This window comes from Microbacterium foliorum (assembly GCF_003367705.1).
Taxonomy (GTDB): Bacteria; Actinomycetota; Actinomycetes; order Actinomycetales; family Microbacteriaceae; genus Microbacterium; species Microbacterium foliorum.
In genome coordinates this window covers 910,702-967,169 of the sequence record NZ_CP031425.1, presented here as the reverse complement: position 1 = coordinate 967,169, position 56,468 = coordinate 910,702, and the positions used below count along the sequence as shown (strand labels likewise).

At 69.2% G+C, this 56,468-nt stretch carries 54 protein-coding genes and 2 tRNA genes (2 of these 56 only partly in view); 11 read left to right on the top strand and 45 right to left on the bottom strand.

Features of this window, described 5'->3' with window-relative positions; all coding sequences use genetic code 11:
- The 5 genes from DXT68_RS04430 to guaB all read right to left on the bottom strand — a co-directional run.
- Positions 1-969, bottom strand: the 5' portion of a protein-coding gene (locus tag DXT68_RS04430; protein WP_045253384.1) for a glycosyltransferase family 2 protein. The gene continues 519 nt to the left of window position 1, outside the view; only the first 969 of its 1,488 coding nucleotides appear in the window; its start codon is at positions 967-969; its stop codon lies beyond the left edge, outside the window.
- Positions 969-1,682 carry a PHP domain-containing protein gene (locus DXT68_RS04425; protein WP_045253385.1) on the bottom strand — a complete coding sequence of 238 codons (714 nt, stop codon included), beginning with the start codon at positions 1,680-1,682 and terminating at the stop codon, positions 969-971. The genes DXT68_RS04430 and DXT68_RS04425 overlap by 1 nt, the downstream gene beginning before the upstream one ends.
- The gene (locus tag DXT68_RS04420) at positions 1,679-2,668 is read right to left on the bottom strand and encodes an ATP-grasp domain-containing protein (RefSeq protein ID WP_045253386.1); all 990 of its coding nucleotides are present in this window, start codon (positions 2,666-2,668) and stop codon (positions 1,679-1,681) included. Before DXT68_RS04420 ends, DXT68_RS04425 begins: the two co-directional genes overlap by 4 nt.
- Positions 2,668-3,711 (bottom strand): response regulator, encoded by a 1,044-nt coding sequence (locus tag DXT68_RS04415; protein WP_045253387.1) that lies wholly within the window; start codon positions 3,709-3,711, stop codon positions 2,668-2,670. The genes DXT68_RS04420 and DXT68_RS04415 overlap by 1 nt, the downstream gene beginning before the upstream one ends.
- 189 nt (positions 3,712-3,900) lie before the next feature.
- Complete coding sequence (guaB, locus tag DXT68_RS04410) at positions 3,901-5,403, bottom strand: IMP dehydrogenase (RefSeq protein ID WP_045253388.1); 1,503 nt, start codon at positions 5,401-5,403, stop codon at positions 3,901-3,903.
- A gap of 309 nt (positions 5,404-5,712) precedes the next feature.
- On the opposite strand from guaB, the gene DXT68_RS04405 reads away from it, so the two are divergent.
- The 4 genes from DXT68_RS04405 to DXT68_RS04390 are packed head-to-tail and all read left to right on the top strand — an operon-like array spanning position 5,713 to position 9,755.
- Positions 5,713-7,020, top strand: a complete 1,308-nt coding sequence (locus DXT68_RS04405; RefSeq protein ID WP_174233229.1) for a branched-chain amino acid ABC transporter permease — start codon at positions 5,713-5,715, stop codon at positions 7,018-7,020.
- Positions 7,021-7,022: 2 nt separating this feature from the next.
- On the top strand, positions 7,023-8,000 hold the full coding sequence (locus tag DXT68_RS04400) for a branched-chain amino acid ABC transporter permease (RefSeq protein WP_045253389.1): 978 nt from the start codon (positions 7,023-7,025) through the stop codon (positions 7,998-8,000).
- 46 nt (positions 8,001-8,046) lie between these two features.
- Positions 8,047-9,003, top strand: a complete 957-nt coding sequence (locus tag DXT68_RS04395) for an ABC transporter ATP-binding protein (RefSeq protein WP_045253450.1) — start codon at positions 8,047-8,049, stop codon at positions 9,001-9,003.
- Entirely contained in the window at positions 9,000-9,755 is a 756-nt protein-coding gene (locus tag DXT68_RS04390; RefSeq protein WP_045253390.1) for an ABC transporter ATP-binding protein, read from the top strand. Before DXT68_RS04395 ends, DXT68_RS04390 begins: the two co-directional genes overlap by 4 nt.
- A 170-nt stretch (positions 9,756-9,925) precedes the next feature.
- On the opposite strand, the gene DXT68_RS04385 is transcribed toward DXT68_RS04390, so the two are convergent.
- From DXT68_RS04385 to groES, 3 genes are all read right to left on the bottom strand, one after another.
- Positions 9,926-11,188, bottom strand: coding sequence for an ABC transporter substrate-binding protein (locus DXT68_RS04385; RefSeq protein ID WP_045253391.1), 1,263 nt, complete (start codon positions 11,186-11,188; stop codon positions 9,926-9,928).
- Between the two features lie 145 nt (positions 11,189-11,333).
- Entirely contained in the window at positions 11,334-12,269 is a 936-nt protein-coding gene (gene rarD, locus DXT68_RS04380; protein ID WP_045253392.1) for an EamA family transporter RarD, read from the bottom strand.
- A gap of 160 nt (positions 12,270-12,429) precedes the next feature.
- Positions 12,430-12,726, bottom strand: a complete 297-nt coding sequence (gene groES, locus DXT68_RS04375) for a co-chaperone GroES (protein WP_017203655.1) — start codon at positions 12,724-12,726, stop codon at positions 12,430-12,432.
- Between the two features lie 147 nt (positions 12,727-12,873).
- Between groES and DXT68_RS04370 the strand changes: the two genes are divergently transcribed.
- Positions 12,874-14,082 carry a class I SAM-dependent methyltransferase gene (locus DXT68_RS04370; protein ID WP_045253393.1) on the top strand — a complete coding sequence of 403 codons (1,209 nt, stop codon included), beginning with the start codon at positions 12,874-12,876 and terminating at the stop codon, positions 14,080-14,082.
- 11 nt (positions 14,083-14,093) lie between these two features.
- Here the strand turns inward: DXT68_RS04370 and DXT68_RS04365 are convergent, their stop codons facing one another.
- The 9 genes from DXT68_RS04365 to DXT68_RS04325 are packed head-to-tail and all read right to left on the bottom strand — an operon-like array spanning position 14,094 to position 20,997.
- Complete coding sequence (locus DXT68_RS04365) at positions 14,094-15,230, bottom strand: hypothetical protein (protein WP_045253394.1); 1,137 nt, start codon at positions 15,228-15,230, stop codon at positions 14,094-14,096.
- Positions 15,214-16,281, bottom strand: coding sequence for a hypothetical protein (locus DXT68_RS04360; protein WP_045253395.1), 1,068 nt, complete (start codon positions 16,279-16,281; stop codon positions 15,214-15,216). The genes DXT68_RS04365 and DXT68_RS04360 overlap by 17 nt, the downstream gene beginning before the upstream one ends.
- 3 nt (positions 16,282-16,284) lie before the next feature.
- Complete coding sequence (locus tag DXT68_RS04355; RefSeq protein ID WP_045253396.1) at positions 16,285-16,803, bottom strand: hypothetical protein; 519 nt, start codon at positions 16,801-16,803, stop codon at positions 16,285-16,287.
- Entirely contained in the window at positions 16,803-17,873 is a 1,071-nt protein-coding gene (gene tsaD, locus DXT68_RS04350) for a tRNA (adenosine(37)-N6)-threonylcarbamoyltransferase complex transferase subunit TsaD (RefSeq protein WP_045253397.1), read from the bottom strand. The genes DXT68_RS04355 and tsaD overlap by 1 nt, the downstream gene beginning before the upstream one ends.
- The gene (rimI, locus tag DXT68_RS04345; RefSeq protein WP_045253398.1) at positions 17,870-18,376 is read right to left on the bottom strand and encodes a ribosomal protein S18-alanine N-acetyltransferase; all 507 of its coding nucleotides are present in this window, start codon (positions 18,374-18,376) and stop codon (positions 17,870-17,872) included. The genes tsaD and rimI overlap by 4 nt, the downstream gene beginning before the upstream one ends.
- Positions 18,373-19,020 carry a tRNA (adenosine(37)-N6)-threonylcarbamoyltransferase complex dimerization subunit type 1 TsaB gene (tsaB, locus tag DXT68_RS04340; protein ID WP_045253451.1) on the bottom strand — a complete coding sequence of 216 codons (648 nt, stop codon included), beginning with the start codon at positions 19,018-19,020 and terminating at the stop codon, positions 18,373-18,375. Before tsaB ends, rimI begins: the two co-directional genes overlap by 4 nt.
- A gap of 20 nt (positions 19,021-19,040) precedes the next feature.
- Positions 19,041-19,538 (bottom strand): tRNA (adenosine(37)-N6)-threonylcarbamoyltransferase complex ATPase subunit type 1 TsaE, encoded by a 498-nt coding sequence (tsaE, locus tag DXT68_RS04335; protein WP_045253399.1) that lies wholly within the window; start codon positions 19,536-19,538, stop codon positions 19,041-19,043.
- Positions 19,535-20,641, bottom strand: coding sequence for an alanine racemase (gene alr, locus DXT68_RS04330; protein ID WP_045253400.1), 1,107 nt, complete (start codon positions 20,639-20,641; stop codon positions 19,535-19,537). The genes tsaE and alr overlap by 4 nt, the downstream gene beginning before the upstream one ends.
- Positions 20,638-20,997, bottom strand: a complete 360-nt coding sequence (locus DXT68_RS04325; protein WP_045253401.1) for a holo-ACP synthase — start codon at positions 20,995-20,997, stop codon at positions 20,638-20,640. Before DXT68_RS04325 ends, alr begins: the two co-directional genes overlap by 4 nt.
- 253 nt (positions 20,998-21,250) lie before the next feature.
- Here DXT68_RS04325 and DXT68_RS04320 point away from each other — a divergent pair, with 253 nt between their 5' ends.
- The gene (locus tag DXT68_RS04320) at positions 21,251-22,081 is read left to right on the top strand and encodes a DUF559 domain-containing protein (protein ID WP_052677648.1); all 831 of its coding nucleotides are present in this window, start codon (positions 21,251-21,253) and stop codon (positions 22,079-22,081) included.
- Positions 22,082-22,225: 144 nt separating this feature from the next.
- On the opposite strand, the gene glmS is transcribed toward DXT68_RS04320, so the two are convergent.
- Positions 22,226-24,073, bottom strand: coding sequence for a glutamine--fructose-6-phosphate transaminase (isomerizing) (gene glmS / locus DXT68_RS04315; RefSeq protein ID WP_045253402.1), 1,848 nt, complete (start codon positions 24,071-24,073; stop codon positions 22,226-22,228).
- Between the two features lie 78 nt (positions 24,074-24,151).
- Positions 24,152-25,096, bottom strand: coding sequence for a type I pantothenate kinase (gene coaA, locus DXT68_RS04310; protein WP_045253403.1), 945 nt, complete (start codon positions 25,094-25,096; stop codon positions 24,152-24,154).
- 36 nt (positions 25,097-25,132) lie between these two features.
- On the opposite strand from coaA, the gene DXT68_RS04305 reads away from it, so the two are divergent.
- Positions 25,133-26,074 (top strand): Ppx/GppA phosphatase family protein, encoded by a 942-nt coding sequence (locus DXT68_RS04305; protein ID WP_045253404.1) that lies wholly within the window; start codon positions 25,133-25,135, stop codon positions 26,072-26,074.
- Between the two features lie 11 nt (positions 26,075-26,085).
- Here the strand turns inward: DXT68_RS04305 and DXT68_RS04300 are convergent, their stop codons facing one another.
- Entirely contained in the window at positions 26,086-28,362 is a 2,277-nt protein-coding gene (locus DXT68_RS04300) for a helix-turn-helix transcriptional regulator (RefSeq protein WP_115760458.1), read from the bottom strand.
- A 48-nt stretch (positions 28,363-28,410) separates the two neighbouring features.
- Here DXT68_RS04300 and DXT68_RS04295 point away from each other — a divergent pair, with 48 nt between their 5' ends.
- On the top strand, positions 28,411-29,736 hold the full coding sequence (locus DXT68_RS04295; protein WP_045253406.1) for an MFS transporter: 1,326 nt from the start codon (positions 28,411-28,413) through the stop codon (positions 29,734-29,736).
- 32 nt (positions 29,737-29,768) lie between these two features.
- Here DXT68_RS04295 and DXT68_RS04290 read toward each other — a convergent pair whose 3' ends face one another.
- The 10 genes from DXT68_RS04290 to DXT68_RS04245 all read right to left on the bottom strand — a co-directional run bounded on the left by DXT68_RS04290 (position 29,769) and on the right by DXT68_RS04245 (position 42,809).
- Positions 29,769-34,019, bottom strand: coding sequence for a DUF7927 domain-containing protein (locus DXT68_RS04290; protein WP_244268149.1), 4,251 nt, complete (start codon positions 34,017-34,019; stop codon positions 29,769-29,771).
- A gap of 437 nt (positions 34,020-34,456) precedes the next feature.
- On the bottom strand, positions 34,457-35,815 hold the full coding sequence (gene glmM / locus DXT68_RS04285) for a phosphoglucosamine mutase (RefSeq protein WP_045253408.1): 1,359 nt from the start codon (positions 35,813-35,815) through the stop codon (positions 34,457-34,459).
- A 14-nt stretch (positions 35,816-35,829) separates the two neighbouring features.
- Positions 35,830-36,315, bottom strand: a complete 486-nt coding sequence (gene rpsI, locus DXT68_RS04280; RefSeq protein ID WP_045253409.1) for a 30S ribosomal protein S9 — start codon at positions 36,313-36,315, stop codon at positions 35,830-35,832.
- Positions 36,316-36,342: 27 nt separating this feature from the next.
- The gene (rplM, locus tag DXT68_RS04275) at positions 36,343-36,789 is read right to left on the bottom strand and encodes a 50S ribosomal protein L13 (protein ID WP_045253410.1); all 447 of its coding nucleotides are present in this window, start codon (positions 36,787-36,789) and stop codon (positions 36,343-36,345) included.
- A 180-nt stretch (positions 36,790-36,969) separates the two neighbouring features.
- Positions 36,970-37,638 carry an endonuclease/exonuclease/phosphatase family protein gene (locus DXT68_RS04270; protein WP_045253411.1) on the bottom strand — a complete coding sequence of 223 codons (669 nt, stop codon included), beginning with the start codon at positions 37,636-37,638 and terminating at the stop codon, positions 36,970-36,972.
- A 75-nt stretch (positions 37,639-37,713) separates the two neighbouring features.
- Positions 37,714-38,691, bottom strand: coding sequence for a hypothetical protein (locus DXT68_RS04265; RefSeq protein ID WP_052677649.1), 978 nt, complete (start codon positions 38,689-38,691; stop codon positions 37,714-37,716).
- Positions 38,627-39,916 carry a hypothetical protein gene (locus tag DXT68_RS04260; RefSeq protein WP_045253412.1) on the bottom strand — a complete coding sequence of 430 codons (1,290 nt, stop codon included), beginning with the start codon at positions 39,914-39,916 and terminating at the stop codon, positions 38,627-38,629. The genes DXT68_RS04265 and DXT68_RS04260 overlap by 65 nt, the downstream gene beginning before the upstream one ends.
- The gene (gene truA / locus DXT68_RS04255) at positions 39,913-40,761 is read right to left on the bottom strand and encodes a tRNA pseudouridine(38-40) synthase TruA (protein WP_045253413.1); all 849 of its coding nucleotides are present in this window, start codon (positions 40,759-40,761) and stop codon (positions 39,913-39,915) included. Before truA ends, DXT68_RS04260 begins: the two co-directional genes overlap by 4 nt.
- A 41-nt stretch (positions 40,762-40,802) precedes the next feature.
- Entirely contained in the window at positions 40,803-42,344 is a 1,542-nt protein-coding gene (locus tag DXT68_RS04250; RefSeq protein ID WP_045253414.1) for an APC family permease, read from the bottom strand.
- A gap of 99 nt (positions 42,345-42,443) precedes the next feature.
- Positions 42,444-42,809, bottom strand: coding sequence for a winged helix-turn-helix transcriptional regulator (locus DXT68_RS04245; RefSeq protein ID WP_045253415.1), 366 nt, complete (start codon positions 42,807-42,809; stop codon positions 42,444-42,446).
- A 94-nt stretch (positions 42,810-42,903) separates the two neighbouring features.
- Between DXT68_RS04245 and DXT68_RS04240 the strand changes: the two genes are divergently transcribed.
- Positions 42,904-43,749, top strand: coding sequence for an SDR family oxidoreductase (locus tag DXT68_RS04240; RefSeq protein ID WP_045253416.1), 846 nt, complete (start codon positions 42,904-42,906; stop codon positions 43,747-43,749).
- Positions 43,750-43,805: 56 nt separating this feature from the next.
- Here DXT68_RS04240 and DXT68_RS04235 read toward each other — a convergent pair whose 3' ends face one another.
- The 14 genes from DXT68_RS04235 to DXT68_RS04165 form a co-directional block, all read right to left on the bottom strand.
- Complete coding sequence (locus tag DXT68_RS04235; protein WP_045253417.1) at positions 43,806-44,180, bottom strand: hypothetical protein; 375 nt, start codon at positions 44,178-44,180, stop codon at positions 43,806-43,808.
- Positions 44,177-44,875, bottom strand: coding sequence for an Asp23/Gls24 family envelope stress response protein (locus tag DXT68_RS04230; protein ID WP_082068864.1), 699 nt, complete (start codon positions 44,873-44,875; stop codon positions 44,177-44,179). The genes DXT68_RS04235 and DXT68_RS04230 overlap by 4 nt, the downstream gene beginning before the upstream one ends.
- The gene (locus tag DXT68_RS04225; protein WP_045253418.1) at positions 44,872-45,438 is read right to left on the bottom strand and encodes an RNA polymerase sigma factor; all 567 of its coding nucleotides are present in this window, start codon (positions 45,436-45,438) and stop codon (positions 44,872-44,874) included. The genes DXT68_RS04230 and DXT68_RS04225 overlap by 4 nt, the downstream gene beginning before the upstream one ends.
- Before the next feature lie 123 nt (positions 45,439-45,561).
- On the bottom strand, positions 45,562-46,008 hold the full coding sequence (locus DXT68_RS04220; protein WP_045253419.1) for an Asp23/Gls24 family envelope stress response protein: 447 nt from the start codon (positions 46,006-46,008) through the stop codon (positions 45,562-45,564).
- A gap of 183 nt (positions 46,009-46,191) precedes the next feature.
- Entirely contained in the window at positions 46,192-46,368 is a 177-nt protein-coding gene (locus DXT68_RS04215) for a hypothetical protein (RefSeq protein ID WP_156149254.1), read from the bottom strand.
- Between the two features lie 336 nt (positions 46,369-46,704).
- Positions 46,705-47,337: a hypothetical protein gene (locus DXT68_RS16920; RefSeq protein ID WP_156149255.1), complete on the bottom strand. Its 633-nt coding sequence runs from the start codon at positions 47,335-47,337 to the stop codon at positions 46,705-46,707.
- 1,073 nt (positions 47,338-48,410) lie between these two features.
- Positions 48,411-48,484 (bottom strand) — tRNA-Met (locus DXT68_RS04200).
- A gap of 34 nt (positions 48,485-48,518) precedes the next feature.
- A tRNA-Thr gene (locus DXT68_RS04195) sits at positions 48,519-48,590 on the bottom strand.
- A gap of 69 nt (positions 48,591-48,659) precedes the next feature.
- On the bottom strand, positions 48,660-49,907 hold the full coding sequence (locus tag DXT68_RS04190; RefSeq protein ID WP_045253422.1) for a M23 family metallopeptidase: 1,248 nt from the start codon (positions 49,905-49,907) through the stop codon (positions 48,660-48,662).
- Positions 49,908-50,028: 121 nt separating this feature from the next.
- On the bottom strand, positions 50,029-50,823 hold the full coding sequence (locus tag DXT68_RS04185; RefSeq protein ID WP_115760456.1) for an inositol monophosphatase family protein: 795 nt from the start codon (positions 50,821-50,823) through the stop codon (positions 50,029-50,031).
- The gene (locus DXT68_RS16915; RefSeq protein WP_052677652.1) at positions 50,820-51,806 is read right to left on the bottom strand and encodes a hypothetical protein; all 987 of its coding nucleotides are present in this window, start codon (positions 51,804-51,806) and stop codon (positions 50,820-50,822) included. The genes DXT68_RS04185 and DXT68_RS16915 overlap by 4 nt, the downstream gene beginning before the upstream one ends.
- A 111-nt stretch (positions 51,807-51,917) precedes the next feature.
- Positions 51,918-52,715, bottom strand: a complete 798-nt coding sequence (locus DXT68_RS04175) for an enoyl-CoA hydratase/isomerase family protein (RefSeq protein ID WP_045253424.1) — start codon at positions 52,713-52,715, stop codon at positions 51,918-51,920.
- A gap of 46 nt (positions 52,716-52,761) precedes the next feature.
- Positions 52,762-53,253 (bottom strand): FBP domain-containing protein, encoded by a 492-nt coding sequence (locus DXT68_RS04170; RefSeq protein WP_045253425.1) that lies wholly within the window; start codon positions 53,251-53,253, stop codon positions 52,762-52,764.
- Between the two features lie 43 nt (positions 53,254-53,296).
- Positions 53,297-53,998, bottom strand: coding sequence for a FadR/GntR family transcriptional regulator (locus DXT68_RS04165; protein ID WP_045253426.1), 702 nt, complete (start codon positions 53,996-53,998; stop codon positions 53,297-53,299).
- Between the two features lie 136 nt (positions 53,999-54,134).
- Between DXT68_RS04165 and DXT68_RS04160 the strand changes: the two genes are divergently transcribed.
- Positions 54,135-55,544: a GntP family permease gene (locus tag DXT68_RS04160; RefSeq protein WP_082068857.1), complete on the top strand. Its 1,410-nt coding sequence runs from the start codon at positions 54,135-54,137 to the stop codon at positions 55,542-55,544.
- 10 nt (positions 55,545-55,554) lie between these two features.
- A complete protein-coding gene (locus tag DXT68_RS04155) occupies positions 55,555-56,070 on the top strand; it encodes a gluconokinase (RefSeq protein ID WP_045253458.1) in 516 nt (171 codons plus the stop codon).
- Positions 56,071-56,143: 73 nt separating this feature from the next.
- Here DXT68_RS04155 and DXT68_RS04150 read toward each other — a convergent pair whose 3' ends face one another.
- A protein-coding gene (locus DXT68_RS04150) for a heme-degrading domain-containing protein (protein ID WP_045253459.1) crosses the window boundary here: on the bottom strand, positions 56,144-56,468 show its 3' portion. It continues 149 nt past the right edge of the window; only the last 325 of its 474 coding nucleotides appear in the window; its start codon lies beyond the right edge, outside the window — the gene reads right to left on this strand; it ends in the stop codon at positions 56,144-56,146.

The window sequence follows — 56,468 nt, the reverse complement described above, 5'->3', positions numbered from 1 at the left end:
CGGAAGGAGCAGGATCGTGAACCACGCGAGCCCGAACGCGAAGCTGCCCAGGTTGTGCACCGTGCTCGGGCGGAACCACAGATGCCGGTAGATCGATGTCAGCTGCACGTTGCCACGGGCCCAGCGCAGGCGCTGCTTCCAGAGGCCGTCGATGGCGCGCGGCTCCTCTGCCAGCACCACCGCGTGCGGCTCGAAGACCATCCGCCGCCCGGCCAGCTGCCCCTCGAAGGTGGTCATCGTGTCCTCGGCGAGAGTGCCGACCGGGATCCGTCCGCCGATCGCCTCGAGGTTCGCGCGCGAGTGCAGCTGCGCTCCGCCGGCGAGGCAGGCGATCGCGCCGCCCACGTTCTGGGCGCGGCGCGCCGAGAGCTGGCTGATCACGTACTCGATCGCGATGAAGCGCGTGAGGTAGTTGCGGTCGCGGCTGCCCTCCGCGATGTACGCGGTCACCGCCCCGACCTTCTCATCAGCGAGGTGCCTGCTCATCTTCCGCAGCGAGTCGCGCGCGAAGATGACGTCGGCATCCATGATGAGCACGGCCTCGGTCCAGTCGTCCGAGAGCACGACATCGAGGCCGTGGTTCAGGGTATGCGCCTTGCCCTGACCGCCCTGGTCTCGCCGCAGATGCACCACGCGCCCCGGGTACGCCGCAGCCTTGGCCGCGACCACTGCGGGAGTGTCATCGGTCGAGGCGTCGTCGATGACGAAGATGCGCAGTCGATCTGCCGGGTACTCCAGCTGGGTCAGTCGATCGATCGCCTGGCCGAGTACCAGACCCTCGTTCCACGCGGGGATCAGGACCGCGACCGTCGGGTGGTACGGCACGGCCTTGCCGTAGTGGTTGCGGAATGCGTGCAGGGGCAGGACGAGGAACTGCAGCGCGGTGTTGATCACCGGGAGCGTGCCCACCAGCACACACAGGAGCAGGACGACCACGACCGCGGTCTCGACACCGTTCAGGACGGGCATCAGGGTGCGTCCCCGCCGTCGAGGAGTGCGGTGAGACGCGGATAGCGACCGACGTCGGCGGCGACATGGCTGTCGGTCGATGCCACGATGACGGCTCCGGCGTCGCGCAGCGCATCGAGCACGGTCACCCCCGGGCACACCCACTTCTCGTTGACCTCGACCATCGTGTCGGTCCGGGCGGCCTCCGCCGCCCACGCGCCGATGCGCTCGACCCCCAGATCGTCTTCGGACAGACCGATCTTGGGCAGGAGCGAGAAGCAGTGCGCGAGCTGATTGCCCGGGTGGCGCTGCATCGCCGCGATGAGCGCCGCGACGAACTGGTCGAGCACGTCGTCGGTCGACCAGCCCTCGGCGATGCGCTCCCGCACCGCCGACGGGCCGAGGGGCCCGTCGAGCCCGGGGAACTGATGGTCGGCGATCAGGATGCGGTCGATTCCGCGAGGCAGCGCGGGGATGTCGAGCTCGCCCGACGCGTCGAGGATCTTCGCCTCGACGCCCGTGAGCACCGTCAGCCCCTCGGGCACCTGCAGCGCGTGCACGGCTTCGAGGTACTCGGGAACCCAGGTCGTCGACCGGCGCACGTGATCGACGAGGCGGACGGTCTCGAGTCCCACCGCAGCGGCCGCCGCGACGTTCTCGGCGAGCGTCGAGACGGCGTCGTCCGAGAACGTCGAGTGGACGTGGTGGTCGCCGCGCAGCAGGGGGTGGGTCACAGCTCCTCCTGGTGCCCCGCGTGATCGGAGATGAGGATGTCGTCGACCTCGACGATGATGTCCTCCAGGTACCGCACCGAGGCGACCTCGCGGAACGCGACCGTCGCGGGGAGGTCGCGGCCGAGGAACAGGTCGGCGACCAGCGAGGGGATGTCCACGCCCGCCGCGATGGTGAGCGGGAGCGCTCCGGGGAATCGCGGATTGACCTCGAGCAGCACGGCACGCCCGGCGCGATCGCGGCGGAGCTGCACGTTGGCCACACCGACCAGACCGATCGCCCTGGCGATCTCGGCGGCGGCATCCTCGAGCTCGGCGTCGTGCACCGTGCGTCCGGCGATCGCGACACCGGAGTCGACCCTGGCACGGGTGCGCGGCACCGCGGCGACGACCGCTCCCGAGGCGTCGGCGATCACATCGACCGAGTACTCCTCGCCGGGGAGGAAGTCCTGCACGATGAGTCCCTCATCGGTCGGGAGCTCGTCGAGGGCGGCACGGTCGGGAACCAGCCGGATCCCTCGGCTGCCCGCGCCCTGGCGCGGCTTGGCGAACACCGGGAACTCCCAGTCCACAGCCTGCGCATCGGGTCCGGCGAGCACCGTGCGCGGGGTGAGCCCGGTCGGCGCGCACCGCTCGGCGAGGAGCATCTTGTCGAGTGCCACCGAGAGGGTGTCCTGCGAGGGGGCGGCGAGCACGGCGGGAGCGAGTTCGTCTCGGCGTCCGGCGAGGGCGATCAGCTCGACGTCCACCGTCGAGATCACGAGATCGAGGCGGTCGTCGGCGACCATCCGCGTGATCGCGGGGACGAAGTCCTCGTCGCGACCCGGGGGGACGAGCCGCCGGTGCGACGCGGGCACCAGGTAGATCCCGCTCGCCCAGCCGTCCATGTCGGCGGCGAAGACCTCGAGGTCGGAGCGCCGAAGCAGCGAGCGGATCACCGCGACACCGGCGGGTCCGCCTGCTCCGGTGACGAGTACGCGTGCGGTCATCAGTTCTCCAGACGTGTGAGTTCGTGGGCGCCGATGAACTCGGCGGTCTCTCGGATGACCTCCAGCGGCTCGATCGCCACTCCCCCGCCGAAGCGCGACCAGTATCGCGCCGTCGCGGTGACGAACTCCGGCTCGAGGTAGTCGCGGGTCGCCGTCTGCGATCCGAAGCACTCGAGCAGACGCAGCTTGTGCCCGATGTACTGATCGATGCGCACGAAGCGGGTCGGGCGGAAGTCGATGGTGGCAGAGGGGCTCTGGTAGCACGCGACGGTCCCGACGCGGCGGGTGGCCGCGATGGTCGCCTCGCTGACGGCGCGGTGGTCCTGGTGCCGATCATTCGAGGAGTGCGTGTAGACGATGGTCGGCTGGACCTCCGCGACGACCTCCTCGATCAGCCGCACGGTGGCGCCGCCGCCGGAGATCTCCGTGTCGACGAGGTCTTTGACGAACAGTCTCGCCCCGAGCATCTCGGCGGAGGCGAGCGACTCGTGCTGGCGGCTCTCGGCGTCTCCGCCGCGTGCCCCGCGGGAGAGCGTGAGGATCGTGATCTCGTCGCCCGCCTGGGCGTGGGCGGCGAGCAGGCCGCCCACGCCGATCTCGACGTCGTCGGGGTGCGCACCGATCGCGAGCACGACCTCGCGCGGGCGGCTCGCCTCCTTGCGCGCGCGTCCCTCCGCGACGAGCCGCGTGACGGCCTCGACCAGACGGGCGTTGTCGAGCGGTTTGGTGAGGAACTCGTCGGCCTGGGCGCGGAGCGCCGAGACCGCGTACTCGACGGAGACGTGGGCGGTCATCACGATCACGGGAAGGCGCGGATCGGCCTGGCGCAGCTCGGCGAGCAGCTCGAGTCCGTCGAGGCCGGGCATCTCGATGTCGGTCACGACCACATCGGGAGTGAACGTCGAGAGTCGCTCGACGGCGGTGCGTCCGTCGTGGGCGAGCACGACCTCGCATCCGGCTCGTCTCTCGAGAACGGTCTTCACAAGAAGGGCGACGTCGGGGTCGTCATCGACGACCAGGACGCGTGGGGCATCCTGAGGCATGTGTGCGGCTCTCAATGGGGAGGTCCCCTGCCGGACTGGGGATCCGGCGTGCCACCCCCTGCGCTCTTCGCGCCGGGAGCTCGAGGGGAAGTCGAGCGGTTGTAACTAGATACTCGCATATACGGGCGTCTTCGCGGGCAACGACGAAGGGGCCGGATGCGATCGCATCCGGCCCCTTCTTCGTGTCGCTCAGCGCTTGTAGTTCGGCGCCTCGACCACGATCTGCACGTCGTGCGGGTGCGACTCCTTGAGTCCCGCCGCCGTGATGCGCACGAACTTGCCGCGCTGCTTGAGCTCCTCGATCGTGCGGGCGCCCACGTAGAACATCGACTGACGCAGGCCGCCGACGAGCTGGTAGGCGACGGCCGCCACCGGCCCCCGGTACGGCACCTGACCCTCGATGCCCTCGGGGATGAGCTTGTCGTCGCTGGGCACATCGGCCTGGAAGTAGCGGTCCTTCGAGTAGGACGTCTGCTTGCCGCGGGTCTGCATCGCCCCCAGCGATCCCATGCCGCGGTACTGCTTGAACTGCTTGCCCGACTGGAAGACGATCTCACCCGGCGACTCGTCGGTCCCGGCGAGCAGGGAGCCGAGCATGACCGCGTCGGCCCCGGCGACGAGCGCCTTGGCGATGTCGCCCGAGTACTGCAGTCCGCCGTCCGCGATCACCGGCACGCCGGCGGGACGAGCGGCGAGCGAGGCCTCGTAGACGGCCGTGACCTGGGGAACCCCCACACCGGCGACGACGCGGGTGGTGCAGATCGATCCCGGTCCGACACCCACCTTGACGGCGTCCACGCCCGCGTCGACGAGCGCCTGCGCGCCCTCACGGGTGGCGACGTTGCCGCCGATCACGTCGATGTGGGCGAAGCTCTCGTCGGCCTTGATGCGCTTGACGAGCTCGATCACGCCCTGCGACTGACCGTTCGCGGTGTCGACCACGAGCACGTCGACACCGGCATCGCGGAGTGCCTCCGCGCGCTCCCACGCGTCGCCGAAGAATCCGATGGCCGCACCCACGCGCAGCCGGCCCTGGTCGTCCTTGGTGGCGAGCGGGTACTTCTCGCTCTTGTCGAAGTCCTTGATGGTGATGAGACCGGCCAGACGGCCCTCGTCGTCGATGAGCGGCAGCTTCTCGACCCGGTGGTGCGCGAACAGGGCGATGACCTCGCCGGCGGCGACGCCGACGGGAGCCGTGACGAGGCCCTCGGAGGTCATGACATCCTTCACGAACGTCGTCTGACGCTCGAAGCCCGAGACGAAGCGCATGTCGCGGTTGGTGATGATGCCGACCAGGCGCCCGTCGGGGTCGACGACGGGAAGACCGGAGATGCGGTACTTGGCGCACAGCGCGTCGACCTCTTCGACCGTGGCATCGGGCGAGGTCGTGATCGGATCGGTGATCATGCCGGACTCGCTGCGCTTGACGCGGTCGACATGCGCAGCCTGATCGGCGATCGAGAGGTTGCGGTGCAGGATGCCGATGCCGCCCTCCCGGGCCATCGCGATCGCCATGCGCGACTCGGTGACGGTGTCCATGGCGCTCGAGAGCAGGGGGGTCGCGACCGAGATGCGGCGGGTGATGCGCGACGAGGTGTCCGCCTCGCTGGGGATCACGTCGGTGTGGCCGGGAAGAAGCAGCACGTCGTCATAGGTGAGTCCGACGAAGCCGAAGGGGTCGTGCTGTTCCATGGATTGTCCTCCTGCGGGCGGTATCTCGGGCGAGGGTGTACCAATTCTAAGCGCCGGGAGGCCCCGGAAATTCCCGAGGGCCACCGCCGCCGCGAGGCACGGACGCGCGCGGGGTCGTGGGTCATGGGCAACTTCGTGATGGGATCGTTCCCAGCGTGAGCAGATCGTGCCTTGGTCGAAACAGAGCCGACACATTACGCTCATACCGTCGTACATCAAGGCCGATGCACAACTCCGTCGCTGGCCTGTGTACCGGGTGGAGGTTCTGTGCGTCCGACGATCTCGGCGAATCGAAGCGGAGTGCGGTGGATCACCGTCCTCCTGGCATCGCTTCTCGCCATCGCATTCCTCTGGTTGCAGCCCCCCTCCGCGGCCTCCGCCGAAGAGACGGACGACGGTCAGGAGATCACCGACTTCTACTTCGCCGGTGTCATCACCTTCGACGACGCACCGGTCGAGGGCGTGGTGATGACCATCGAGGGCAACGGCTTCGAGGGCGAGACCGAGACGGATGCCGAGGGCAAGTGGCGCCTGTACGTGCCCGAGAAGGAGACGTACACCCTCACCGTCGACGAGGAGACCCTGCCCGAGGGCGTGATCGTCGACGCCGCGCTGCTCCCCGAGGGCGCGCAGCCGATCGCCGGGACCACGGCGTCGTTCGAGGTCGAGTTCGGTCTCACCGGCACCAAGATCACCAACCTCTTCCTCGGCGAGGGCGAGCGGATCACCGTGTCGTTCATCGACCAGCTCGCCTCCCGACTCGTCGGCGGCCTGAACTTCGGCCTCCTGCTCGCGCTCGCCTCGATGGGTGCGGCGCTGATCTACGGCACGACCCGCCTGTCGAACTTCGCCCATGCCGAGATGGTGACGTGGGGCGGTCTGGTCGCCCTGGTCACGACGAGCTTCTGGCATCTGCCGCTGTGGCTCGGGATCGCCGCGGCGGTGATCGGCGGAGGGCTCTTCGGCTGGGCGCTCGACGCGGGCATCTGGCGGCCGCTGCGGCGGCGCGGCCTGGGCATCGTGCAGCTCATGATCGTCAGCATCGGCCTCTCGCTCGCCCTTCGCTACGTGTTCCAGTACATGATCGGCGGCGGCACGCAGCAGCTGCCCGGCGCCAGCCCCGAACCGATCCGCCTCGGCCCGATCTCGCTGTCGTACATCGACATGATCGCTATGGCCGTCAGCATCGTGGTCATCATCGGGGTGGCCTGGTTCCTCACCAGGACCCGCATCGGCAAGGCGACGAGGGCCATCTCCGACAACCCGCAGCTCGCGGCGGCGTCGGGGATCGACGTCGACCGCGTCATCCGCTACGTCTGGATCCTGGCCGGCACCCTGGCCGCGATCTCCGGCATCCTCTGGGCGTACTTCCGCCCCGGCGTGAAGTGGGACATGGGCATGCAGATGCTCCTGCTCATCTTCGCGGCCATCACGCTCGGCGGGCTCGGCACCGCGTTCGGCGCCCTCGTCGGCTCGCTCATCGTGGGCATCGCGGTCGAGGTCTCCACGCTGTGGATCCCGTCCGACCTCAAGTACGCGAGCGCGCTCGTCGTGCTCATCGTCATCCTCCTGGTGAGGCCGCAGGGCCTGCTCGGACGCAAGGAAAGGTTGGGCTGACGATGGACTTCGGAAGCATCTTCTCCAACACGGCCGTCTACCTGTTCAGCCCCGTCACCATCGCGTACGCGCTGGCGGCGACCGGGCTGGCGGTGCACTTCGGCTACGCCGGTCTGCTCAACTTCGGCATGGCCGCGTTCATGGCCGTCGGCGGCTACGGCTACGCCATCTCGGTCCTCTCCTTCGGGCTCCCCTGGTGGGTCGGCATGCTCATCGGGTTGTGCGGCGGCGCCCTGTTCGCCATCCTCCTCGGCATCCCGACGCTGCGGCTGCGCGCCGACTACCTCGCCATCGCGACGATCGCGGCCGGCGAGATCGTACGCCTGCTGTTCACCACCCAGGTGTTCGACGAGTTCACCAACTCGGCCGACGGTCTCGCGCAGTACAACGGCGGGTTCCGCGACGCGAACCCCTTCCCCCCGGGCACCTACGGCTTCGGGCCCTGGACCTACACCGCCAACGACCTCTGGAACCGCGTGTTCGGAGTGGTGCTGCTCGCGGTGTCGATCCTCGTGGTCTGGGCGCTGATGCGCAGCCCGTGGGGGCGGGTGCTCAAGGGCATCCGCGAGGACGAGGATGCCGTGCGCTCGCTCGGCAAGAACGTCTTCGCCTACAAGATGCAGGCGCTCGTGGTCGGAGGCATCGTCGGCGCGGCGGGCGGGATCGTGTTCGTGCTCCCCTCCGCCGTCGTGCCCGGCAGCTACACGACCTCGCTCACGTTCTTCCTCTGGACCGTGCTGCTGCTCGGCGGCGCCGCGACGGTCTTCGGACCCACGCTCGGTGCGATCCTGTTCTGGGTCGTGTTCGCCTTCCTCGCCAACCTGCTCCCGAGCATGGCGAAGGCCGGCCTCCTGCCCATGTCCGACAGCCAGGCGTCCACGCTGGTGTTCATCTTCGTCGGCATCGCCCTGATGCTGCTCGTGATCTTCCGACCTCAGGGCATCCTCGGAGACAAGAGGGAGATGACCTTTGTCAAATGAACTGACCCCCGACGAGAGCGCCGCAGTGGCGCCCTCCACCGGCAGCATCCGGCGCCCCAAGACCACGGGACTCACGAAGGGGCCTGCAGCCCCCGGGGTCGCGAAGGTCGACCCGATCCTCGTCGTCGATGCCGTACAGCGCCGCTTCGGCGGCCTGACCGCGGTCGACGTGGATCACGTCGAGATCCCGCGCGGCGCCATCACCGCCCTGATCGGACCGAACGGCGCGGGCAAGACGACCCTGTTCAACCTGCTGTGCGGGTTCGACAAGCCGAACAGCGGGTCGTGGTCGTTCGACGGCACGAATCTGTCGGGCGTGCCCTCTTTCAAGGTGGCGCGGATGGGCCAGGTGCGCACGTTCCAGCTGACCAAGTCGCTGTCGCTGCTGACGGTGCTCGAGAACATGAAGCTCGGCGCCCCGAATCAGCGCGGCGAGGGATTCTGGTCGAGCCTGTTCCCGTTCCTGTGGCGAAAGCAGGACCAGGAGATCGAGGTGAAGGCGCGTGAGCTCCTCGCCCGCTTCAAGCTCGACGCCAAGGAGAAGGACTTCGCCGCCGCGCTGTCGGGAGGCCAGCGGAAGCTGCTCGAGATGGCACGGGCGCTGATGAGCGACCCGACGCTGGTGATGCTCGACGAGCCGATGGCCGGCGTCAACCCGGCGTTGACGCAGTCGCTGCTCGACCACATCCTCGACCTCAAGGACCAGGGCATGACCGTGCTCTTCGTCGAGCACGACATGCACATGGTGCGTCATATCGCCGACTGGGTGGTCGTGATGGCCGAGGGGCGCGTGGTGGCCGAGGGCCCGCCCGAGGAGGTCATGGAGGATCCGGCCGTCGTGGACGCGTACCTCGGTGCGCACCAGGACGTCGATCTCGGTGCGGTGACCGGCCGCATCCCGGTGCTCGCCGACACCGCGGCCGTGAAGCTGCGCGAGCAGATCGAAGCAGAGGCCGAGGCAGAGCTCGGCGCCGCCGAAGACACCCAGGAGGGACGCGCATGAGCGATGACGCATCTGTGAAGAACGACCACGTCGTCGTCGAGCTGAAGGACGTGCACGCCGGGTACCTCCCGGGGGTGAACATCCTCAACGGCGCCAACCTCGTCGCCCGCAAGGGCGAGCTGATCGGCATCATCGGTCCGAACGGCGCCGGCAAATCGACTCTGCTGAAGGCGATCTTCGGCCTCGTGAACGTCCGCGACGGCGAGATCACCCTGAACGGCGACAGCATCGTCGGCCTCAAGGCCGACAAGCTCGTCAGACGCGGCGTCGGGTTCGTCCCTCAGACGAACAACGTGTTCCCCTCGCTCTCCATCGAGGAGAACCTGCAGATGGGGCTCTACCAGAACCCCAAGGCGTATGCAGAGCGGCTCGAGTTCGTCACCGGCATCTTCGCCGAGCTGGGGAAGCGCCTCAAGCAGCGCGCGGGCTCTCTGTCGGGCGGTGAACGGCAGATGGTCGCGATGTCGCGCGCCCTGATGATGAACCCGTCGGTGCTGCTGCTCGACGAGCCGTCGGCCGGTCTCAGCCCGGTGCGTCAGGACGACGCGTTCATCCGGGTCTCCGACATCAACAAGGCCGGAGTCACCACCATCATGGTCGAGCAGAACGCCCGGCGCTGCCTGCAGATCTGCGACCGCGGCTACGTGCTCGACCAGGGCAGGGACGCCTACGAGGGCAGCGGACGCGACCTGCTCAACGACCCGAAGGTGATCGGTCTGTACCTGGGCACGCTGGGCACCGACGCCGCCTGAGCGGCACAGACGAAGAGGGGCGGATGCTGCGGCATCCGCCCCTCTCGCGTGTCCCGACGCCGGACGTGTCCCGACGGCGGGCGGTCCCTACGCGGGCACGCACGACGAAGGCCCCGGATGCAGCGTCCGGGGCCTTCGTATGTGCGATCAGCAGGTGCGGTGACCGATGATCAGTTGGTGCGCTCGATCATGTTGTCGGCACCGTACTTGTAGATGCCGATCGAGGCCCCCTGGGGGTCGCCCGCCTCGTCGAACGTGACGTCACCGGAGTAGCCGTCGTAGTCGGCCGTTCCGCCGTCGTTGATGATCTTGGCGCAGTCGGCGAAGCTGGTGCACTTCTCGCCGTCGCCCGAACCGCCCGAGACCTCCTGCATCTTGGCCGCGATGTCCGCGCCCTCGGTGGAGTCTGCGGCCAGCGACGCCAGCGCCACGAGCACGACGGCGTCGTACGCCTCGGCCGCGTAGGTGAAGTCCTTGACCTCGCTGTTGCCCTCACCCGTCCAGTACGTCTGCAGACGGTCGGTGAAGTCGTCGGCGAGCGCGGGGCCGGCCTTCGTGCCCTGTGCACCCTCGAGCGAGACCGGGATCTCGTCGCCGTAGTCCGACAGGTTTCCGTCGACGAGGTAGAACTTGTCGGCGGAGATGCCGGCGTTCACCAGCAGCGGCGCGAGGGTCTTGAACTGGTCGAACGACACGATCGCGACCGCGTCGGGGTTCTGCGCCTTGATCGTCTCGACCTGTGCGTCGAACTGCGCGTCGCCGACGTTGAACGACGCCTCGGCGACGACCTCGCCGCCGGTGCCCTCGAACGTCTCCTTGATCGCCGCGTCGAGGCCGGTGCCGTACGCGTCGTTCTGGTAGATGATGCCGAGCGACTTGGCGCCGTCCTCGGCGATCAGGTTGCCGAGCACCTCACCCTGCAGCAGGTCGCTGGGGGCGGTGCGGAAGTAGAGTCCGTCGTCGTCCCACGCGGTGAAGTCGGGCGAGGTGTTCGAGGCGGAGATCTGCAGGATGCCTGCGCTGACGTTTCCGTCGAGGATCAGCTTGGAGACACCGGATGCCGCGGCACCCACGATGGCCGAGACGCCGGCACCCTGGAGCTTGGTGATCGAGGTCTCGTAGGCCTTGGTGTCGGTGTCGCCCTCGTCCTCGGCGGTGAGGTCGATGGTCACACCCGCCTTGGCGTCGTTGATCTCCTTGACCGCGAGGCCCACGCCGGACTCCATGGGCGGGCCCAGGAACGCCAGCGAGCCGGTCTGCGGAAGCAGCGAGCCCAGCTTGAGAGTCAGATCGGCGGCGGAAGTGCTGCCGCCGCCGTCGGACGAGTCATCCGAGGGGGTGCTGCTGCAGCCTGCGACGACGATCGCCGAGACGCTGAGCAGCGCGACTCCCGCGAGGAATCGGGCGCTGCGCGAGCGCGTGAATGAGGTCATGATGCTCCCTTGCGTGACTGGCCGTGGATTGTGACCACGGTCGGGTGGCTCTAACACTAGGACTGAAAGGCTTCGCATAGGGGTCGCCGATGTTTCGGTGCGTTAACGATCCGCCACCGGGTCACGCGCCGCATGATTCCGCCGTTCAGATCGGTTTCGAGCGCCCGTTCCGACGCCCGCGACGGGTGGCGATCACGAGGTCGACGAGGAAGACGGCGATCGCGACCCAGACGAAGACGAAACCCACCCAGCGCTCGATCGGCATGGGCTCGCCGAGCACCACGGCGCCGATGATGAACTGCATCACGGGCGTCACGAACTGGATCATCCCGATGACCGTCAGGTCGATCCGCCGGGTCCCCGCGGCGAACAGCAGCAGGGGCACCGCGGTGGCGACGCCGGCGAGAGCCAGCAGCACGGCGTGCCCCGCGCCGTTGGCCCCCATCGTGAGGCCGGAGCCGGTGGCGACGAGCACCAGCTGGACCACGGCGATGGGGATCAACCAGAACGACTCGAGGGTCAGCCCGCTGATCGCGTCGACGGCCGGGCCGATCTTCTTCTTGATGAGCCCGTAGACCCCGAAGGAGACGGTGAGTGAGAGTGCGATCCAGGGGAACGAACGGTACAGCACCACGATCACGATCACCGCGGCCGAGGCGATGCCGACGGCCACCCACTGCAGCCGGCGGATGCGCTCTTTGAGCACGAACACCCCGAGCAGCACCGTCATGATCGGGTTGATGAAGTAGCCGAGGCTGGTCTCGACCACGTTGTGGCTGAGCGTGCCGAACACGAAGACCTGCCAGTTGACGTAGATCAGCACGCCGGCCAGGGCCGTCCATCCCAGCAGCCGGGGCTGACGCACGATGGCACCGAAGGCCTGCCATCCTCGGGTCACCGTGAGCAGGATGACGCAGAACAGGAGCGACAGGAGCACCCGCCAGGCGACGACCTCCCACGGTCCTGTCGGTGCGAGCAGCAGGAAGTACAGGGGCAGCACGCCCCAGAGCAGATAGGCGCCGCCCGCGTAGGCGACACCGGCCGTCTGCGTGGCGCGGGTGGCGGTGCTCGTGGGGGTCACCGGACAACCCTAGTGCCGCGTCACCTCGGCCATCGGCGCGGCATCGTGCACGGCCGGAGAATGGCAGGAAAGCGCGCAGACCTGGCGGGCGCCGGACTCGTCACGCACACGGAAAGGGCCCGGATGCGAGATGCATCCGGGCCCTTTCGAAGACGTTGTCTCAGCGGACGACGACCGCGAGCACGTCGCGTGCCGACAGGACGAGGAACTCGTCTGCGCCGAACTTCACCTCGGTGCCGCCGTACTTGCTGTACAGGACACGGTCGCCCACGGCGACGTCGAGCGGAACGCGGTTGCCGTTGTCATCGATGCGGCCGGGGCCAACGGCCACGACCTCGCCCTCCTGGGGCTTCTCCTTGGCGGTGTCGGGGATGACCAGGCCACTCGCGGTGGTCTGCTCGGCCTCGACCTGCTTGATGACGATGCGGTCCTCGAGCGGCTTGATGGAAACCGACACGGTCTACCTCTTCTTTCTTGACGCTGACAGGAAGACTTTTTCGCACTCTCAACCCGAGAGTGCTAACACCCAGTGTAGGGCGTCGGCTGGCACTCATGCAATGCGAGTGCCAATCGCGCCGGCCTCGCCGCCGCCTAAGCTTGCCGGGTGGAGATGTCCGAGCTGCGTGCACTGCTGACCCCCGAGGGCCTGGAGCTGCTGGACGCTCTCGGCCCGATCGAACAGGGCGCCGATGTCGCCAGGGCCGTGTCGCGCCTGCGCGCGGCGGGCCACTCCCCCGACCTCGTGTCGGCCGTGGTGGGTCAGGCTGCGCTGCGCTCGCGCGGCCAGGCGAAGTTCGGCGACTTCGCCGCGCGGATGCTGTTCACGCGCGCGGGTCTCGAGCAGGCGACGCGCCTCGGCGTCGCCGCGCGGCATGCCCAGCGGATGCGCCGCGCCGGCGTCACCGCCGTCGCCGACCTGGGCTGCGGCATCGGCGGCGACTCCCTCGCTTTCGCCGGTGCCGGGCTCGACGTGTCGGCGGTCGATGCCGACGAGGTCACCGCGGCCATCGCCGCCTACAACCTCGCGCCCTTCGCCGACAGCGCCACGGTCGCGCACGGGACGGCGCAGGAGCACGCGCCGACGGAGACGGACGGCACGACGGCGATCTGGATGGACCCCGCCCGCCGCACCGCAGGACACGGCGAGACCCGCCGCGTCTCGTCCGACGACTACTCCCCACCGCTGGACTGGGCGTTCGAGCTCGCCTCCCGCGTCCCCTCCGGCATCAAGCTCGGCCCGGGGCACGACCGTGACGCCCTCCCCGCCGATGCCGAGGCCCAGTGGGTGAGCGCGGAGGGCAGCGTCGTCGAGCTCGTCCTGTGGACGGGGGCACTCGCACGCGAAGGGGTGCGCCGCGCAGCACTGGTCATCCGCGGCGAGCGCTCGCACGAGCTGACCGCCGGTGCCGACGCCGACGATGCGCCGGTGCGCGAGCTCGGGGCGTTCCTGCACGAACCCGACGGGGCGGTGATCCGCGCCCGTCTCATCGGCGACGTCGCGCGCTCCCTCGAGGCGGGGATGCTCGACGAGCGCATCGCGTACCTGACCTCGGACTCAGCGCTGACCAGCCCGTTCGTGCAGAGCTTCCGGGTGCGCGAGACGATGCCGGCCAACCCGAAGGCCATCAGCGCCGTCCTCAAGTCCCACCGGATCGGCACCCTCGAGATCAAGAAGCGCGGGATGGACATCGACCCCGCCGCCTTCCGCAAGAAGCTCGCGCTCAGAGGCGATGCCGCTGCCACCCTGATCCTCACCCGAGTGGGCGACCAGCGACGGGCGATCCTCGCCGACCGGGTTCCCGCGGCCGGATAGCCGGAGCGCGGTCAGCCGGCATCCGTGCCAGAGGCGGACGCCGGCGCGTCGTCGCTCACCACGAGGTACGGGGTGCCGCTGCGGGTGAACGAGAGGAGCACATCCGACGTGACGGTCCGGCCCGCCCCCTCGTCGAACGTCACCGTTCTGATGCCGATCCCGGCCTCGCGGGATTCGCCGGCGCGCACGCACTGGGTCGCGTCGAGGGCGTCGACGACCAGGCAGTCTTCGGTCACCGCGCCCGTGGTGCGCTGACCGAACCAGACGGGCTGCTCCTGGAAGTCGCCGACGATCGAATAGGTGTACTCGTCGAACCCCTCGTCCGCGAGCTGCTCCGCCCGATCCCGCTCCGCCCCCTCGAACTGCGACATCCAGTCGTTCCCGCTCGTGTCCCAGCGCTGCACGACCGCCACGAACTCACCCGTGGTCGCGCGCGCCGCCGTCGCAGAGAGCTGCTGCGCAGGCTCGTCGTCGTCGCCCGCCGGGGTGACGACGCTCACTCCGAATCCCCAGCCTCTCTCGAGATCCTCGGTGGGAGCGCACTGCGTCGACGACTCCGCCGCGACGTCGAGGGTGAGGCAGCTCAGCTCACCGTCATCCTTCGTGGCGAGCCAGACCAGCGCATCGTCGTCCTGGCCGATCGCCCTGAGGCTCCCCGGGTCGTACCCGCCGTCGTCCTGGAGCGCCGCCCGCCGCTCCTGCTGCGCCGCGGTGAGGGAGATCCCGTCGCCCTTCTCCGCGAACACCGCCCAGCCCACGCCGAGCCCGACCAGCAGAAGGGCGGCCGAGGCGGCGACGAGCGAGGTCCACCTCCTGCGGCTCCCCGCAGGCGGCACGGTGTCGGCCGGAGCGGCAGGCGTCGCGGTATCACCAGGAGTCGCGGCATCGTCAGGAATCGCGTCACCAGCAGGAGTCGCGGCACCAGCAGCAGGCACGGCATCACCGTCAAGGGTCGGATCGACGGCAGAAATCGCATCGTCGAGGGGCACAGGATCGCCGGCGTCGCCGGCGTCTCCTGCGGTCCGTACGACACGGGCCGATTCGAGGGCGGCCAGACGCGCGGCATCCGTGTCGGAGAGTCCACCGCCGCGCCCGTAGGCCCTGGCCTGCAGCGCTCGCAGTTCGGCAGCGTCACTCTCGTGCGGCATCGTCGCCCTCCCCGTCCCTCGTGACCGTGAGGTATCCCTGACCGTAGCCGAACCGGTACTCGTAGCGGGTGATCCCGTCGCCGTCGTCGACGACGAGTCCGAGCGACCTGTCGGTCTCGGCCAGCATCAGACTGTCGTCGCACACCATCGGCGGCGAGGGACTCGAGCCGTCGATGACCAGACAGTAGCGCTGCGTCGCCTTGTCGACGCCGACCCAGATCGGCGTCTCGCCGTCGTAGCCGACGACCATGATCGAGCGCCGGTCGAGGCCGACATCCTCTGCGAGGGAGACCGCGACAGCCGCCTCCTCGGGAGTCGCGAACTGGGCCGACGACTGCGGCATCGACATGTAGCTGCTGGTGACGATCGCAGGTGCGCCGTCATCGGTCAGGTACATGTACGCGTCGACATCCAAGGTCTGCGAGTCGTCGACCACCGTCACGAGGCTGGCGCTCACCCCCTGCGCCAGCGCCTGCTCACGAGTCGTGCAGGCGGGGGCCGTCGACTCGGCATCCCCCAGCACCACGCACACCTGCGTGCCGTCATCCTTCGTGGCGTACCAGACCACCACGCCCCGCTCCTCGCGCAGCGCGCGCACCGAGCCGGGGTCGTACCGCCCCGAGGCCACGATCGCGTTCTGCCATTCCTGCTGCGTCGACGTCAGCGACATCGACGAGATGCCCCGATCGGCGAACAGCAGCCATCCCGCCCCCAGGCCGAGCACCACGCATACCGACGCCAGCAGCAGAGCGCTGCGCCCGCGCGTCCGAGGCGAAGACGGTGCGGATCCCTCCGCGCCGTCGTCCTGCGAGCGCGGCGCGGGCGCAGGGGCGGACTCTGGCGCCGGATCGACCGAGACGGATGATGCACCATCAGCGCCCGAGGGACCCTGAGCCGTCGGCTGCTCGGATTCCGCACCTGACGAGGATGCCCGTCTCTGCGCCTCGAGTCGGCGCAGCCGAGCCACCTCGTCGACCCGCAACGCCCCGTCGCGGCCATACGCACGCTCCTGCAGCGCACGAAGCTCGAGCGCCTCCTCGGCACCGAGCATCCGCTATCCGAGCCTTTCGAACTGCATACCCGCCCAGACGAGCCATCCCAGGCTGTAGACCGTCGCGCACAGCCCGAGCACGAGCGCCCAGCGCGCGATCGAACGACTCTCGACGGGACGCCGAAGCGACATGATCGCGGCGACGACCGAGATCACCGCGATCGGCAGCCCCCAGCCGACGAAGAACGAGCTGGCCAGTGCCACGATCGCCGCCATCAGCGCCCAGGGAGCGAGCCGGGTGTCGTCGACCGCGGCAGTCACCGTCCCGGTGTCGGTCGAGGGCTGCCAGTCGGTGTCGCGCCTGACCTCGTCGAGCATCGGACCGGTCACGATCACCGGCTCGACACCGACCGGCCCGGTGGGCAGCCGCGTGTAGCCGTCGCGTCGGGCACCCGGCAGTCGAGCGGCACCCGTCGGGCGCTCCACCTCACCGCTGGGGATGTCGATGCGGGCCGGCGGCACGACCCTGCCCGCCGCCGGATCGGTGCCCGCGGCGTCGGCTCCCCGTGTCGCATCGCTCATCACGACACCACGCTCCGCTCCGCGACCTGGATCTCGGTCACGGGCAGGGTCGAATCGGCGCCGAAGGCGAGCGTCGACGGGCGGCGTCCCGACGAGATCAGCTCGGCGGCGAGGGCGGCGATCATGGCCCCGTTGTCGGTGCACAGCGACAACGGCGGGATGCGGACCGTGACCCCGGCCGCCGCCGCACGGGAGAGTGCGACCTCACGCAGGCGGCGATTGGCGATGACGCCTCCGCCCAGCAGCAGACGGGGCACCCCGAGATCGGCGCAGGCGGCGAGCGCCTTCGTCACGAGCACGTCGACCACGGCCTCGCGGAAGCTCGCCGCGACATCGGCGACCGGTACGGGCACACCGTCGGCCTCGCAGCGCTCCACCCAGCGGGCGACCGCCGTCTTGAGACCCGAGAACGAGAAGTCGTAGCGGTGGGCGGCCAGATCGGAGGCGCGGGACAGGCCCCGCGGGAAGCGGATGGCGTTCGGGTCGCCCTCCCGCGCCGCGCGATCGATCTCCGGCCCACCCGGGTAGGGCAGCGACAGCAGCCGCGCGACCTTGTCGAACGCCTCGCCGGCGGCGTCGTCCATGGTCTCGCCGAGCATCTCGACGTCGGTGGTGAGGTCGCGCACGTGCAGCAGCGACGTGTGCCCGCCGGAGACCAGCAGCGCGATCGTCGGGTACTCCAGAGGATCGGAGTCGGGGGTCAGGATGTCGGCGGCGATATGCCCCACGAGATGGTTCACGGCATAGAGCGGCGTGCCGAGGGACACCGCGAGGCCCTTGGCAGCGCCGACCCCGACCATCAGGGCGCCGGCCAGGCCGGGGCCGCTGGTCACGGCCACGGCGTCGAGCTCGTCGAGTCGCACGCCCGCCTCGGCGAGCGCGGCGTCGATCGACGGCTGCAGCGCCTCGAGGTGCGCGCGCGCGGCGACCTCGGGCACGACGCCGCCGTAGCGGGCGTGCTCGTCCATGCTCGAGGCGATCGTGTTCGACAGCAGAGTGCGGCCGCGGACGATGCCGATCCCGGTCTCGTCGCAGCTCGTCTCGATGCCCAGCACCAGCGGCTCGGTCATTCGGCGCCCTCCTTCGCGGCATCCTGCAGAGGTCCGGTCTCGTCGTGCGCGCGGCGATCAGGCAGCGCGAGCCGCATCACGATCGCGTCGACGTCATCCGGCTGGTAGTAGCGCGGGCGTCGCCCGATCTCCTCGAACCCCTCGGAGAGGTAGAGCCCCTCGGCGCCGGGGTTGTCGGCCCGCACCTCGAGGAAGACCTCTCGCGCGCCCCGCTCGGCCGCCGCGGCGAGCAGCGCGCGCAGCAGCGCGCGCCCGCGGCCGGCGCCCCGATGCCTCTCGTCGAAGGCGATGGTCTGGATGTCGGCGTCGCGGGACCCCTGCAGCGCGCGCACTCCCCCGTAGCCGATGACGCTGCCCTCGTGCTCGTCGACCAGGTAGCGGCCATGCGGGCTGGAGAGCTCGTCGGCCATCGCCTGGGGGCTCCAGGCGTCGGTCGGGAAGGAGCGTCGCTCCACCGCCATGATCGCGTCCAGATCGTGGGGCGTCGCCGCGCGCAGCGTCATCGCCCGACTTTCTTCGGCGCGCCGGGGACGGTGACATCGGGCTGGCGCAGGTAGAGAGGTTCGTCGGCCATGAGGATCCGCCCGGCGGCGACGGATCGCGCGCCCACCCGCGCGAGATCGACGGCGGAGAGCGTCTCGACGTCGATGCGGCGCGTGGCTCCCAGATGCTCGTCGGCATCGACGCGCGGCACGAGCACGGTGTCGGCGATCACGACCGGGAGTCCGTCGGCATCGGTTCCGTCGAAGACCGTGATCGCGACCTCGCGACGTCGGGCATCGGTGACGATCGCGAAAGGCCCGGCGATCCGGTCGTGCTCGATCGCGGTGAGTGCGGCGGCGGCGTGGCTCGGCACAGGGACGACCGGGATGCCGCGGCCCATCGCGAATGCGCGTGCCGCCGCGATGCCGATCCGGAGTCCGGTGAAGGGGCCCGGTCCCATGCCGGCGACCACGTGGCCGATCAGGGGAGCTCCGTCGCCCATGCTCTCGTCGCCCGCGGCCTCGTCGAGGGCACGGACGAGCATCTCGCCGATCACCTCGGCATGCCCGAGGGGATCCGCCGCCGAGGCGTCGGAGAGGCGGACGCCGTCATCGTCGATGAGGGCGACGGCGGTGCCCAGAGAGGTGTCGACGGCGAGGATCACCTCTCCAGGGTAGCCGGGGTTCACCCCGCGCTCGTCGAGCGTCCTTCGCGGGTGATCGTCACGCGGCGCGGAGCATCCGTGTCGAGCTCGGACGGGTCGAGCTGCTCGTCTCCGCCGACCGGCCGCTCGAGTTCGATGTCCCACCAGGTGTCGGCGAGCTCCTCCGCCATCCCGCGCCCCCACTCCACGACGACGACCGAACGGGCGAGGTCGAGATCGAGGTCATCGAGCTCGGCATCCGATCCCAGCCGATAGGCGTCGACGTGCACCAGCGGGGCGCGTCCGACGAGCGAGGGGTGCGTGCGGGCGATCACGAACGTGGGACTCTGCACGGGGCCGCGCACACCCAGCCCTCGCGCGAGCCCGCGCGTGAAGGTCGTCTTTCCCGCGCCGAGCGGCCCGGTGAGGATGAGCAGGTCGCCGGCGGTCAGCCCCTCGCCGATGCGCACCCCGAGCTGCTCCATCGCGGCGGACGTGTCGATCTCGTGATGTCCGAGGAACGCCGGATCCACGCTCATGCCGACCGCCGGGGCACGCGGGCGCCGATGCGCGTGACGATCTCGTAGTTGATGGTCGAGGCGGCGTTGGCCCACTCCGCCGCCGACGGCACGCCGAGGGTCGGGTCGCCGAACAGCACCACCTCGTCGCCGATCGAGACGGGGGTGTCGCCGACGTCCACGACGAACTGGTCCATCGCGATGCGTCCGACGTTGAGATGGCGCCGACCGGCGATCGAGACCGGCAGTCGCCCCGAGGCCTGACGGGGCACGCCGTCGGCATACCCGAGAGGCACCAGCACCAGCGTCGTGTCGTGCGGGGCGCGATGGTCGTACCCGTACGACACCCCGGTCCCTGCCGGAACGCGGCGCACGGCTGCGACCGCGCCACGCAGCGTCATCGCCGGACGCAGACCCAGCTCGGCCGACGAGCGGTCCTCGAAGGGCGAGAGTCCGTAGATGCCGACGCCGATCCGCACCGCGTCCAGTCGCATCTCGGGCAGGTCTATGGCCGCGGCGGTGGCCGCGATGTGGCGGATCTCGGGATGGATGCCGAACGAGGCCGCGACCTCCACCCCCTGCTCGAACTTCGCCAGCGCCTCACGGTCGTCCTGCGGCGACGTGTTCGAGAGGTGGCTGAAGAGACCGATGATCCGCAGCCGTCCGATGCGCTCGAGCCGCGCCGCCTCGGCCAGCACACGACGCCAGTCCGCCGGAGCGATGCCGTTGCGTGACAGCCCGGTCTCGAACTTGAGGTGCACACCCACCGGACGGTCGACCGAGGCGACGGCACCCGCCGCCTCCAGCTGGTCGAACGACGAGATGCCCACCTCGATGTCGTGCGCCGCCGCCTGATCGAACCTCTCACCCGGAGCGTGCAGCCACGCCACGATCGGGGCGGTGATCCCCTGCCGGCGCAGATCGAGCGCCTCGGGGATCTCGGCGACCCCGAGCCGCGTGGCGCCCCCGGCGAGCGCGGCCACGGCTGCAGGCGCAGCGCCGTGACCGTAGGCGTTCGCCTTGACGACGGCGATGACCTCGACGCCGGTGAGGCGACGGAAGTGGCGGACGTTGTCGGTGATCGCATCCAGCTCGATGCGTGCCTCGCGGAACGGGACGGTCACAGCGGCTCTCCTTCGGCGACGACGAATGCCGCGGCGAGTCCCGCGTCATGGGTGAGGGTCAGGTGCAGTCGGGTGATGCCCCGCTCGGCGACGACGTCGGCGGTGCTCCCGGTCAGGACGAAGTGCGGGCGGCCCGACGACTCCGAGGCGATCTCGATCTCGATCCAGTGCACCCCGTCGGATCCGCCGAGGGTCTTGATGAGCGCCTCCTTCGCCGCGTACCTGGCAGCGAGCGAGGGCAGCCGCAGACCGCGCTCGCTCGGCGCGAAGAGACGCTCCAGAAGTCGTGGCGTGCGATCGAGTGTCCGCTCGAATCGCGGGATGTCCACGAGGTCGATGCCGGTCCCGATGATCACCCGTTCAGCCTAGTCGCGGCATCCGCCGCTCCCCCGACACGGCGCCCTCGCCCTCGCCCTCGCCCTCCCTCGCCCGGGTGGCTGACAATTCCCCGGTGGGCGGCCCCTGTCGGCGTCATACGTCAGCCAATCGGGGGATGTTCAGCCATCCGGCCGTGCCACGGCTCCTCCCCAGATGCACGGCCGCAGAGAGTGTCCCCAGATCACGGCATTCTCCGTGACCAGGGGTCGACGGATGAACGAGGATCGGCGGATGCCCACACCTCTGATGCTCGTCGAACTGCAGGGCGGAGTCGCCCGCGGGTCACGGCTCGCGCGATTCGGATGCACACGCAAGGACCTCTCCGACGCGGTGCGGCGCGGCGCGCTGTCCCGGGTGCGCGCCGGGGTGTTCGCGGCGCCGTCATGCGCAGGGAGTGTGCGAACCGCCGCCCTGCACGGGGGTGCGCTCTCCTGTTCCGGCGCGCTGCGCATGCACGGGGTCTGGGTTCTCGCCGACGACGAGCATCCTCATGTGTGGCTCGGTCTCGCCGGACGAAGGCATCCGCATGCCCACTGCGAGTGCGTCGAGCACTACCGTGCGGGCTCGATGCGACTGGGACTCGCCCCGGTCGAACAGGCGCTCGTGCAGGCGTTCGGATGTCACGGCGAGGAGTTCTTCTTCGCCGCATACGAGTCGGCGTGGGCGCTGGGCCTGATCGGCGCAGACGCGAGGCGCCGCATCCGTGCAGCTCTTCCGGTGCGCGCTCGGTGGCTTGCCGACATCGCACGCCATGATGCAGACAGCGGGCTCGAGTCCATCGTCCGACTGCGGCTGCATCTGCTCGGCATCCGGGTGGAGACACAGGTGTCGATCGACGGGGTCGGGCGAGTCGACTTCGTCGTGGAGAGGCGCGTCATCCTCGAAGCCGATGGCAAGGACAACCACGCCGGCCGTTCCGAACGCCATCGTGACCTGATTCGGGATGCCGCGGCATCCCGTCTGGGATTCGAGACGCTCCGCTTCGACTACGCCATGATCATCCACGAGTGGAGCGTCGTGATCGCCGCGATCTCGGGCGCGCTCGCTCGGGCGCGCTCATGAGCCGGATGGCTGGAGGATTCCCCCATGGCTGACCTCGAGCACACTCCGGTTCAGCCAGGCGGGGAACTGTCAGCCATACGGCCGGGGCACCGCAGACGGAGGGCCGAGAACGAGAGCGGGAACGGGCGCCGGCGCCGGCGTGGGCTACTCGACCGTGACGGACTTCGCGAGGTTGCGCGGCTGATCGACATCGAGGCCCTTCGCCGTCGCGAGCGCCATCGCGAACACCTGCAGCGGCACGACCGCGAGCAGCGGCTCGAACATCGCACCGGCGAGCGGGATGCGGATGACCTCGTCGGCGAACGGCAGAACGGCCGCGTCGCCCTCTTCGGCGACGACGATCACGCGAGCGCCGCGAGCGCGGATCTCCTGGATGTTGGAGACCACCTTCGAGTGCACCACTGCGGAGTGCCGCGGCGACGGCACGAGGACGAAGACCGGCTGCCCCGGCTCGATCAGGGCGATCGGGCCGTGCTTGAGCTCGCCCGCCGCGAAGCCCTCCGCATGGATGTAGGAGATCTCCTTGAGCTTGAGCGCACCCTCGAGGGCGATCGGGAAGCCCACGTGGCGGCCGAGGAAGAGGACCGAGCGGGTGTCCGCCATCCAGCCCGCCAGCTGGCTGACGTGATCGTGTTCGCTCTCGAGCACCTTCGCGATCTTCTCGGGAAGGGCCAGCAGCTCGGCGACGTCCGCCGATGCGTCCTCGACGGCGCCGCGCACACGACCCATGTGCAGACCGAGCAGCAGCAGAGCGGTGATCTGCGCCGAGAACGCCTTCGTGGAGGCGACCGCGACCTCGGGGCCGGCGTGGGTGTAGACCACGGCATCCGACTCGCGCGGGATCGTGGCCCCCTGGGTGTTGCAGATCGACAGGGTGCGGGCGCCGCGCTCCCGCGCGTACTTCACGGCCATCAGGGTGTCCATGGTCTCGCCCGACTGGCTGATCGACACGACGAGCGTGTCGGCCCCGATCACCGGGTCGCGGTAGCGGAACTCGTGGGCGAGCTCGACGTCGACGGGCACGCGCGCCCACTGCTCGATCGCGTACTTGCCGACGAGCGCCGAGTACGATGCGGTGCCGCAGGCGGTGATGATGATGCGGTTGATGCCGAGGAACAGGTCGTCGAGTCCCTCGAGCTCCGGGATCACGACCTGATCGCCGCGGATGCGGCCACGGATCGTGTTCGCGACGGCCTCGGGCTGCTCGGAGACCTCCTTGGCCATGAAGCTCGACCAGCCGCCCTTCTCGGCGGCGGCGGCGTCCCACGAGACGTCGAACGGCTCGGCCTCGACGGGGGTGCCGCCGAAGTCGGTCACGGTGACGGCATCCGGGGTGATCGAGACGATCTGGTCCTGACCGATGGCCAGCGCCTTGCGGGTGTGCTCGATGAAGGCGGCCACGTCGGATCCGAGGAAGTTCTCGCCCTCGCCGAGACCGATCACCAGCGGAGAGTTGCGGCGGGCCCCGACGACCAGTCCGGGGTGGTCCTGGTGCATCGCGAGGAGCGTGAACGCCCCCTCCAGACGGTTGACGACGCCGCGGAAGGCGAGCTGCAGGTCGCCGCCGTTCGAGCGGTACTCGCGACCGAGAAGAGCGGCCGCGACCTCGGTGTCGGTCTCGCTGCGGAAACGCACGCCGTCGGCGAGCAGCTCGTCGCGCAGGACGGCGAAGTTCTCGATGATGCCGTTGTGGATGACCGCGAGCCGGTCATCGTCGGCGAGGTGCGGGTGCGCGTTCTCGTCGGTGGGGCCACCATGCGTCGCCCAGCGGGTGTGTCCGATCCCGGTGCTTCCGTCAGGCAGCGGGGCGTCGGCGAGGGAGTCCCGCAGCATCGCGAGCTTGCCTGCCTTCTTGCGCATACCGAGGGTTCCGTCGCGGTCGATCACGGCGACGCCGGCGGAGTCGTAGCCCCGGTACTCGAGACGGGCGAGGCCCGCGAGAAGGATGTCCTGGCTGGGCCGCGGGCCCACGTATCCGACGATTCCACACATGGGGTCAAGAATAAGCGCGGGAGTTTGCGAAGGTGCCGAACGAACCCGCCCGAGCCGGGGCGACGCGGATGCGGCGTCTCAGAGCTTGCGCAGCAGCACGCTCTCGACGCTGTGGTCGACACCCTTGTTGAGCACCAGGCGCGCGCGGTGCTTGGTCGGCATCACGTTCTCGACGAGGTTCGGCATGTTGATCTCGTTCCAGTATCCGAGTGCCGTCGTGATCGCCTCCTCGTCGGTGAGGTGAGCGAACACGTTGAAGTACGACGACGGGTTCGAGAAGGCGCCCTGCCGCAGCGCGAGGAAGCGGTCGACGTACCACTTCTCGATGTGCGAGGTGTCGGCGTCGACGAAGATCGAGAAGTCGAAGAGGTCGCTCACCGCGACGTCGTTGGGCGCCGCGGGCGGCTGCAGCACGTTGAGCCCCTCGACGATCACCACGTCGGGTCGACGCACGACCACGCGGGCGTCGGGAACGATGTCGTATCGCATATGCGAATAGAACGGGGCACGCACCTCGGCGGCGCCGCTCTTGACCTCGGTGAGGAAGTCGATGAGGGCTCGGCGGTCGTAGGACTCGGGGAATCCCTTGCGATCCATGAGGCCGCGGCGCGCGAGCTCTGCGTTCGGGTAGAGGAATCCGTCCGTCGTCACCAGCTCGACCCGCGGCGTACCCGGCCAGCGGCTCATCAGCTCCCGCAGCAGACGGGCGATGGTCGACTTGCCCACGGCGACCGAACCCGCGACCCCCACCACGAAGGGCGTGGTGGTGTCGTCCTCCTGCAGGAACGAGCTCGTCGCCGCCCCCAGTCGCTTGGTCGAGGTCGCATAGAGGCTGAGCAGGCGACTCAGCGGCAGATAGACCTCGCGCACCTCGGTGAGGTCGAGTCGATCGCCGATGCCGCGCAGCTCCACGACCTCGGTCTCGGTCAGCGGCTGGTCGAGTCCCGCGGCCAACCGCGCCCATTCCTCACGGCCGATCTCTCGGTACGGAGACAGCGGCAGCGTGGGATCGGCGGTGGTCACGGATACATCGTAACGGCGCGGCAGTAGTCTCTACCCGTGCGCCTCGGAGTCCTCGACATCGGTTCCAACACCGTCCACATGCTCGCCGCGGATGTCCGGCCGGGAGGGCGGCCGCTCGCGACGACCAGCGATCGCTCCGTGCTGCGGCTGATGCGGTACCTGACGCCGGACGGCGCGATCTCCGAAGAGGGCGTGGTGGCACTCGAGTCGGCTGTGCACCAGGCTCGTCGGGTCGCCGAGGCCGAGAACGTCGACGAGCTGCTGGCGACCGCGACCAGCGCCGTGCGCGACGCCCGCAACGGCGCTGAGGTGATCGCCCGGATCGAGCGGGCGCTGGGTCAACCGCTGCAGGTGCTCGACGGCGAGACGGAGGCGGAGCTCACCTTCCTCGCCGTCCGCCGCTGGTTCGGCTGGTCGGCCGGTCAGCTGCTGCTCCTCGACATCGGCGGCGGATCGCTGGAGATCGCAGCGGGCGACGACGAGGTGCCCGATGCGGCGGCATCCGTTCCTCTCGGCGCGGGGCGGATGACCGTGCAGTTCCTGCCCCACGATCCTCCCGGCGAAGACGACGTGGAGCGCCTCCGGGAGCACGCGACGGCGACGCTCGCCGAGATCCGCCCCCGGTTCGCGGCCCTGCCGCGGCCGGACCACGTGGTCGGCTCGTCCAAGGCGATCCGCTCGCTCGCCAAGCTCGCCGGATACCCCGTGCCCGGATGGTCGGGCATTCAGCGCATGGTGCTGCCGCGCGCGTCGCTGGGGTCGTGGATCCCCCGGCTCGCCCGCCTCCCCGCAGGTGCGCGCCAGGAGCTGCCGGGGATCACCGCCGACCGCACCTTCCAGATCGTGGCCGCCGCCGTCTCGCTCCACACCGCGATGACAGCTCTCGAGGTCGACGAGCTCGAGGTGTCGCCGTGGGCGCTGCGCGAAGGGGTGCTGCTGCGGTACATCGAGTCGCTCCCGTGGGGTGTTTCCGCCTGATCACGCCGTGATCATCGGCCCCGTTCGGTCCCCGCCTCGAACAGGCCCTGACCCATCGCGACGGCGATGGCCTCGTCGCGCGAGGACACCCCGAGTTTGCGGTACAGCGATCTGCGCTGCGACTTCACGGTGTTCTCCGAGACGTGCAGGCGTTCGGCGATCTCGCCGACGCTGGCGGTCCCGCGCAGTTCTGTGAGGATCACGCGCTCCCGCGAGGTCAGGCGCGGCACGGCAGGTCGCGCAGTCAGGCTCGGCGTCGCGACATCGATCACCTCGGGCCCGAACAGCGCCCTGTCTTCGGCGGGAACGAGGAGGAACGGCGTGCGGAGACCGTGGGCGTCGGCGATCGCCCTGGCACGACGCGCGGCCGTCGCGGCCTCCTCGGGCCGGCCGGCACGTCGGAGGATCAGCGCTTCGAGCACCGCGAGGTGCGCCCGCGCCTCGGGCGCCTCGACCTCGATGCCCGCGAGCCTGCGCTGGGCGCGTTCGTGGCGTCCGTCGAAGATCTCGACTCTGGCGACCCCGAGTGTGAGCATCGCCGCATCGCCGCCCTGGTCGACCAGTCTGCGGGCCGACGCCATGTCGCCGGCTGCGAGGGCGAGCGCGGAGTCGGTGAGGTCGAGCAGCCGCCGCTGGGACCGCGGCTTGCGTCGTCCCCTGCGGCGCCGAAGCGCCCGGAACTCCTCGAGCCCGACCTCGGCGCGGCCGAGGCGGATGTCGAGCAGCGCGCGCAGGTGCGCGAGCGTGGGCCAGTGCTCGACAGTCTCGATGATGTGCCAGACGCTGTTCAGGGCGACCTCGGCCCCGTCGAGATCATCGCGCTCGAGGGCGATCTTCGCTTCGGCGATGCGCAGCGGAGTGCCCTGGTACTCGTTGAGCAGCACCTCCGGCCATGACCGGGACCCGGCGATGTCCACCCAGGTCTGCGCGGCGACGAGGTCACCGGACGAGGCGTGCACCATCGCGGCCCCGCCGATGGCGACCAGCTGACCGCTGGGCCGACGCGCCGTCGCGAACGCCCGCTCGAACTCCGCGAGCGCATCCTCGGGGCGGTCGCCGTACATCAGGGTGATCGCGCTGTGCGAGTGCAGGTCCTCGACCAGGCCGTCGATCTTTCGCAGCTCGTCGGGCGAGAGGCCTCGGAGGATCCTCGCCGCGGTCAGGGCCGCGTCGACCCCGTCGTCACCCAGGCCCAGCAGACGGCGGACGACCGCTTCGATGACCCGCAGCAGTGCGCGGTCCGCGCCGTCCGCCGGCGCCCGTCTGGCGCCGATCAGCGCCATGCCCATGAGCTCGACCGCTCGCAGCCGGTGCTCGCGCCGGGCGTTGAAGATCAGCGCCTGAGCCATCGCGATCACCGGCCAGGTGCGCAGGTCGAGGAGGCGGATGTCGCGCAGCGCTGTCGAGATCGACGCGCCGTGAGCACGGATGAGGGTGAGGCCGCCGCCCTTCAACGCCGCGTCCACGAGGTCGAGCGACCCGGCGGACGCGCCCTCGAGCAGCGCTCCGTACCAGGCTCTCTGCGCGAGGAGCGTGCGCCCCGCGCGGGCGTGCACCGACGGGGAGCCAGGCGTCGGGTGTGCCGCGGCGGTGGCCGCGCGCACCGGCGCGGAGAGGACGAAGAACGGATGCCCGGGGTCACCGGCCCACTCTCCCTGCCCTGCGGCTTCCGCGCGGTCGAGGACCCCGGGGGATCCGCCGAGCGCGGCGACGACCTCCCGGGTGAGCACCTCTGGCACGGCGAGGTGCGCGTCGGGCGCATCGAGGGGCTGCGGATGCAGGTCTCGCAGCGCGGCGCTCACCTGCTCGGCGCGCAGGTTCTTGAGCTGTCCGATCGCGCGCACGGCCGCCGGCAGCCCTCCGGTGACCCGGTGCGCACCCGCGGCATCGAGCGGGGACCCGATCAGCGCCAGGTACGCACGGGTCTCCTCGGCGGTGAAGCAGAGCTCTGTCACGAAGTCCGCCTGCAGCTCCGCCGGAACCGCCCGCCGATCGTGCACGGCAGCACGCAGCAGCAGCAGAGGATCAGCGGCGAGCAGCCCGTGGATTCGCGTCCAGTCGTCATCCGACAGAGTGTCGGCGTCGTCCACCACGAGCACGCCCTCTGTCGGGTCGGGGATGTCGCCGCGGACCGCCCACTGCGCTGCGCGCCCCTGCGCCCAGTTCCTCAGCAGAGTCGAGGCCCCGGCGCCGGACGGGCCCACGACCACCACCGCACGAGAGGGGATCGACAGCGCCGAGAGCAGGCGCGGGCGCGCCAAGTGCTGTTCCCACCGCCCCGATGACATCTGATCACTCTAGCTAGAGTGCTGGGGGGTCACGATGAAGGGAACGGCATGCCGCGCGAGCGCTCGAACCGGTCGGAGAGGCGCACGGTCCTCCTCCTCGCCGCTGTCAATCTGGTGGGGCTCGGGTCGCTCACGACGCCGGTCATGGCCGGCATCCCGCTGAAGATCGACGCGCTGTTCGGCGCCGACCAGCGCGCCGGAGCGCTGGCGCTCGTGCTCGCGATCGGAAGCGTGGCCGCTCTGATCGCGAACCCGGTCTTCGGCGCCCTCTCCGACCGCACCCGCGGCCGCTTCGGGCGCCGCAGGCCCTGGATGCTGGCCGGTGCGGTCGCGGGCATCATCGGCATCGTCGGGCTGTCGGCGGCGGAGTCGTTCGCGGCGATCATCGCGGCCTGGGTGTGCGCGCAGGTGGCGTTCAACGCCACCCTGGCGGCGGCCGCGGCGCTGTTGGCCGACGTCGTGCCGGAGGAGCGGCGCGCGGCCGCCTCGGGGATCTTCACCGCGGCGGCGTTCCTCGGTGTCCTGCCGCCGCTCGTGCTCACCGCCCTGCTGCCTCGCCAGGTCGACCTCATCGCGCTGGTCATGCCGGCCCTGGCCATCGCGGTCGTCGGGGTCGCACTGACGATCCGGGAGTCGGCGGCGAGTGATCGCGCACGCCTCGATCTCCGGGCGGCGATGTCGCCGACCTTCGTCGCTCTCTGGCTGCAGCGGCTGGGGATGCAGTCCGCGCTGGGCCTCACCACCGCCTTCACGCTCTACATGGTGATCGACCGGATGACGGGTGATGCGGTCGGCGCCACGCCCGTCGCCATGATCGCCACGCTGCTCGGCGGCGCGGGCGTCGTCGTCGGTGCCGGTGCAGGCGGCGCCTGGGCGTCGAGACGCGGACGGTACCTCGCCTTCCTGGTCGCGGGCGCGCTCGGACTCGCCGGTGCCGCGACGATCCGCGCCTTCGCCGATGCCCCGGTCGCGCTCTGGACGGCGACCACGCTCGGGGGGCTCGCGGTCGGGGTCTATCTCGCCGTCAACCTGGCGTTGGCCATGCGGGTGATCCCGCAGGGCCGGGGCGGCGCGTACCTCGGCGTGCTCAACGCGGCCGAGACCATCCCTCAGATCTTCGCCCCCATGGTCGCGGCGATGCTCCTGCACGTGGGTGCAGGCGACCCGATCTCGGGGGCCGCCGACGACTACATGCTCCTGTACCTCACCGGCGCGGTGGTCGCGGTGCTGAGCCTCGCGGCGATCCCGGCTCTGCGCCGGGCGGCGCACGGCGGCGGCCCCGACCTGACCGACTCCGACCTGGCCGACTCCGGCGCCCCGGTTGCCTCGTCGTCCGACGACGCGAACGAGGGCGCCACCTCCTCTCGGAGATGACGCCCTCAGTGCCCGTGATCCGGGACCTGTGATCAGTCGCGGGCGAGGCGCCTGCGCGTCAGCAGCAGACCTCCCGCGAGCAGCAGCAGCACGGCCAGGACGATGACCCACGGCGCGAGCTCACCACCCGTGACCGCGAGCGGCGGCAGGACCGGGTTCACGGTCTCGCTCGACACCGGCGGGATCGTCGCTCCGCCGGGAGGCGTCGCGGTCGCGAGCGCCACGTTCCGCAGCGAATGACCCTCAGCGCTCTGCGAGACGGTCACCGCATAGGTGATGGTCACGGTCTCACCCTGCGCGAGCGAGCCGACCCAGCGGAGCTGCGTGCCCTCGACCGTGGGAGCGGCGACCTCGTGGCCGCCGACCGTCGCCGTGATGCCTCCGGTGAGCCGTGCCGCGTTCAGCACGCCGCTCAGGTCATCGGCGATGACCACCTCGTCGAGTCCCGTCTCACCGGTGTTGATCCCCGTGAGCGTGTAGGTGACGAGGTCACCGGCCGCCACCGCGGATCCCGACCCGGGGTCCGACGTCTTCGCGAACGAGAAGGCGGGCTGGGCGACCGGGTGCTCCGTCACCGCCGGCGGAGGCGTCAGCTCGACGCCGCCGGGCGGAACCGCGGTCCCCGAGGCGGTGTTCGTCAGCAGCTCGCCGCCGGCATCGCCCCGCACGGTCACGGAGTACACGATCGTGACGCGCTCGCCGACGCCCAGGTCACCGACCCAGGTCAGCTGCTCATCGGTGATCGTGGGCGTGGTCGCCGGCTCGCCGGCGACCGTCGCCGACACGTCGACGTTGTAGTCGGCGTGAGCCAGCACTCCGGAGAGGTCGTCCGACACCGAGACGGGGTCGAGCGCGGTCTCGCCGGTGTTGATGCCGGTCACCGTGTAGGTGATGACGCTGCCCGGCTCGACGCGGGTCCCGGATGCCGGGTCCGCGCTCTTGACGATCTCGAACCCCGGCTCGTCGACGGGGTTGCTCGTCGTGGCAGGCGGCACCTCGATGGGAGTGCCTCCCCCGGGCGGAGTGACCGCCGCGCTCACGATGTTCTCGATCAGCTCTCCCCCGGCGTCACCGTCGACGGTGACCGAGTAGACGATCGTGACGGTCTGGCCGATCTCGAGTGCACCGGCCCAGGTGAGCTCGCCCGCGTCGGCCGTCGGTGCCGCCGCCTCGACTCCACCGATCATCGCGATGGCATCGTCGTTGTAGGCGGCGTGCGAGAGCACGTCGGACAGGTCGTCGACGATCGTGACGTCGTCGAGCCGGGTCTCCCCCGTGTTGACGCCGGTCACCGTGTAGGTGATGACGCTGCCCGGGTCGACCGAGGTGCCCGTCGCCGGGTCCGCGCTCTTCGAGAGCGAGAATCCGGGGAGGTTGACCGGGTTGGTCGTCGTGCCCGGCGGCGGGGTGAGGGTGTCGCCACCCGGAGGCGTCGCCGTGCCCGTCGCGGAGTTCTCCAGCACCTCGCCCCCGGCATCCGCGGCTACGCGCACCGAGTAGGTGATGGTGAGGACCTCACCGGCGGCCAGCGATCCCGACCAGGTCAGCATGCCGTCGACCACCGACGGGGCCGTCACCGCCCTTCCGTCGATCATCGCGGTCGCGTCGGCACCGTAGGTGCTGTGCGCGAGGACCTTCGAGAGGTCGTCGACGATATCGACGTCGAGCGACGTCTCTCCCGTGTTCGCTCCGACGAGGCTGTACGTCAGGCGCTGCCCCGGGTCGACCGCGGCACCGGATGCCGGGTCCACCGACTTCGCGAACGTGAAGCCGGGCTCGTTGACCGGGTGCTCGGTGGTGACGGTCGGCGGCACCAGCGGAGTCCTCGGCGTGGTGGGGCTGTCAGGATCGCTGGGGTCGTCGGGGATCTGCGGCGTCGCCGTGGCCGACACCGAGTTCGAGACGGTCTCGCCACCGGCATCCGCGTCGACCGTGACCGAGTAGGTGATCACGACGTTCTGGCCGGGCTCGAGGGTTCCGGTCCAGCGCAGGGTGGAAGCGTCGATCTCGGCCGTCCCCCGGCTGGCGACGAGGTCGTCGTTGTAGGCCGCGTGGGCGAGAGCGCCCGCGAGGTTGTCGGTGATCTCTACCGGACGCAGCACGGTGCCGCCGGTGTTCGTGCCGGTGACGGTGTAGACGACGGTGTCGCCGGGATCCACCGTGGAACCCGTCGCGGGGTCCGCGGTCTTGCTCATCGTGAAGCCTGATCCGACGACCGGATGCTCGGTCACGACGGCGGGCGGCGTGATCGTGTCGCCGGGCACCTGAGGACCGTCGGGGTCCGCAGGGTCAGGAGTGGTCGGCGTGGCGGAGCCCGAGACGGTGTTGCGCAGGACCTCGCCCGCCGCGTCGTCGTGGACCGTCACGGAGTAGGTGATGGTGACGACCTGGCCGGGCTGCAGTGATCCGGTCCACGTGAGGTCGGCGTCGGCGAGAGATGCCGCGCCCTCGTCGAGCACGGTGTCGTCGATGCGGGTCTCGATGTCGTCGTTGTATGCGGCGTGCGCGAGCACGGCCGACAGGTCATCGGAGAGCTGTACGGGGTCGAGCACCGTGGCGCCCGTGTTCGTGCCCGTGACGGTGTAGTCGACGACCTGACCGGGCTCGACGATCGATCCCGAAGCGGGGTCGGCCGTCTTCTCCACGGTGAAGCCGGGGACGGGGTTGCGGGTGGTCTGCGTGGGAGGGACGATCGGATCGAACGGCGCGGGCGGCGTGCCGGATGCGGTGACGCTGTTCTCGATGTTCGCGCCCTCCGCGCCCTCGTTCACGATCACCGAGTAGGTGATCGTGACGCTCTGACCGGCCGTGAGCGTGCCGACCCAGGAGAGCTGGTCATCCGTGACCGTCGCCGCACCCGTCGTGATCTCGACGCCGTCGACGGCGGTGACCACATCGTCCTGATAGGTGGCGTTCGTCACCACACCTGTCAGGTCATCCGAGATCTCGACCGGATCGAGGACCGTGTTGCCGGTGTTCTCGGCCTCGACGGTGTAGGTGATCTTCTGACCCGCGGTCGCCACCGTGCCGTCGACGGGATCCGAGGTCTTGCGCAGTTCCAGACCCGGGGTGAGCAGGTCGTTGACGAAGACGCAGGTGACGTCGGTGCCGAGGCTTCCCTCGGGCTGGACGACCGTGTTCGAGGCGCTGAGGGCGACCGGGGAGGTCGACCCGTCGGCGTGCTGCTGCACGCAGCTCAGCGAGCTCGCGTAGCGGTCGAGCTCGGCGGTTCCCGCCGCGGATTCCGACAGCGCGAACGAATCTCCCTGGTTGGTGAAGATCGGCCCGGCGTAGTCGGGCTGCAGTCCGGTCGCCCCACCGGCGGTGGTGGCGTCGGTGCGCGGCACCTGATATCCGTCCGGGGAGTCGACCCGCAGGCCGAACTGGTCTGTTCCCGCGGAGCGTCCGCCCGGCAGATCCTTCTTCAGCGTCAGGGTATTCGGGAACGTGCAGCTCGACATGTCCGTGGGCGAGAAGTCGCCGAGCGGCGTGCTGTTCACCGTCACGCCGCGGGGAAGGTCGACCTCGATGATGCGGTTGCCGCCGCCCGAGACAGACACGAAGATGTGGCCGAGGTTGCCGAAGGCGATGCCGTTGCCCTGCACGCCGTCACCCATGAAGTGCACCTGCTTGGCGCCGATGACCGCCGTGCTCGGGGTCAGCGTCGCGGGGATGTCGGCCGAGTAGATGGTGTTGTCGGCGACCAGCACGAGCTGTCCCGATGCGCTGAACGCCATGTCGCCGTTGGCCCCGAACGCGCCGCTGCCCGTCGTGGGCCGCAGCTGGCCGACCTGCACATAGGTCTGCGGCGTGACGCTCTCGTCCCAGGCGTACAGGTTGATGCCGCCGTTGGTCGTGTTGCTCGCGAAGTAGTAGACGCCCGTCTCGGGATGCACCGCCCCGCGCAGGACCGCGGAGTCGAGCCGGAAGGTCGTCCTGGTCGTCTCGTTCGTCACGCGATCGTGCTTGGCGAGCGTCTTGTCGAACGAGCTGTTCGTGACGGTGTACGCGTAGCGTCCGCCGGCCGAGATGCCGAGTCCGTTGTCGGAGTGATCGGCGCCGAAGGTCTCGGTGCTCAGCGAACCGCCTTCGCCCTCCGCGCCGCCGTCGAGGGCGACGTCGAACTCCCGCACCTGCGTGGAGCTCTGCACGAAGACCGCTCCCGGCGTGCACAGGAAGGGGTCTGCGGCGGCCGCCGGAGCGGCGGTCGCCACCGCCCCGACGACGACGAGCGAGGATGCGAGGACCGCAGCGCTCGAGAGGAGGCCGACGGCCTTCCTCACTCGCCCGCGCCAGCGGCGCGCGTCCGGCGCGGCCTGCGAATCCGATGATGGGTGATGGTGCTCTTGCGCAGCACGGAATCTCACGTGTGTTCTCCCCTGGAAACGAGCCCGCGGCGTTCGCGCGCGCGGGTGAGGTCCAGGAGAGAACAGAGGGACGGATGTCACGCGGCGTCGGGTCGTCGACGCCCTGCTGTCTTCCGGGACCTCCGCAAGACTGGCCACCGTGGCGCCGGCCGATCGGCGAAGCCCGGGCTTTTCACCCCGGACTTCACCCCGCGCTTCACCCGGGCGTCGCGCCCGCGCGAATCGGGGTCGCGATACAGGCGCACGACGCACCGGCGCACGAAAGGCACGCGCCCATCGGGGTCACCGAACAGGCCCGCCCAGCGAGCGCACGACGCGGGCGTCAGGGGACACCGCGGACACGGCCCTCAGGGTCAGAGCGAGAGACGCTCTCGCACCACGTCGACCAGGCGCTCGGCGTAGGTGTGCGCCGAGTCGGCATCCGCAGCCTCGACCATCACCCGCACGAGCGGCTCGGTGCCGGACTTGCGCAGCAGCACCCGGCCCGTCTCGCCGAGCTCGGCGACCACATCGCGGACCGCGGCCTGCACGACCTCGTCGGAGTCGACGGCATCTTTGTCGACGCCGCGCACGTTGATGAGAACCTGCGGATACACCGTCATGACGGCGGCGAGCTCGGCGATCGACTTCTTCTGCCGTGCCATCTCGGCCACCAGGTGCAACCCGGTGAGCAGACCGTCGCCTGTGGTGGCGTACTCGCTCATGATGACGTGCCCGGACTGCTCGCCGCCGAGCGCGTAACCGCCCTCGTTCATGTCCTCGAGCACGTAGCGGTCGCCGACGGCGGTCTGCCGCACGGTGATCCCGTGCTCGCGCATGGCGATGTGCAGTCCGAGGTTGCTCATGACCGTCGCGACGAGGGTGTCGTCGGTGAGATGTCCGCGTTCCTTCATCGACACCGCGAGGATCGCCATGATCTGGTCGCCGTCGATGTGGTTGCCCTCGGCGTCCACGGCCAGGCACCGATCGGCGTCGCCGTCGTGCGCGATGCCGATGTCAGCGCCGAGGCGCACGACGGCCTCGGCGAGGTTGTCGAGGTGGGTGGAGCCGACTCCGTCGTTGATGTTCCACCCGTCGGGTTCCGCGCCGATGACGGTGACGTCGGCGCCGGCATCCCGGAACGTCTCCGGGGAGACGCCCGATGCCGCACCGTTGGCGCAGTCGAGAACGACCTTCAGCCCGTTCAGGCGGTTCGGCAGCGAGCCGAGCAGGTGCACGACGTAGCGATCCTCAGCGTCGGAGAAACGGTCGATGCGACCGACTCCCGCGCCGGTCGGGCGCAGCTTCTCGGCGCCCATGGCGGCTTCGATGCGCTGCTCGACGAGGTCGGGGAGCTTTCTTCCGCCGCGCGCGAAGATCTTGATCCCGTTGTCGGGTGCCTCGTTGTGCGAGGCGGAGATCATCACGCCGAAATCCGCATCACGGTCGGCGACGAGGAAGGCGAGTGCGGGCGTCGGGATGACGCCGGCCTCGAGCACGTCGACGCCGGAGGAGGCGAGACCGGCCGCGACGGCGGCCGTCAGGAAGTGACCGGAGACTCGGGGGTCGCGGGCCACGACGGCCGTGAGCCGCTTGCCTTCGGCCTTGCGAGCCTCCGCAGTACGGCCCTGGCCCAGGACGACGGCAGTCGCCTGGGCCAGGGTGAGCGCGAGGTCGGCGGTGAGGATGCCATTGGCAAGCCCTCGCACGCCGTCCGTGCCAAAGATCGGCATCGGAGCGGTGGACCTTAACGCTTCGAGTACTGAGGCGCCTTACGGGCCTTCTTGAGTCCAGCCTTCTTGCGCTCCTTGACGCGCGCGTCGCGCGAGAGGAAGCCGGCCTTCTTCAGGGTCGGACGGTTGTTCTCCTCGTCGATGCCGTTCAGCGAACGGGCGATGCCGAGGCGCAGCGCGCCGGCCTGACCCGAGGGGCCACCACCGGAGATGCGCGCGATGACGTCGTATCCACCGGCGAGGTTGAGGATCGTGAACGGATCGTTGATCAGCTGCTGGTGCAGCTTGTTCGGGAAGTAGTCCTCGAGCGTGCGGCCGTTGACCGTGATCGTTCCCGAGCCGGGGACGAGACGCACGCGGGCGATGGCCTGCTTGCGACGGCCGACAGCGGCACCCGGGACGCTGAGCACGGGGCGGGGAGCCGCCTCGATTGCATCGGTCTCGGGAGTCGACGTCGAGAAGTTCTGGGGGGTTTCGGTGGTGTCCTGGATGTCAGCCACGAGTATGTCCTTAAGTCTTTACGGCGCTTACTGGGCGACCTGGTCGAGGGTGTACGTCTTCGGCTGCTGCGCAGCGTGCGGGTGCTCGCCACCGACGTAGACCTTGAGCTTCGACAGCTGCTGACGGCCGATGCTGTTCTTGGGGAGCATGCCACGGATGGCCTTCTCCACGGCACGGACCGGGTTCTTCTCCATCAGCTCGGCGTAGGTGACCGACTTCAGGCCGCCCGGGTAACCCGAGTGACGGTAGGCCAGCTTCTTCTGGAGCTTCTGACCCGTGAGCGCGACCTTGTCGGCGTTCACGATGATGACGAAGTCACCCGAGTCGATGTGGTTGGCGAAGGTGGGCTTGTGCTTGCCACGCAGGAGCGTAGCGGCGTGCGAGGCCAGGCGGCCGAGAACGACGTCAGTGGCGTCGATGACGACCCAGTCACGCTGGACCTCGCCGGCCTTCGGAGTGTAAGTGCGCGTCACGATAGTGCTGCTTTCTTGTTCGAACGGAGAAGTTCGTGAATCCCACTCCGGGGTGGTTCTTCCCTACAGGGAGGAACACGCCAGTGGAGGGCTCACGTTCGTTAGTACTCGGCAGTCGAGTACCAAAGAGACAGCCTACGTCATCGGGAGCGATCCCCCAAACCGAGCAGCCTCGAGCGATCAGTCGAACCGCGTGGTGACCAGGATCGGCCGATGATCGCTCAGCCCCTGCGGCAACGTCGTCACACGCTGGATCTCGAACCCGACCGAGGTCGCGAAGTCGTAGTGGCCACGGAAGACGCGATACCGCGTGTACGTGTGATCGTCGCTCATCGTGAGCGCATAGCCGTGCTCGCGCACCGTCTTGCCGAGGTTCTCCTTGAACACCGGGTAGTTGTAGTCGCCGACCATCAGCTGCGGAAGCCCCTCGCCCAGAGTGGCGAGCTCGGTCAGCGCCGCGCGGATCTGGTGACGACGCAGGGAGTTGAGCGCTGTCAGCGGAGCGGCATGGAACGAGGCGGCGATGAACTCCCGGCCCGCGTCGATGTCGCGCAGCCGCGCACCCAGCACGCGCTCGTGCGCAGGCTTGGCGATACGGTCGTGCAGCGACTTCTTCAGCTCGATCGTCCGGATGCCCTGCAGGTGGAACTCGCTGGCCCGATAGAACATCGCCAGCCCCAGCCTGTTCGCCTGAGTGGCGTCGGCGAGGATGAGGTCGCCGATGGACTCGGGGAGATCGGCGACGTCGCACTCCTGCAGACACAGGATGTCGGGATCGTGCTCCGTGACGAGAGCCACGAGTTCGCTCGCGGCCCTGTGCTTCTGCAGGTTGTAGGAGATGACCTTCATCGCTCTTCACGCTAGTGCGTCAGTCTTGGATTCCGGTGGCAATGGCCGATCCTTCGCAGGAATGTCAACTGCCGGTCACTCGTCGTAACCCCAGCGGATCCCGAGCACACCGGGCCCGAATCCGTGCCGCACGAGATGGACGGAGCCGCCGCGCACCGAACGGATCGACGACACGTACTCGGCATCCGTCTCGATGTACTCCTCGCACCAGCTCGGCACCGCATCCGGGTGGAAGCGCACCCAGATCAGGCTCTCGCGCGATTGCCTCGACGTACCGTGCCAGGCCGACTGCCGCTCCGGGTAGCCGGCGGGAAAGGTCTCGGTGAACTCGAACAGGGTCGTCGCCCCGGTCTCGATCGTCTCGTCGAGCGCGATCACCACCCCGGAGAGCAGGCGTCCGGGGTGCAGGTATTCGCGGTCGACGCGTCCGCCCACGACATTCGAGATCACCGACATCACGTCGGTCTCCCTCGGAGCGACATCGATCAGCGGCACCTCCGAGATCGTGCCCTTCGTCGACTGCACGAGGCACCGCATGATGATCTTCTCGAGGGACCCGGAGGCACCCACGAAAGCCGTGATGTGGGTGGACAGGTCGCGAAGAGCGTCCTGAGGTGCGGCGTGCAGCTCCTTCAGAGTCTCCTCGGTCTCACGCTGCTCCCGCTCCTCGTCGAACGGCAGCCGGGGCGGTGGCACCGGCCCCAGGCGAGCGGACGCGCGCAGCAGTCCGCCCAGATGTCCGCGATTCAGACCGAGGCGGTCCTCGATGCCGTCGACGACGCTGAGCGACTGCGCTCCTTCGGGCTGCCGGTCGCCGGAGCGCCAGTAGCTCAGCGTCGCCATCGAGACCGGATTCCCGTCGTCGATCAGCTGACTGCGCAGGCGCGCGAGGGTGATGCCCCGTTCCGAGATCGCCGCGCGCAGGGCGGCGGCGAAACGACCGCCCTGGTCATCGATCCGCTCCGTCATCGCGCTCCCCCGCAGTCCGTCATCGCCGCTGTCGACGCCGTCGCGCGGCCGCAGGCGTCTCGTCGCCGATGGGGCCGACGTCACCGGGGAACAGTGTGTCTCGTGCGAGCTGTCGCTCTCGACGGCTGCGCCGGGCGTCGCTCCAGCCGACGACGAGAGCGAGCACGATCAGAGTCGCCGCGACGAGGACCACCGCCCGGGCGTCCATGCCCGTCCACTCCGCCCAGATCGCTCCCGTGCCGACCATGAGCCCCGCGGCCCCGACGGACGACAGCCCCAGCTGCAGGCGGACCATCGCCCGGTTGCCCGAGAGCACGCGCTCGATGAGACTCACGTCGACACGACGAGGTGCGCCGTCCGAGACCCACCGGGTCAGCGCCCGCTCGCGCGCGAACTGCAGAACGACACCGCCGACCCAGGCGAGGATGCCGAGAGCGGCGCACACCGCGATCGCGGCACCGCTGGTGAGGCTCAGCACGTCGATGCCGTTCTCGATGGGCTCGTCCCAGTAGACCGGATCGCAGGTGCGACACTGCTGTCGCATGAAGACCGAGAGCATGAACGCCGCGAGGGAGATGACGGTCGCGGTCAGCAGGACGTTCGCGATGCGAGCGAGCACCCGCGCGCTCGGAGCCACGAGCCAGCCGGGCACGACGGCGCGCATGGCGGCGTCGCGACGGTCGGCGTCGGCCGTGACCGCCGGCGGGACGAGCCTCTTCCACCGACCCCACTGCTCACCCATGCGCGCGGCATCGCGCTCGACCCATCGCCGACCGAGCCGCCGCACCCCCGCCGCACCCGACGCGAGCACGACGAAGACGAGGAGCACGACCCACATCACCGCATCCTCGCGAAGGTCCTCGGCGAAGAGCAGGGCGAGCGCGCAGAGGACGCCGATGCCGACGAGCGACCAGAACACGGCCGTTCCCGTGGTGCGCAGCAGCGCGGCGGGTGATGAGCGAAGCTCGAGGCGCAGGGCGCGCTGCGGCACCGCCTCCGGGTCGCGTCGCCCGGCCGCCTCGACGGCCCGCAGAGCGGCGAAGCGCTCGATGACCATCACCGTCGGGACGACGATCGCCAACACCGCGGCCGCGAGCAGGAAGACGCCCATGCTCGCGCGGAACAGCGGGTCGAGGTCGATCTGCACGTACAGCGAAGACAGCGCCTCCTCCCCCACCACGCCCACCACGACGATGCCGACGAAGGTGTAGAGCGTGCCGACGACCAGGCCGATGCACGTGTCGAGCACCGCACGCCAGAACGCCCATCCGGGAGAGGACACCTCGATGATCACCGCGGGCCGGCTCACGCGCGTGTCCTGCCGCGGCGAGCGCGGGTCTGCTCCGCCCTGGTGGCGAGGAGCTCGTCGGCGGGATATCCGACCTCGGTGAGCGTCAGGCCCCGCGCGGCCAGCACCTTGAACTCACTGGTCCGCGTGAGTGCATCGCGCAGCACCGCGAGGTCGTCGACGCCCAGGCGCCCCTCGCCCACCGCCGCGCAGGCGCCGACCAGTGCCCTGACCATGCTGTGACAGAAGGCATCGGCTTTGACCTCGGCGACGAGCACACCCTGCGCATCCCTGCTCCACCGATAGTCGAGCAGGGTGCGGATGGTCGTCGCCTCCTCACGCGGCTTGCAGTATGCCGCGAAGTCGTGGAGTCCGATGAGCGTGCACGCCGCCTCATCCATCGCGGCGACGTCGAGCGTTCCCCGGTGCGATGTCGTGTCGTGGCGGCGGATCGGATCGTAGCCGGACGCGTCGTCGGCGAGCCGGTAACGATAGCGCCGCCATACGGCGGAGAAGCGCGCGTCGAACCCTGCGGGAGCGATCGAGCTGCGTGTCACGGTCGCATCGGGGTAGGCGCTGAGGACGCCGCGCATGCGTCGGGCGATGGAGGACGCCGGATCCTGCGGCGTGCGGCCCTGTCGCGATTCGATACGCGCCCACTGCTCGTCGTCGAGATCGACGTGCGCCACCTGCCCCTGCGCGTGCACCCCCGCATCCGTGCGGCCGGCGACCACGAACTGCACGTCGGAGCCGACGATGCGCGCGAGCGCCGCCTCGAGAGTGCCCTGCACGGTGCGCAGGGTCGGCTGCTTCGCCCACCCGCGGAAGTGGGTGCCGTCGTAGGCGATGTCGAGCCGGATGCGCACGGATAAAGCCTAGGCCGTCGCCGTTCGCCGCCCGATACCGGTCAGATCCCGCCGTCGATGGAGCGGATGAGGTCGCCCGGCTCGTCCGGCACCATCACCTGGGTGTCGCGGTTGAGGCTCTCGCCGCGGAAGAACCGCTTCGACCGCGGGAACAGGTACCAGATGAACATGAGCACCAATCCGATGGCGAGCGAGCCGATGCCGATCACGAAGGTCCCGCCGATGCCGAAGAGCACGGTGTAGCCGTAGTCGACGTCCCACATGTCGATCGCCGACTGCACGAAGGCGCCCGTGAGCATGAGTCCCCCGAGCAGCGGGAACAGGCCCTTGAAGAAGAAGTCGCGCGCCGAGGAAGTGAGATCCTTGCGGAAGTACCAGACGCAGGCGAATCCGGTGATGGCGTAGTAGAACGCGATCGCGAGCCCCAGCGACAGGATGGAATCCTGCAGGATGTTGTCGCTGATCAGCGTCATGCCGACGTAGTAGGCGGAGGCGACGACACCCATGACGACGGTCGAGAACGACGGCGTCTTGAAGGTGGGGTGCACCTCCTTGAACTTCGCGGGCAGCGCGCGGTAGACCCCCATCGCGAGGGTGCCTCGTGCTGTCGGCAGGATCGTCGTCTGCGTGGAGGAGACCGCCGAGATGATCACGGCGACCACCAGCATCCAGCCGAACGGGCCGAGGAGGCCGTCCTTGATCGCGAGGAAGAAGTCGTCGGCGTTCGCCTCGTTGCCCAGACCCGTCCCCGTGTCGCCGAGTCCCGCATACATCATCGCCGCGATCGTGACGCCGACGTACGTGAACAGCAGGATGACGGTCGTCAGCAGCGCGGCGCGCCCCGGGATCTTCTTGGGGTCCTTCGTCTCCTCGTTGAGTGCGAGGCAGGTGTCCCAGCCCCAGTAGATGAAGAGCGCGAGAAGGATCGCCTCGGTGAAGCCCGACCAGTCGGTGAACGCGAACGGGTTCAGCCACTCGAGGTCGAACGGCGTGGGATCGGGTGCCGTCCCTCCGAAGAACTGCCACAGCGCGGCCACGACGAAGATCGCGAGGGCCAGGTACTGGATGGCCAGAAGGATGTTCTGGATGCGCTCGCCGATCTCGACACCGCGCCAGCTGACCCATGTCATGGAGGCGATGAAGAGCACCGCGACGAGGATGATCCGCCAGTCGTTGTTCTCGAGATCGAATCCGATCAGCGACCAGAAGTACACGGATGCGATCTGGGCGAGATTCGCGAGCACGACCATGCCGGCGACGGCGACGCCCCAGCCGCCCATCCAGCCCACCCAGGGACCGAACGCCTTCGTCCCCCAGGTGAACGTCGTCCCGCAGTCGGGCACGGCGTTGTTGAGCTCGCGGTAGGCGAAGGCGATGAGGAGCATCGGCACGAAGGCGATGATGAAGGCGATCGGCGCCTGCGCTCCGACGGCGAGCACCACGAATCCGAGCGTCGCGACCAGCGAGTACACCGGCGCAGTGGACGCGAGACCGATGACGGTGGACCCCCACAGGCCGAGCGAACCGGTGGCGAGCCCCTTGCCGTCGGGGCGTTCGAGATGGATCGGCGTCGTAGCTGACATGCTCAGAAGATACGGCCGCCACGCTTATCGCGTCAATCGTTTTCTTTTTGCGACGATTTCCGATGGTGTGATCCCGCTACTGCGACGGAATCGGTGGAACTAGGCGCGTCCCGTCATCGCGTCGGCATGGTCGGCCACCCATTCGACGAGAGGGAGCATCCGCTGCATGAGATCGCGACCGAGCGGCGTCAAGCTGTACTCGACGTGCGGAGGCACCGTCGGGAATGACTCCCGATGCACGAGGCCGTCGTCGGCGAGGGTGCGCAGAGTCGAGGCGAGCATCTTCTCGCTGATCCCGCCCACCTCTCGGCGCAGCTCGCCCCAGCGCTGGGTGCCGTCCGACAGCGACGACAGCACGAGCACACCCCACTTGCTCATCACATGGTCCAGGACGACCCGAGTGCTGCACCCGGGCTCGAAGACCTGCGGCGTGGATTCCCGGATCTGCGCATAACTAACCGTCACGTTGGTACCTTACGTCAAAGTGGGTACCCACGATACGGAATGCCTCGACACCGTCTCGAGGTTGATGCTCCTGTCACCTACGAAAGGACACCCCATGACCATCCTCGTCACCGGCGCGACCGGCAACCTCGGACGCCTCGTCATCGCCAGCCTGCTCGAGCGCGGAGCGGACCCCCAGTCGATCGTCGCCGGCGCCCGCGACGTCGCGAAGGCAGCCGATCTGGGCGTGCGGGTCGCTCGTCTCGACTACGCGGAGCCGGCCACGATCGCCGCCGCACTCGACGGCGTCGACTCGGTGCTGCTGATCTCGGGCTCGGAGGTCGGCCAGCGCACGGCTCAGCACCGGGCGGTCATCGATGCCGCAGCGGATGCCGGTGTCACCAAGTTCGTGTACACCAGCGCCCCCAAGGCCACCACGAGCGACCTCGTGCTCGCACCCGAGCACAAGGCCACCGAGGAGCTCATCGCCGCCTCGGGTCTGCCGTCCGTGATCCTGCGGAACAACTGGTACACCGAGAACTACGCCGCGGACCTCTCCCGCGCATCCGAGACGGGCGTGCTCGCCGCCGGCGCGGGGTCTGGACGTGTGGCCTCGGCCAGCCGCAAGGACTTCGCCGACGCCGCCGCCGTGGTGCTGCTCGAAGACGGCCACCTCGGTCAGGTGTACGAACTCGGCGGCGACGTCGCCTGGAGCTACGACGATCTCGCCGCGGCCATCGCCGAGATCTCCGGCCGTGAGGTCGTCTACCACTCGCTGACGCCCGACGAGCAGCGCGAAGGCCTCCTGGCCGCCGGTCTCGATGAGGGCACGGCAGGATTCGTCGTCGCCCTCGACGCGGGAATCGCCTCCGGCGCACTCGGCGACACCGACGGCACCCTCTCCCGCCTCATCGGTCGGCCGACCACGCCGCTGGTGGACGGCCTGCGCGCGATCGCCTGAGACCGCCACGCAGCACGAAGGCGCCGGCCCCTGAGGGGTCGGCGCCTTCGACGCATTCACACGAGTGCGACGGTCTCCGGAAGACGAGAGGACTCGCGCGGATGCACGTAGGCGACGGTGAGCATGATCGCCGTGACGGCGAGACCGTCGGCGGCGAGCAGATCGGCCACGGCCGCCCGGACCGCACGCAATGTCTCGATCGCGTTCGCCGTGTACTCGATCCCGAGGGAGGATTCGACGCGCACGCCGCCCTCGCCGGCGATCACGGCCACGAGCGGCTCGTTCGCCGCGGTCACACCGAGCGCCGCAGCGCCGGTGCCCACCAGGTTCGAGACGAGCGAGCCCGCCCGGTAGACGTTCCGCACGCCGGGAGCGCCCAGCACGGCCGCCTGAACCCGCTCGGCGAGCCCGTCATACACCATCGTCGTCATGATCTGTCCTCCGTCGAACGACTCACCCTCTGGACGTCACGCACCGTGACGTCGATCGCGGTCACCGTGAGATCCGTGTGCCGCTGCACCCGCTCGGCCACCTCGTCGCGAAGCCGCTGGACCGCCACGGGGATCGACTCTCCGTAGAACGCGTTGACTTCGATCGAGATGCGGATCCGTGCTCCGGGAATGGTGACGTCGCCGTCGAGCTCCGAGTGGCCGACGAGGATCCCGGGAACCATGTTCTCCGCAGATCTGATCAGGCCGCGAACCGCGCCCTCGGTGATCCCGAAATCGGTCGAGGGGTCGGGATCGTCGAACGGGATGCGGCGTCCGGCTCGCGCGTCGAGCGCGATGCCGCTGAGGATCCTGTCCACCCAGCTGTCGTCGACCTCGGGCATCGCCGCAGTGTCGGCGGCGATGAGCTCGCCGCCGAGTCCGCGGAGCTGCTCGAGAGCGTCGAGAGCCAGCTGGCACCCCGGGGATCCCTCGATGGACGGGTCCGCAGGCTCACGCCCGGCTTCGAGGTAGTCCGTCAGCTCTTCGAGGGTGTGCCCGTCGAGATCGCCCGGCTCCAGGCCGAGCTCATGCACTTCGACCCCGGCAGTGCCCTGGACCTCGGAAACCTCGGGAGCGCCCTGGGCCTCGGGAGTGTCGTGGATCTCGGGAGTGCCGTGTTCGTGTTCGTCGGTCATCGCCATGCCTCCATCCGCACGATCATGGATTTGCGAGCTCGAGCGAGGAGGCCGCGCGCCGTCGACACCGAGATGTCGAGCTCGGTCGCGATCTCGTCGTAGGAGTAGCCGCCCATCTCCCGCAGGACCCAGCATTCGCGCTGCGCGGCGGGGAGCTCCTGCAGGGCCGCCCCCAGCGCCGCCACGCCGGCTCGCGCCTCGGCGACACGGTCGGGCGAGGTCTGAGAAGGAGCGGACTGTTCGACATCGTCGACGTCGACCGTCGGCCGCAGCGCGCGGATGCGATCGACGGCCTTTCGGCTCACGATGCGCATCAGCCAGCTCTTGACCTTGGACGGATCGTCGAGTTCCGAGAAACGCTGCCAGGCGGTCACGAACGCCTCCTGCACGATGTCATCGACATCGGCGGAGGCGTTCAGCATCCGCTGCGTGTATGCACGCATCATCGGCGTATACCTGCGCACGAGTACCGCGAAGGCGGCGATGTCCCCATCCATCGCCCGACTCGCGACCAACCGGTCGTCTGCTTCCTCCAGCGCAGATCGAAATCGTTCCCCCACCATTCGACGACCCCCTCGTGTGACCCCTGTGAGAGATTCGGAGCGGACCCGCGATCGGATGGGATCCCCGATCCGATCGCGCGGTCACCGCACCCGAACCATCTCATGTGCCGACTGCCCTGCGACTCAGAGAACCCGCATGTCGGGCTCTGCGGCGACGTCGTCATCGTCCGAGGGGATGTGCACGTCGTTGATGGTCACGTTGATCTCGACCGCCTGCTTGCCGACGTAGTCGGACATCGCACGGGCGACTGCCGCCCGCACGTCGTCGGCGACCGTGTGCAGCGCCGCGGGATACTCGGCGACGATGGTGATGTCGACGGCCACCTGGGTCTCGCCCACCTCGACCCGCACGCCCTGCGTCAGGTCCGTGGAGTTGAGAGCGTCGCGGATGGCGCCGACCGCACGTGCGGCTCCGCCGCCGAGGGCGTACACACCGTTCACCTCGCGCGCCGCGATTCCGGCGATCTTCGCGACGACGTTGTTCTCGATGATGGTCTCGCCCGTGGAGGCTACCTCGGTCGTCGTGGTGCCGGTCGCCGTGGCCGGGGTTCCGCTCGTGACGTTCGCCATGATGGTCTCCTTCGTAGTCAGTGTTCCCGCCTGTGGGGCGGGGCCGCAGTTCAGCGACACCACTAAGACGGATCTCGGGGCCCATTCGTCACAAAACAGTGCGGATTGATCACGCGACCGCTCCGAGAGCCGGGGCCGTCGCACAGAGAAGCCCGCTCCCCGAGGGGAACGGGCTTCCGATGCTCAGGGCAGGTCGGAGACGTCGACGTCGTCTTCGTCGTCGTCACCCGCTGCGCGCTGCTCCTCGCCCGGGGTGGCGGAGTCCGGCTCGGGGTCACGGTCGGTGGTCACGAAGTCGGCGTCGACTCCGGTCGCGTCGATCTCTGCGTTGTCGTCGGGTGCTGCCTGCGGGTCTGACATGATCGCTCCGATCTGCTGCTGCGGAATAGGAGTGCCAGTCTCGCCGCGATGACGGCGCTGCGGCATCCCCCTTGACAGAGGGAGATCCATGGCGGTCGTGGCGTCGCGTCGTCCCGGATACGCGAAAACCCCCGGCGAACCGGGGGTTTGTCGTGATGTAGCAGGAGCGGGGCTTGAACCCGCGACCTCACGATTATGAGTTAGATTCCGTGGCCTGACGGGCACTTGTTGGTCGCCGATTGCCCCGCGATTCCGCGAATGTCGTCTTCGTTGGTCGCGGCTGGTTGAGGATGGTTTCAGCAGAGCTACCGGCACAAAACCGGCACGCCGAGTCCGTCACACCTGGGTCCAGTCAAAGCCGTTTCGGTGCTGTTTCGGATTCGCTTTACAGATGAACATGGGCTCGCCGTCGGCCCACTCCAGACTCATCACGCCGCGTTTCTTGGCAGGCGGACACCACGGGCAGCGCACCTCGGGACTCGCCCAAGTCAGCGCCCGTTCGCCGTCACGCATGATGAGAACCCCTAGCACCCAGGAGCCAACGCGAACGACTGAGTGCTGTTGCATACGGGCGGCCGCAAAATGGACGGCGAAAAACCCAGCGACCACTGCGATCAGGATGACGACGGCGAAGACCAGCAGGTTTAGCGCAATCGTGAGATCCGCTCTCGCCGCGAAAAATCCGATGGCTGCGGACACAAGAGTCACGACGGCGGCGACCAACTCCAGCCAGCCCGAGACTGACCGTTCCTTGACCGCAAATTCGGACTTTGGTCGCGTATCCCAACTGTTCCCGGTCTTCGTGACTTTCTTGACCCGCTTGACCTTGACTCTCGCGTTCGGTCCCGCTGCCGCGATTCCGTTAGGACCGTTCGCGATCGCCGAGCTCGCGCCCGCAACCGCCTGCCCGCACCACGCGCACAACGGCGCTCCGGGCGTCAGTTGTCTTCCGCAGTTGCCACAATTCATGCTCTTGCCCCCCCGGCTGTGTGAGATTACCGAGAAGCCTACCGGCCCGCAGAGGCGGGATGCGTTGTCGCCGAGGAGCGCCCGGACCGCAGCGGAGCGAGGACCGGACGCACCGCAGTGCGACAACGCATCCCGCTCAGCCGGCCGGAGGCCGGCCTTGAACGAGTAAAGAAAGTTCTCACAGCTCGACTGCTGCGCTATGAGACTCGGTCTTGCGTGAAAGGTCGAAGCTGAGGTCATCAGCAGAGTCCTCGGTGGACCACGTGACGTCAGGCCCTCGAAGCGTCTGCAAGGACGGGAAGCCCGCAACGACGGCATCCGTCGCAAGCTTCTCAATCATGCTCGCAACGGTCTCGGGCTCACCCGACTGTCCAGACAGAATCTCTTCAAGCGCTGCGGTTGTCTTCGAGGAGTAACGCGTCGTCACCGCCTGCGGGCTCGCACTCTGAGCGCGGGCAACGTCAGCCATCTTTGGGCGCGGTTGGTGAACTTGATGCGCGTAGGCCGTGAGCAATGAGCGAAGATCTTTGCTCGCCTGCAAGACCTGTTCCGCCTCAGCGAGAGTCGCGAGCAGTCCGATCGCGTATCGGGGAGCCTGGGCCTGACGGCATAGATAGCTTCCGATAGTTGGAAGCGAACTATCGGGAGCTATCGGCAAGAACAGATGCTTCCCGTCTGCTCGGCAACGACATCGCGTATCCTGTTCCGTTATGCCAAATCAAGAAGCTACCTACGTCACGCTCGACGGCGAGAAACACCTCGTCCGGTTCAGCGCTGATCTCGCTGGGGCCAAGCGCGCGGCACTGGGATATCCAACGCAGGGCACTCTCTGCGCATGCCCGGACTGTGGTTGTCAGAACGAGGCCGACATGGGGACGCAAGACGATCCGATCTGCGGATGCTGTCTCGCGGACTGCCCCGACTTCCACGGCGCTGACAGCCCATAGATTCGTCCGTCTTCGCAGCCTCTTACTGGCTGCTACCGGCACAAAACCGGCACAACCCTCCCCGGTACCACTCCGGTGGTCGTCCCGCATACGACAAAACCCCCGATTCCCGGGGGTCTTGATCTGTAGCAGGAGCGGGGCTTGAACCCGCGACCTCACGATTATGAGTCGTGCGCTCTGACCAGCTGAGCTACCCTGCCGCACCGCATCCGCATCGCAGATACGAACACCGTGAGCCCCGAGTCAGGATTGAACTGACGACCCCTTCCTTACCATGGAAGTGCTCTGCCACTGAGCTATCGGGGCGTGCTGCCCCTCGCGGGGCAACCACACGAGAATACCATCACAGTGGCGTCCTCATGAAATCGAGGTGGGTCAGTACGAGTACCGGCCCGCATTCTCGCGCAACCACGGCAGCGGGTCGATCGTGCTGCCGTTGATGATGATCTCGAAATGCAGGTGCGCGCCGTACGAACGTCCGGTGTTTCCGGTGTGGCCGACGATGTCGCCGACCTTCACCGTCTGGCCGGCCTTGACCTGGAGCGAGCCGTACTGCATGTGCGAGTAGTGGCTCGTGACGATCTGTCCGTCGATCACGTGGTCGATGTAGACGGTCACACCGTAGGCGCCGCCCTGCTCGGTGGCGATACGGACGACGCCGTCGGCCACCGCCTGGATGGGGGCTCCCTCGCCGGGGACGAAGTCGATGCCCTCGTGCAGGCGACCCCACCGCATTCCGTAGCCCGAGCTCATGCCCACGCCCACCTTGAACGGCCACTGGATGGCCGCCTCGGGGTCGTTGGTGAAGACCTCGTTGGAGTAGTTGATGCCCTCTTCGGAGGCGACCTGGATCAGCGACACGGTCGAGAAGCTGTCGGAGCGCGTGAGCGCCTCGTTCTGCACGTCGGACGAGGTGACGAACGCCTGGATCTCGTCGTCGGCGGCACCCGCCTTCTGCGCGCCCGATGCGGCCACGAGGGAGGTCGCTGCGAGCGACGGGGATCCCTGCACGGCGGCGACGGCCTCAGCCGGCAGCGTCATACCGACGGCGAGGAGTCCTGCGAGGCTCATCACACCGACGGTGGCGCCGACCGCGAGGAACTTGCGCACCTGAGGACGTCGTCGCGCGACGTGCACGGTGGGCTCGGCCTCGGCGTCGTTCTCGGCGTCGCGGTCCGATGCCGCAGCGGGCATCGGGATGCTGCCGGAGGCCACAGAGCGGAACGCGCGGGACGCGCTCTCGAAGGCGTCTTCTTCCTCCGACGACGGCGACGGGCCGTTGTCGTCGGATCCGTCGGCGTCACTCGCCTCGGCGGCCGGGACCGGCGCTTCCGGGGCGTCGACCGCGTGCTCGAGGACATCGTCGGTGTCGGGGATCTCGACGACCTCAGCCGACTCGGCCGCCGCTGTCGCTGCGGCGACGGCGGCCGCCGCGACGATGACCTCGGCGGTGTTCAGGCGTTCGCGGGCGGCGCGACGCGACGAAGGGCTCTGAGGAGCGACGGGAGCAGCCTCGGATGCAGCATCCGGTACTCCGGCCGCGGGGGCCTCGACGGCCGTGGTGCGGGGGCGGCTGGAGCGCCGTGTGGGCGCAGGGGCAGCCTGGGAATTCTCGAAGGGCAAAGCAGATTCTCTCGGTCAGACGTCAAGCTCGGGGGCGCTTTGGGCTGTCATCGATTCGGGCCGATGAAAGTAACGATCGCATAAACCCTAGCCTGGTCCACCTGAGAATGCCATGAATCGTTCACTTTTCGTCCTCGAGGAGTTCCCGGATGCGGTCGTGCACAGCGGTTCCGCCGGCGACGAGCATCGGCCGAGAAGACCCGGCGCCATCGATCGAGACGCGCCCTCCAGCTTCGGCGACGAGAAGTGCTCCGGCCGCATGATCCCAGGGCTTGAGACCCCGCTCGAAGTATCCGTCCAGGCGACCGGCGGCGACGAATGCGAGGTCGAGCGACGCCGCCCCGGCACGGCGGAGGTCTCTGGCGATGGTCATGACGCGTCTCACCGTGGCGAGGTCGCCGTCATGAGTGGTGGGGTCGTAGCCGAATCCGGTCGCGAGGAGCGCACCGGCCGGAGTCTCGGTCGTCACCGCGAGACGCTGCGCGCCCAGCCACGCTCCGCTGCCACGCGCGGCCGTGAACATCTCCCCCGATGCCGGCGCGTAGATCGCGGCGGCGAGCGCCTCCCACTCCCCCACGACGGCCACGCCGCGCACCGCGGCGATGCTCACCGCGTACGACGGGATGCCGTAGGCGTAGTTGACCGTACCGTCGATCGGATCGACGACCCAGGTGATTCCGCTGCTGCCCTCGTCGGCTTCTGACTCCTCACCGAGGAATCCGTCGTCGGGGCGAGCCGCCTGAAGGCGTGCCCGGATGAGCGCCTCGACCTCGCGGTCGGCGTCGGTCACGATGTCGGCGAGCGTCGACTTGGTGGCTGCGAGGTGCACGCCCTCCGCGCGCCGACCGCGTGCGAGGTCGCCGGCCTCACGCGCGACGTCCGCAGCGAGGGCGACGAGATCCGTCTCGATGCTCACTGCGGAGGACGCGGCGGTGCCGGCGGGTAGGCCGAGGGAGCATCGGGGGCCGGCGGGTGGGCCGAGGGGGCCCGCGGGACCGGCGGAGCCGCAGGCGCCTGGGCGTACGGATCCGGGGCGGTCGGGAACGGCACGGTCGGGAAGGGCTGCGGCGCGGGCTGCGCAGGCAGAGCATGCTGCGGCTGAGCCTGCTGAGGCGAGACGACGGAAGCGTGGCCGGTGTAATAGGCGTTCCAGTCGGGCGAGCCGTCAGGAAGCACGGGCAGCGGTGTGCGCCCGTCGGCGTAGGTCGGCCACGCGGGAGCAGCGCCCTGTGCGTGAACGATCGCGGCGTTCGCGGGCCGACGCGGTGCGAACAGCGCGTTCAGCAGCGGGATGAGGGTGGTGCCCACGGCGGCGAGGATCGTCAGAGCGACGACGATGCGCCAGTAGAGCTCGCCGTAATCGAAGGTGTGCGGGAACGTCAGGAAGAAGATCAGGAGCCCCACCAGGCCGCCGAGGAAGACGATCGTCGCGATGTAGATGATGCGGGTGAACGTCGTCACGTGGCGCTGCGCCGCGGGGGTGAACAGCCGTACGTGCAGCAGAGCGAGCTGAAGGATGCCGATGACGAGCAGAAGCTGGAAGAACCGCTCGGCGCCGGTGAAGAACTGGTCGTCTTCGGGCAGCCAGATCTTGACGGCGCCGACGAGCAGCGCGACGATCCAGGTCACCATGCTCGACAACGCGAGCCAGTCCGGGCGGTTCGGGGCGAGTCCGGCTTCGAGGATGGCGATGCCGGCGAACGCCGCGAGCAGGAGGATCGTGAGGAACGCCCGTCCGATCAGACCGTCCTGGTCTCCGATCAGCACCCACACGACGCACACGAGCGCTGCCGCGATCAGTGCACCGATGGCGATCCAGATCGCTCCACGGATGAGGAGGGACATGTTCTTCTTCTCGACCAGTGCAGGGGGCTGCTGGGCGATCTCCGGTTGCGACATCGCGTTCCTCTCGTAGAGCGGGGTTGCGTTCATCCTTGCACGCGTCGGCACGGTACCCGAGTTGTCGACACGATCCGTGGACGCATCCTCGGAATAGTCAGGCGGTGTAGATCAGGTTGCTCTGCGGGTGGAGGCGGCGGCGAAGGCGGTGATCCGGGCCTGGGCGTCGGCCGTGCTCATCGAGGCGCCGATGGACCGCGCCTCCTCGCTCAGCTGCTCGACGAACGAGCGTTCGGGCTGCGAGCGCACCAGACGCTTCGCATCGCCGTAGGCGTCAGCGGCGCCCGCCAACCAGAATCGTGCGACCTCCTCCGCGCGCGCACGCACCTGCTCCGCCTCCTGCACGGCATCCTCGCCCTCGACGAGCTCGGCCACCAGGCCCCACTCCACCGCCTCCTCAGCCGTCAGCAGGCGGTCCTGCAGCACGAGCTGCAGCGCACGCCGCTGCCCCACCGCACGGGCGAGCTGGGCCGAGACCGAGAGGTCGGGGGTGAGGCCGATGTTCGCATAGAGGCTGCCGAGGCGCGATCGCGCACCCACGATCGCGTAGTCGCTGCTGAGCAGGATGCCCAGACCCCCGCCCGCCGTCGTGCCGTGCGCGGCGGCGACGACCGGCACAGCGGACTCGGTGAGCGCGCGGATGCCGGTGTTGATGACCTCGGCGAGCGCCGTGATCTCGTCGCCCGACCCCATGCTCGTCGCCATCTCGATGACGTCACCGCCCGCGCAGAAGGCGGGACCCGTGGCATCGATGAGGATCGCCTTGACGTCGGACCTCGTGGTGGCCTCCGTGGTGGCCTCGCGCCACGCGTGCGCGAGGTCGGAGTTGAAGGCGTTCAAGCGCGACGGACGGTTCAGGGTGAGCCGAGCCATCCCTTCGTCGACCGAGAACAGGATGGCGTCGTTCATGGCTTCTCCTTCGAGCGCAGGACGTATGCCCCCAGGGTAATCGCGATCAGCGCTGCTCCCGCACGCGCTCGGCGAAGGCCTCCATGCGTCGTCGCGTGCCGTCGAGGCGGAAGTCCACCTGCCCTGCCGCTCGGATCTCATTCGGTGCCAGCGGATGCGCGAGCCGCACGTTCTCGTGGCAGGAGAGATCGGCGCAGATGTACGTGCCGATCGAGTCGCCGCGTGCTCCCGCCTCGCCCGCTCGGCGGGCCGAGAACAGAGCCACCTGATTTCCCGGCTGCATCGTGTGGCAGATGTTGCACATGCCGGAGCGGGCCCTGGCGGGATCGGACACACGCAGGACGATCCCGGAGACCACCCCGTCGTGCTGCGTCAGCACGTAGCCGCGGCGTCCCGCACTCGGATCGCGCCAGGCGAAGAAGTCCAGGTAGTCCCAGTCGATCAGAACGAAATCGAGAGGCATCTCCATGACCCGCAGCTCGTCGTCATCCGCATTGACGAAGGCGGCACGGACGTCGGTCTCGGTGAGCGCTCGCATCCGTCCAGTCTAGGAACTCCGCACGACCGAGGACTCCGCGCCGCTATCCCGCAGCCTGCTGCATCGAGGCGTCGGCCTCGGAGACGATGTCTTGCATGGCCACTGCGGCGGCATCCGCATCTCCGCTCGCCACGGCGAACGCGACGTCGCGATGCCACTGCACGGCGTTCTGATCGGCCACGTGCGGCATCAGGTCGTGCGCGGTCCTCCCCCGCAGCACGGCCTCGACCGTCCCGCCGAGGGCGGCGAGCATGCTGTTGCCGGACGATTCGAGCAGGAGCCGGTGAAAGCGGACATCCGCCGACAGGTAACGCTCATGATCGGCGTCGTGATCCTCCTGGGCCATCGCCACGACGTGCGAGACCAGCTCGACCTTCTGCTCGGAGCTCGCCGCCTCCGCGGCGAGTCGGGCCGCGAGCGGTTCGATCACGGAACGCAGCTGGCTCAGCTCCCGGAGCTGCTCATCGCGACCGGGACCCGCGAGGCGCCATTCGATGACCTCGGGGGCGTAGACGTTCCACTGCGCGCGGGGGCGCACCTCGACGCCGGACTTGCGCCGCACCCAGACAAGCCCGAAGGATTCGAGAACGCGCACGGCCTCTCGCGCCGCCGAGCGCGACACTCCCCTCTCCTGCGCCAGCTCCACCGTGAGCATGCGGGAACCCGGCGGGTGACGGCCGTCGACGATGGCGCGACCGAGCTCCGAGACGAGTGCATCGTGCACGGGGCTGACAGGGGCGGTCATACCTCGAGTATGCACCGCACGAAGCTTCACTTGCGTCGTGTGGATGCATCGTGGCTGATATGTTGCGCATGACGTGGTATGCGTGCTTATTATGTACGACATAAGGACGTAGACCACGCCCGGATCAAGGAAGCTCATGGCACTCATCACCCCGGTGGCCCACGCGCTCGCGACGGCGGCCACCGACACCCCGACTCTGGATCGCCCCGCAGGGCAGCTGATCACGGCGGCCGTCCTCGGCATCGCCATCATCATCGTCCTGATCACCTGGGTGAAGCTGCATCCGTTCCTCTCGCTCACCATCGGCGCGCTCGCCACCGGCGCGATCGCCGGAATGGACATCGCTGCCTCGGTCACCAGCTTCTCGGCGGGCTTCGGCACGACGATGGGCGGCGTCGGCATCCTGATCGCGCTCGGCGCGATCTACGGAAAGCTGCTCGCGGACTCCGGCGGAGCAGACCGCATCGTCGACACGCTCGTCAGCCGTGCGAGCGCCCGCTCGCTCCCCTGGGTCATGGGCCTCATCGGCGCGGTGATCGGCCTGCCGATGTTCTTCGAGGTCGGCCTCGTGCTGCTCGTGCCGGTGATCATCCTGGTCGCCCGCCGCTCCGGCCAGTCGCTCATGCGCATCGCCATCCCGACGCTTGCGGGCCTCTCGGCCATGCACGGGCTGGTGCCCCCGCACCCCGGCCCGCTCGCGGCCATCGACGCGCTCGGCGCCAACCTCGGCCTGACGCTCGCGTTCGGCGTGATCGTGGCGATCCCGGCCGTCATCATCTCCGGACCGCTGTTCGCCCGCTTCGCCGCTCGCTGGGTCGACGTGCCCGTGCCCGAGCTCTTCGTCACCGAAGAGGACGAGGGCGAGACGCAGCGTCGCCGCCCGTCGTTCGGCGCGACCCTGTTCAGCATCCTGCTGCCTGTGTTCCTCATGCTCGCGAAGGCCGTCGCCGACATCTCGGCCGCAGGCTCCGACGCGCCATGGAAGATCGCGCTCGACTTCCTCGGCACCCCCGTCATCGCCCTGCTGATCGCGGTGCTCGCCGGCTTCTTCATCCTCGGCCGTGGAGCCGGCTTCGACCGCGCGAAGATCAATGACATCGTCGGTTCGTCGCTGGGCCCGATCGCCGGCATCCTGCTCATCGTCGGCGCGGGTGGCGGGTTCAAGCAGGTGCTCGTCGACACGGGTATCGGCAACGTGATCGCCGAGTTCGTCTCGGGGTCCTCGGTCTCGGTGCTCGTGCTCGCGTGGCTCGTCGCCGTGGTCATCCGCATCGCCACCGGCTCCGCGACCGTCGCCACCATCACGGCGGCCGGCATCTTGCAGCCGCTCACCGAGACGCTCGACTCCCCGATGGTCGCGCTGCTCGTGCTCGCGATCGGCTCGGGCTCGGTGTTCCTCTCCCACGTCAACGATGCGGGCTTCTGGCTCATCAAGGAGTATTTCGGCCTCAGCATCCCGCAGACGCTCAAATCGTGGACGGTGCTCGAGTGCCTCATCTCGGTCACCGGCCTCGGCGGCGTCCTCGTCCTGAGCATCTTCGTCTGAGCGCGCCATGATGACCGTCAACGCACCCGTCCTCGTCTTCATGGGCGTCGCCAGCACCGGCAAGTCCACGGTCGCCGCGATGCTCGCCGGCCGCCTCGGCTGGGCCTTCGAAGAGGGCGACGACCTGCACCCCGAGGCCAACGTCGCCAAGATGGCGGCCGGCCATGCCCTCAACGACGACGACCGGTGGCCGTGGCTCGATCGCATCGCCGAGTGGATCGACGAGCGCATCGCGGCCGGCGAGCCCGGCATCGTGACCTGCTCCGCTCTCAAGCGCAGCTACCGCGACGTCCTCCGGCGCGAGAACGTCACCTTCGTGCACTTCGCCGGCGACCGCGAGCTGATCCTCGAGCGGATGCTGCGCCGCCAGGGGCATTTCATGCCCGCGACCCTGCTCGATTCACAGTTCGCGACGCTGGAGGCACTGGGCGACGACGAGAAGTCGATCACGATCGACATCGCGCTCACGCCGGCCGAGCAGGCGGCGCAGATCGCGTCGCGCCTGCGCCTGCATCCCGACTACTGACACGCACTCGTCCCGTCTCAGAGACGACACGGAAGCCCCGGACGCCCTCCCGCGTGCCGGGGCTTTCTGCGCGTCAGCCGATGAGCAGCCCCAGGCCCCGGATGCCGGCCACCACCAGATCGTGGTCATCGGCGGAAGGAAGACCCGACACCGTGGCGACGGCGACGAGCCCGACCCCGTCCACGCGAAGAGGAACCGCGCCGCCCGCGACCGCGTAGGTCGCAGGATCCAGCCAGCCGGGCTCGTACATGTCGCGGCCGCCGTTCTCGATGCGTGCCTCGAGCAGAGCGGTGCTGGTCTCGAACCGCAGTGCCGTCGCTGACTTCTTCGCCGCCCAGACGTCGTTGTCGCCGGTCGCACCGGGCAGGGAGGCGTGGAAGAGGATGCCGGATGCCGTG

Excerpts from the sequence above, each read along its gene's own strand:
- DXT68_RS04420 (WP_045253386.1), bottom strand. The coding sequence starts at position 2,668 with ATGACCGCACGCGTACTCGTCACCGGAGCAGGCGGACCCGCCGGTGTC.
- DXT68_RS04415 (WP_045253387.1), bottom strand. The coding sequence starts at position 3,711 with ATGCCTCAGGATGCCCCACGCGTCCTGGTCGTCGATGACGACCCCGAC.
- guaB (WP_045253388.1), bottom strand. The coding sequence starts at position 5,403 with ATGGAACAGCACGACCCCTTCGGCTTCGTCGGACTCACCTATGACGAC.
- DXT68_RS04400 (WP_045253389.1), top strand. The coding sequence starts at position 7,023 with ATGGACTTCGGAAGCATCTTCTCCAACACGGCCGTCTACCTGTTCAGC.
- DXT68_RS04390 (WP_045253390.1), top strand. The coding sequence starts at position 9,000 with ATGAGCGATGACGCATCTGTGAAGAACGACCACGTCGTCGTCGAGCTG.
- DXT68_RS04385 (WP_045253391.1), bottom strand. The coding sequence starts at position 11,188 with ATGACCTCATTCACGCGCTCGCGCAGCGCCCGATTCCTCGCGGGAGTC.
- DXT68_RS04365 (WP_045253394.1), bottom strand. The coding sequence starts at position 15,230 with ATGCCGCACGAGAGTGACGCTGCCGAACTGCGAGCGCTGCAGGCCAGG.
- DXT68_RS04360 (WP_045253395.1), bottom strand. The coding sequence starts at position 16,281 with ATGCTCGGTGCCGAGGAGGCGCTCGAGCTTCGTGCGCTGCAGGAGCGT.
- DXT68_RS04355 (WP_045253396.1), bottom strand. The coding sequence starts at position 16,803 with ATGAGCGATGCGACACGGGGAGCCGACGCCGCGGGCACCGATCCGGCG.
- tsaD (WP_045253397.1), bottom strand. The coding sequence starts at position 17,873 with ATGACCGAGCCGCTGGTGCTGGGCATCGAGACGAGCTGCGACGAGACC.
- rimI (WP_045253398.1), bottom strand. The coding sequence starts at position 18,376 with ATGACGCTGCGCGCGGCGACGCCCCACGATCTGGACGCGATCATGGCG.
- tsaE (WP_045253399.1), bottom strand. The coding sequence starts at position 19,538 with ATGAGCGTGGATCCGGCGTTCCTCGGACATCACGAGATCGACACGTCC.
- DXT68_RS04320 (WP_052677648.1), top strand. The coding sequence starts at position 21,251 with ATGCCCACACCTCTGATGCTCGTCGAACTGCAGGGCGGAGTCGCCCGC.
- glmS (WP_045253402.1), bottom strand. The coding sequence starts at position 24,073 with ATGTGTGGAATCGTCGGATACGTGGGCCCGCGGCCCAGCCAGGACATC.
- DXT68_RS04300 (WP_115760458.1), bottom strand. The coding sequence starts at position 28,362 with ATGTCATCGGGGCGGTGGGAACAGCACTTGGCGCGCCCGCGCCTGCTC.
- DXT68_RS04295 (WP_045253406.1), top strand. The coding sequence starts at position 28,411 with ATGCCGCGCGAGCGCTCGAACCGGTCGGAGAGGCGCACGGTCCTCCTC.
- glmM (WP_045253408.1), bottom strand. The coding sequence starts at position 35,815 with ATGCCGATCTTTGGCACGGACGGCGTGCGAGGGCTTGCCAATGGCATC.
- DXT68_RS04270 (WP_045253411.1), bottom strand. The coding sequence starts at position 37,638 with ATGAAGGTCATCTCCTACAACCTGCAGAAGCACAGGGCCGCGAGCGAA.
- DXT68_RS04250 (WP_045253414.1), bottom strand. The coding sequence starts at position 42,344 with ATGTCAGCTACGACGCCGATCCATCTCGAACGCCCCGACGGCAAGGGG.
- DXT68_RS04240 (WP_045253416.1), top strand. The coding sequence starts at position 42,904 with ATGACCATCCTCGTCACCGGCGCGACCGGCAACCTCGGACGCCTCGTC.
- DXT68_RS04235 (WP_045253417.1), bottom strand. The coding sequence starts at position 44,180 with ATGACGACGATGGTGTATGACGGGCTCGCCGAGCGGGTTCAGGCGGCC.
- DXT68_RS04230 (WP_082068864.1), bottom strand. The coding sequence starts at position 44,875 with ATGACCGACGAACACGAACACGGCACTCCCGAGATCCACGACACTCCC.
- DXT68_RS04225 (WP_045253418.1), bottom strand. The coding sequence starts at position 45,438 with ATGGTGGGGGAACGATTTCGATCTGCGCTGGAGGAAGCAGACGACCGG.
- DXT68_RS04220 (WP_045253419.1), bottom strand. The coding sequence starts at position 46,008 with ATGGCGAACGTCACGAGCGGAACCCCGGCCACGGCGACCGGCACCACG.
- DXT68_RS04215 (WP_156149254.1), bottom strand. The coding sequence starts at position 46,368 with ATGTCAGACCCGCAGGCAGCACCCGACGACAACGCAGAGATCGACGCG.
- DXT68_RS16920 (WP_156149255.1), bottom strand. The coding sequence starts at position 47,337 with ATGAATTGTGGCAACTGCGGAAGACAACTGACGCCCGGAGCGCCGTTG.
- DXT68_RS16915 (WP_052677652.1), bottom strand. The coding sequence starts at position 51,806 with ATGTCGCAACCGGAGATCGCCCAGCAGCCCCCTGCACTGGTCGAGAAG.
- DXT68_RS04175 (WP_045253424.1), bottom strand. The coding sequence starts at position 52,715 with ATGAACGACGCCATCCTGTTCTCGGTCGACGAAGGGATGGCTCGGCTC.
- DXT68_RS04170 (WP_045253425.1), bottom strand. The coding sequence starts at position 53,253 with ATGCGAGCGCTCACCGAGACCGACGTCCGTGCCGCCTTCGTCAATGCG.
- DXT68_RS04165 (WP_045253426.1), bottom strand. The coding sequence starts at position 53,998 with ATGACCGCCCCTGTCAGCCCCGTGCACGATGCACTCGTCTCGGAGCTC.
- DXT68_RS04160 (WP_082068857.1), top strand. The coding sequence starts at position 54,135 with ATGGCACTCATCACCCCGGTGGCCCACGCGCTCGCGACGGCGGCCACC.
- DXT68_RS04155 (WP_045253458.1), top strand. The coding sequence starts at position 55,555 with ATGACCGTCAACGCACCCGTCCTCGTCTTCATGGGCGTCGCCAGCACC.